Here is a 56,321-nt window from a genome sequence, read left to right as displayed (position 1 = left end):
GAGGAGCGAGAGGGTACGGACGTCGGCGCGGGCCGTCCAGCCCCGCCAGGCGGGGACTTGGACGGGCGGCGCCGCCTTGCCGGTGCCGTCGCGGGGCGGGGACACGTGCTGTGTCATGACGCCGGGCTCCCTTCACTGGCCACGGGGTGTGCATCCATGACGAGGTCGAGTACGCGGTGCTCGTCGAGGGCGTGGGCGGGCGCGGTGTGGACGACGTGGCCCTCGCGGAGCACCAGGACACGGTCGGCGAGACCGAGGACCTCGGGGACTTCGCTGGAGACCAGGAGCACCGCCAGGCCTTCGTCCGCCAGCCGGCGGACGACCGCGTACAGTTCGGCGCGGGCGCCGACGTCGACGCCGCGGGTCGGTTCGTCCAGCAGCAGCACCCGGCAGCCGCGCAGCAGCCAGCGCGCGAGGACGGCCTTCTGCTGGTTGCCGCCGGAGAGCGTACGCACCGGGACGGCGGGATCGTCGGGCCGGAGCGACAGCTCCCGGGTGGCCGCGCGCGCCGCCCCCCGTTCGGCGCCCCGGTCCACCCAGCCGCCGCGCGAGAAGCGGGACAGGGAGGAGACGGAGACGTTGCGCGTGACGGACTCCAGCATGAGCAGGGCCTGCGCCTTGCGTTCCTCGGGGGCGAGGCCGAGTCCGGCGCGGACCGCCGCGCGGACGCTGCCGGGCCGCAGGGGGCGCCCGTCGACGAGGACCTGGCCGGCGGTCGGCTTCCGGGCCCCGTAGACGGTCTCCAGGATCTCGGAGCGGCCGGAGCCGACGAGGCCGGCGAGGCCGACGATCTCCCCGGCCCGTACCTCCAGGTCGAGCGGTGCGAACTCGCCCTCGCGGGCCAGTCCCCGCACCTGGAGCACCGGGGTCCCGGCGGGCGGCGCCGCGGGGCGCTCGGGGAAGACGTACTCGACGTTGCGTCCGGTCATCAGCGAGACGACCTCGCGGGTCGGTGTCGTCCGCGCCGGCAGGCCGCCCGCGACGGCCCGCCCGTCCTTCAGGACGGTCACGCGGTCCCCGATGCGGCGGATCTCCTCCAGGCGGTGGGAGATGTGGACGACGGCGACGCCGTCGGCGGTGAGGTCGCCGACGATGCGGAAGAGGTTGTCGACCTCCTCCGGGTCGAGCGCCGCCGACGGTTCGTCCATCACGATGAGCCGTACGTCGTGCGAGAGGGCCCGCGCCATCGACACGATCTGCTGCTGGGCTGCGGGCAGTTCGCCGACGAGCCGGGCCGGGTCGATCTCGGGATGCCCGAGCCGCCGGAGCAGGGCGGCGGCCGCGTTGCGGGCGGCCCGGCCGCGCACGACGAAGCCGGCGGTCGTGGGCTCGTGGCCGAGGTGGACGTTCTCGGCCACCGACAGGTGCTCCACCAGGTCCAGTTCCTGGTAGATGGTGGCGATGCCGAGGCGCATCGCGGCGATCGGCGAGCGCAGGGTGACGTCCTCGCCGCGCCAGCGGATGGTGCCCGTGTCGGGCTGGTGGGCGCCGGCGAGGACCTTGATGAGCGTGGACTTGCCGGCCCCGTTCTGGCCGAGCAGGCAGTGCACTTCACCGGCCTGGACGTCGAGGTCGACGCCGTCGAGGGCCCGGACGCCGGGGAACGACTTGGTGATGCCGGACATGCTGAGCAGCGGTGGTTCTGGTGCCATGTGGGTTCCCCTCGGCGGTCGTGCGGGCCGGTGTCAGGGCGTGCCGCCGCCTGCGGGCAGGCGGTGTCAGGGCAGAGCAGGGCTGAGCAGGCGGAGCAGGACGAACCGGGCGCGGTGGTGCGGACGGGCGGAGCTGGGTGGGACCGGGCGCGGTGGTGCGGGCAGGGCGGGGCCCGGCCGGGTGGGGCGGTGCGGGGCGCTGTGCTGCTGGTCGCGGCGGAGTGGTGCGGCGGGAGTGGTGCGGCAGGTGTGGTGCGGCAGGGGAACTACGCGGGCGAGAACAGGTGGTCGCTGATGAGCCGGGCCGCGCCGATCACGCCGGCGTTCTGGCCCAGTTCGCCCAGCACGATGGGCAGGTTGCCGGTCGCCAGGGGCAGCGACTGGCGGTAGACCTGGGTGCGGATCGAGGCGAGCAGGGTGTGGCCGAGGCCGGTGACCCCGCCGCCGATCACCACCAGGCCGGGGTTGAAGAAGGACACGAGTCCGGCGATGACCTGGCCGGTGCGGGTGCCGCCCTCCCGGATCAGGTCGAGGCAGGTGGCGTCGCCCGCGGCGGCCGCGGCGGCGACGTCGACGGCGCCGAGCGCGCCGTTCGCCTCCAGCCGGGCGGCGAGTTCGGGCGACTGGCCCTGCTGGGCCGCCTCCAGCGCGTCCCGGGCGAGCGCCGCGCCGCTGAAGTGCGCCTCCAGGCACCCCCGGTTGCCGCAGGCGCACGGACGTCCGTCGGGCACGGCCTGGATGTGCCCGATGTCGCCCGCGCTGCCCGTCGCACCGCGGTGGACCTCACCGCCGACGACGATGCCGCAGCCGATACCGGTGCCGATCTTGACGCAGAGGAAGTCGCCCACGGAGCGGGCGACGCCCGCGTGCTGCTCCCCCATCGCCATCAGGTTCACGTCGTTGTCGACCATGACGGGGCAGCCGAGTTCCTGGCTGAGCGCCTCCCGGACCGGGAAGCCGTCCCAGCCGGGCATGATCGGGGGCGCCACGGGGACGCCCTCGGGGAAGCGGACCGGCCCGGGGACGCCGATGCCGGCGCCGTCGAACCCTTCCGCGAGGCCGGAGGCCCTCAGCTTGGCGGCCAGGGCGAGGACCTGCTCGAAAATGGCGACCGGGCCCTCGCGCACGTCCATCGGCTGGTTCAGATGCCCCAGCACCTCCAGTTCGGCGTTGGTGACGGCGACGTCGACCGAGGTCGCGCCGATGTCGACGCCGAGGAAGCGCAGTTCGGGCGCGAGCCGGACGTTGTGGGAGCGGCGGCCGCCGCGCGAGGCGGCGAGCCCGTCCGCGACGACCAGTCCCGTCTCCAGGAGCCGGTCCACCTCCACGGCCAGCTTGGACCGTGACAGGTCGACGCGGTCGCCCAGTTGGGCCCGGGAACTGGGGCCCGAGTCGCGCAGCAGCTTCAGCAGCCGGGCCTGGTGCGCGTTGGCAGGTCGTGCGGTCATCCGTCTCACGAGCCCCTCCCCGCCTCGATTCGGCCTCAGCACACCGGGATCCGGCCACTTGGCCAGCCTGCTTTCGAGGGGAAAGTAGCAGTGGCTGCCGGGTGTGGGAAGAAGTCGCGCAGGAATTGCCGCCAACTTTCTCCACTCAGAGGACAAAGTGGCCCGCCGGCGTCGGGGCAGGCGGACGGCTCGTCGTCCGCCTGCCACTCCCTCGACGCGCGGCCGCGCGTCGCCTGCGCGGGCGTGGCGGAGGACCCGCCCGGCGGGGAAGAGCGGGTGACTCGGGGAAGTCCGCGGAGGCGGGTGCGGAACAGCGGACGGCGCCCGTGCCGTGAGCACGGGCGCCGCCGGGTCAGGTCGAAAGCGGGCGTAGGCGGGCCGGGCGGCGGCGTGTTCGCCGCGTCCGCCGCCTGTGCCGCGGCACCGGGCTCACGGGCAGCGCACCACCTGCCCGGCGTACGACAGGTTGCCGCCGAAGCCGAACAGCAGCACCGGATCCCCCGTGCGGACGGCGCCCCGTTCGAGGAGCTTGGAGAAGGCGAGCGGGATGCTGGCGGCGGAGGTGTTGCCGGAGTCGCAGACGTCGCGGGCGACGACCGCGTTGACGGCGCCGAGCTTCTCGGCCAGCGGTTCGATGATGCGCAGGTTCGCCTGGTGCAGGACGACCGCGGCGAGGTCCTCGGGGCCGATCCCGGCCCGCTCGCAGGTCTGCCGGGCGAGCGGCGGCAGCCGCGTGGTGGCCCACCGGTAGACGCTCTGGCCCTCCTGGGCGAACCGCGGGGGCGTGCCCTCGATCCGTACCGCGTGGCCCATCTCGGGCACGGATCCCCACAGCACCGGCCCGATGCCGGGCCCCTCCCCGGGTGCGGCGGCCTCGACCACGGCGGCACCCGCCCCGTCGCCGACGAGGACGCAGGTCGTCCGGTCGCTCCAGTCGGTGACGTCGGACATCTTGTCGGCGCCGATGACGAGGGCCCGTGCCGCGGCACCGGCGCGCACCGTGTGGTCGGCGGTGGCCAGGGCGTGCGTGAAACCGGCGCAGACGACGTTGACGTCCATCGCCGCCGGCTGCGGCACGCCGAGCCGGGCCGCGACGCGGGCGGCCGTGTTCGGGGAGCGGTCGACGGCCGTGGAGGTGGCGACGAGCACCAGGTCGATGTCACCGGGCGTGAGGCCGGCCGCGGCGAGGGCCTTGGCGGCGGCGTGCGCGGCGAGTTCGTCGACGGGCTCGTCGGGCCCGGCGATGTGGCGGGTCCTGATGCCCACCCGCGTCCTGATCCACTCGTCACTGGTGTCGACCACACCCGCCAGGTCCTCGTTGGTGAGCACCTGGGCGGGCTGGTAGTGGCCGACGGCGGTGATGCGCGAGCCGTTCATCGGGTGGTCCCCCTCGTTGCCGTGAGTAGCGGGATCACCCAGTCTGATCAGTGACTCGCGGGTACGGCGGCAGGCGAGGGCACAGTGTTCTCCCGTCCGGCTTGTCGGCTTCGGTCAGACACTCGGACGCCCGAGTACCTACCCGGTGAACAACTGCGCCGCCTTGCGGACGAGCTCGTACAGTCCGTAGGCGAGGGGTGCCCCGACCCACAGCCAGGCGAAGGCGACCAGCGGCCGGCGCTCAGGCGGACTCGGGCTGCTGTCGTGCGACATCGGCGTCCTTCCTCGGTTCGGGTACGTGGTGGCGGGGATGGACGGGCCGGATCAGTTCGTTGGCGGCGAAGCCCACGGCGAGCAGCCCGATCATGATGGCGAACGACAGTCCGTACAGGGAGGGGCCGCGCCTGCCGGCGGCCTCCTGGTGGTCGGCGATCCAGTTGACGATGAGCGGCCCGAGGACGCCCGCCGTCGACCAGGCGGTGAGCAGCCGGCCGTGGATGGCGCCGACCTGGTAGGTGCCGAAGAGGTCCTTCAGATAGGCGGGGACGGTGGCGAAGCCGCCGCCGTAGAAGGACAGCACCACGAGCGCGCACAGCACGAACAGCGGGGTGGACGTGTCGCCGAACAGGGCGATCACCAGGTACATCAGCGCGCCGACACCCAGGTAGACGCGGTAGACGTTCTTGCGGCCGATCACGTCGGACGCCGACGACCAGCCGATGCGGCCGGCCATGTTGGCCGCCGACAGCAGCGCGACGAAGCCCGCCGCGGCCGTGGCCGTGACCGGTGAGGAGGTGTCCGCGAAGAAGTCCGTGATCATCGGCGCGGCCTTCTCCAGGATGCCGATGCCGGCGGTGACGTTGGTGCACAGCACGAGCCACAGGCACCAGAACTGCGGGGTGCGCACGGCGCTGCGGGCCGAGACCCGCACGCCCGTCGCGGCGCCCGGATCGGCCGCGGCGCGCTCCCCGGCCCGCGGCACGCGGATCAGCAGGACGCCGAGCGACATGAAGACCGCGTACGACAGCCCGTGCACGAGGAAGGCCAGCGCGATCCCGGAGTGGCCGGTGCCGAAGGACTGCAGCATCTGCGCCGACCAGGGCGAGGCGATGAGCGCGCCGCCGCCGAAGCCCATGATGGCGATGCCGGTGGCCGTGCCCGGCCGGTCCGGGAACCACTTGATCAGGGTGGAGACCGGGGAGATGTAGCCGATGCCGAGGCCGATCCCGCCGATGACGCCGTAGCCGAGGACGATCAGCCAGTACTGCCGGGTCTGCGCGCCGAGCGCGGAGACGAGGAAGCCCGAGGAGAAGCAGACGAGGGCGACGGTCATGGCCCAGCGGGGGCCGTTGCGCTCGACCACGGTGCCGCCGAACGCGGCCGACAGGCCGAGCATCACGATGGCGAGCTGGAAGGGCAGCGCGCTCCGGGTGCCGTCGAGGCCGAGCGCGGCTTCGAGGGGTGGTTTGAACACGCTCCAGGCGTAGGCCTGACCGATGGCGAGGTGGACGGAGAGGGCGGCGGGCGGCACCAGCCAGCGGCTCCATCCCGGGGGTGCGACCGGGGGACTCATGATCCCGGACGGTAGGAACCGGGGGCAGGAGGGGGAAGGTGCGGGTCGGCCGTGTGCGGTGAACGGTACGCACCATGCGACGAGCGGTCGCCGGCGGACGGTTCGCCTCCCGGTGTACGGCCTGCGCGCGCCCGCCACCGTTCGACTCGCGCGCGGCGGGTACCTGGGACGGGTCGGCCCGGACGCGGACCAGCACGGTCCGCGCCCACCGCGGAGGGGGCCGCACCCTCGTTCTCCCCGTACCGGAGAATGAGATCGTCGAGGTCACCTCCGGGCACGACGGCCCGGTGACCCTCGGCAACCTCCGCACCGCAAGGGCCGATTCGGCTGCCAGCACCTACAGAACCGGGGCTGATCAGGACATGGGACGAGTCACGGAACGACGCAAGGTGATCCGGATCCGCGACGGGGCGGTCTCCACCCGGCCGGACACGCTCGTCGCCGAGGAACCCCTGGAGATCCGGCTGAACGGCAGACCCCTGGCGATCACCATGCGGACCCCGGGCGACGACTTCGCGCTCGCGGCGGGCTTCCTGGTCAGCGAGGGGGTCCTCGGTGCCGCGTCCGACCTGCAGAACATCGTCTACTGCGCGGGGGCGACGGCCGACGGCCGGAACACCTACAACGTGGTCGACGTGAAGACCGCGCCGGACGTGGCCCTCCCCGACATCACGCTGGAGCGCAACGTCTACACGACGTCCTCCTGCGGCCTGTGCGGCAAGGCGAGCCTGGACGCGGTGCGGACGACGGCGCGCTGGCCGATCGCCGACACTCCCCCGGTCCGGGTGGACCCCGAGCTGCTCGCGGCTCTCCCGGACCGGCTGCGCGCGGCCCAGCGGGTCTTCGACCGGACCGGCGGGCTGCACGCGGCGGCGCTGTTCGGCGAGGACGGCGAGCTCCTGGACGTCCGGGAGGACGTGGGCCGGCACAACGCGGTCGACAAGCTGGTCGGCCGGGCCCTGCAGGACGGCGCCCTGCCGCTGTCCCGGACCGTGCTGCTGGTGTCGGGGCGGGCCTCGTTCGAGCTGGCGCAGAAGGCGGTGATGGCCGGCATCCCGGTCCTCGCGGCGGTGTCGGCGCCCTCCTCCCTCGCGGTGGACCTGGCCGCGGAGACGGGCCTGACCCTGGTGGGCTTCCTCAGGGGCAGCTCCATGAACGTGTACGCGGGCGAGGAGCGCGTCGCCCTGCGGACGGCGGCGGCCCAGGGCTGACCGGTTCCCGCGGGCGGCGGGGCCTGGCCGGCGGGCGGTGCGGGGACGGGGACGCTGAGCGCCGGCGCGCCATGGACGACCTGCACGCTCCCCGTCGCCGCGATCCGCTCCCTGCCCAGCTGGATCCTGGGCCGGGCCGCGGCCCGAGGCCGCGCCCTCGTCGCCGAGGCCCTGGCCGCACACGGCCTGAAGCGGTCGCCCGGAGCCTCGGGGAGGACTGGCGTGCCGAGGCCGCCGGGCGCGGGCCCGCCGGCGCTCAGCCTCGGCGCGGCCCCGTCCCGGCCGCCGCAGACGACTCCGCGGCCGGGGGCGCGGACGCGGCGGGATCCTCCACGACGTCCCGCGCGCGGCGTTTGGCGATCACCGCGCAGACCATGAGCTGCATCTGGTGGAACAGCATCAGCGGCAGTACGGCGAGCGAGGCGTGGGCCCCGAACAGGACGCTCGCCATGGGCAGGCCCGAGGCGAGGGACTTCTTCGAGCCGGCGAACTGGATGGCGATCCGGTCCCCCCGGCCGAAGCCCAGCGCTCGGGCTCCGTACCAGGTCAGGGTGAGCATCACGGCGAGCAGCATCGCCTCGACGAGGAGCAGTTCGCCGAGCCGCAGCGGGCTGACCCGGTGCCAGATGCCGCGTACCACGCCCTCGCTGAACGCGGTGTAGACGACGAGCAGGATCGAGCCCCGGTCGACGAGCCCGAGCACCTTCCTGTGCCGGGCGACGAAGCCGCCGATCCACGGCCGCAGCACCTGCCCGGCGGCGAACGGCACGAGCAGCTGCAGCACGATCGTCACCAGCGAGTGGGCCGAGAAGCCGCCGCCGCCGCTGCCGAGCAGTCCCGCCGCCAGCAGCGGGGTCACGACGATGCCGACCAGCGAGGAGAAGGAGCCGGCGCAGATCGCGGCGGGCACGTTGCCGCGGGCGATCGAGGTGAAGGCGATCGACGACTGGATGGTCGACGGCGCCAGGGTGAGGAAGAGCAGGCCCTGGTAGAGCGGCTGGGACAGCAGCACGGGGACGAGGCCGCAGGCGGCGAGACCGAGCAGCGGGAAGATCACGAAGGTGCAGGCCAGGACGGTGACGTGCAGCCTCCAGTGGCGGAAGCCGTCCAGGGCCTCACGGGTGGACAGCCGGGCGCCGTAGAGGAAGAAGAGGAAGGCGATCGCGGCGGTGGAGGCGCCGGAGACCACGTGGGAGGCCGTGCCCCGGGCCGGGAGGAGCGCCGCGATGCCGACCGTCCCGATCAGCAGCGCGAGGTAGGGGTCGATCGGCAGCCGACTCGGCCGGCGCAGGCGTTTCACGGTGCTCCACTTGCTCGTGCTCTCAGCGGTGGGACCGGGGTCCCGGGACGTGCGGGGGCCGGGTGTCCCGCACGGCACGGAACGAGGGATTCCACCGATGCGGGACCAGCGGGTCCCCTCTTCATCCTGCTCCAGCCACCGGCGATCGGGAATCCGTCATACCGTTCTGACTGTCATCACGAACGGTGATGGCCACTCCCGTCCGGCGATAGCCTGAAGCCGTGTACGACCCCGCCCAGCTGCGCACCTTCCTCGCGGTGGCGCAGACCCTCAGCTTCACACGGGCCGCGCGGCGGCTCGGGGTGCGCCAGTCGACCGTGAGCCAGCACGTGCGCCGCCTGGAGGACGCCGTCGGGCGTCCGCTGTTCTCGCGGGACACCCACTCCGTGGCGCTGACCGAGGACGGCGAGGCGATGCTCGGCTTCGCGCGCCGGATCCTGGAGGTGCACGAGCAGGCGGCGGCGTTCTTCACGGGCACCCGGGTCCGCGGCCGGCTGCGGTTCGGCGCGTCGGAGGACTTCGTCCTGACCCGGCTGCCGGAGATCCTCGAGGCCTTCCGCTACGAGCACCCCGAGGTCGACCTGGAGCTGACGGTGGAGCTGTCGGGCACGCTGCACGAGCAGCTCGCCGCCGGCAAGCTCGACCTGGTGCTCGCCAAGCGCCGTCCGGAGGACCCGCGGGGTCAGCTGGTGTGGCACGACCGGCTGGTGTGGATCGGCGCGGAGCGGCTGCGCCTGGACCCGGACCGCCCGGTGCCGCTGATCGTCTACCCGCCGCCCGGCATCTCCCGTGCGCTGGCCTTCGAGGCGCTGCAGCGGCAGGGGCGGCCGTGGCGCATCGTGTGCACCAGCGGCAGCCTCAACGGGCTGATCGCGGCGGCGCGGGCGGGTCTCGGGGTGATGGCGCACTCGCGCGGGCTGATCCCGCCGGGTCTGGTGCGGGTGCCCGACCGGGTGGGACTTCCGGAGCTGGGGCAGGTGGACTTCGTCCTGGTGCACGGCCGGCGGCGGCCCTCCGCCCAGGACGCGGCGGACGCCCTGGCGGCGGCGATCCTGGCGGGCGGTGACCGGCTGCACCGGCGCTGAGCGGCCGTCCGGGCAGCGCCTTGCCCCGCGCCGGCCGGGGTGGGGCGCCGGCGTTCTTCCCGGCCCGGCGTCCGCGCCCCCGCCGGACGGGGTGACGCATCGCGGTGCGCGAACGCTGGGACGGGCACCGGCGCGCACCGGTGCGCGCGGCGGGCGGCCGTGATCGGATCGTAGCGATTCGGTGGAGATTACGGCCCCGGAACTTGCGCCAACGTGAGGAATTTGGCCCGACCCTTCCCCATGTGAGCGCATTTTCCGGCGTTGACCTGCACATATGTGAGCAGTCACGCGCTTTCGGCCCCCTGCCGCTCCACCGCACGGTGGGGTAGCTTTCACGGCGCTGTGCGACGCGTCACAAAGGAGCGGGAGCGGGTTTGCGCGAGTTCACCAGTCCTCCGGCGACGTCGGCACCCCCGGTGGGCGGACTGGCCGACATGGTCCACCGGCATGCCGAGGAGGACCCGCTGCGCATCGCCCTGGGCCGCAAGGACGAGAGCGGACGGTGGCGCGACGTGACCGCGGCCGAGTTCCGCGACGAGGTGCTGGCACTGGCCAAGGGACTGCTCGCCCAGGGCGTCCGCTTCGGCGACCGGGTCGCCATCATGTCCCGCACCCGGTACGAGTGGACGCTGTTCGACTTCGCGCTGTGGACGATCGGCGCCCAGGTCGTGCCGGTGTATCCCACCTCGTCGGCCGAGCAGTGCTTCTGGATGCTGTACGACGCGGAGGTGTCGGCGGCCGTCGTCGAGCACGAGGACCACGCGATGACGATCGCCACCGTCATCGACCGGCTGCCGCGGCTGCGCCGGCTGTGGCAGCTGGACGCGGGCGCCGTGCGGGAGTTGTACGACGCGGGCGTGCATATCGACGACGCGACGGTGCACCGGCACCGGGAGGCGGTCACCCCCGAGTCGATCGCCACGGTCATCTACACCTCGGGCACCACCGGCCGCCCCAAGGGGTGCGTCCTGACGCACGGCAACTTCATGTTCGAGGCCGACACCGTCATGGAGCGGTGGGAGCCGGTGTTCCACACCAAGCAGGGCGACGAGGCGTCGACCCTGCTGTTCCTGCCGCTGGCGCACGTCTTCGGGCGGATGGTGGAGGTCGCCGCGATCCGCGGCAAGGTCCGCCTCGGCCACCAGCCGCAGCTGAACGCCGCCGCCCTGCTGCCCGACCTCCAGGCGTTCCGGCCGACGTTCATCCTCGCCGTGCCGTACATCTTCGAGAAGGTGTTCGACGCCGCCCGGCGCAAGGCGGAGAAGGACGGCAGGGCGGGCCCCTTCGAGAAGGCCGTCGACGTCGCCGTGAAGTACGCGGACGCGGTGGAGGCCAAGGCCTGGGGCATCGGCCCCGGTCCGTCGGCGGGCCTTCGGATGCAGCACCAGTTCTTCGACAAGCTCGTGTACGCGAAGATGCGCGCGGCGATGGGCGGCCGCATACGGAACGCGATGTCCGGCGGATCGGCGATGGACCGCCGCCTCGGCCTGTTCTTCGCGGGCGCCGGCGTGCAGATCTACGAGGGCTACGGCCTGACCGAGTCCACCGCGGCCGCCACCGCCAACCCGCCCGAGCGCACCCGCTACGGCACCGTCGGACCGCCCATCCCGGGCGTCACCGTGCACATCGCCGACGACGGCGAGGTGTGGCTGCGCGGCGGCAACGTCTTCCAGGGCTACCTCAGCAACCAGAAGGCCACCGACGGGACCCTGCACGACGGCTGGCTGGCCACCGGGGACCTGGGCTCCCTGGACGAGGACGGCTACCTCACCATCACCGGCCGCAAGAAGGAGATCCTGGTGACCTCCGGCGGCAAGAGCGTCTCGCCGGGCCCGCTGGAGGAACGCGTCCGCGACCATCCGCTCGTCGCGCAGTGCATCGTCGTGGGCAACGACCGCCCCTATGTCGCCGCGCTGATCACGCTGGACCAGGAGGCCGTCGAGCACTGGCTCGCGATGCGCCGCAAGCCGCGGATGTCCCCCGCGGAACTGGTGCGCGACGCCGATCTGGAGATGGAGGTGCGGCGGGCGGTGGTCGCGGCCAACACGCTGGTCTCGCAGGCCGAGTCCATCCGGACCTTCCGCATCCTCGCCCAGCCGTTCACCGAGGAGCACGGTCTGCTCACCCCGTCGCTGAAGCTGAAGCGCAAGGCGATCGAGAACGCCTACGCCAGCGAGGTCGAGGCGCTGTACCGGGCCTGAAGCGGGTACCCGCCCCCCTGAGCCGCCGGGTGCACCGCCCGGCGGCCTGCCGCCGCCAAGGCACCGGCCGGCCTTCCGGCCGACCGTACGGGATCGCTTTCCGGCCAATCCTGCCCCGCGCAGGCCGGCCCACCGGCCGACTCCGGGCGGATCGGCAGGTCAGGAATGCATCGCCGTGCGTGATCGTTGACCATGTCAGTACCACCTGACGACAACCGAAGGATCAAGAGCTCGTGAGCAGCAAGGTCCCCCCGATCATCCTCAACAACGGCGTCGAGATGCCCCAGCTGGGCTTCGGCGTCTGGCAGGTGCCGGACGACGAGGCGGAGCGGGCCGTCGCCGCCGCGTTGGAGGCCGGGTACCGCAGCATCGACACAGCGGCGATCTACGGCAACGAAGAGGGCACCGGCAAGGCCGTCGCCGCCTCGGGCGTCCCGCGCGAGGAACTCTTCGTCACCACCAAGCTCTGGAACAGCGACCAGGGGTACGACTCCACCCTGCGCGCCTTCGACACGTCCCTGGACAAGCTCGGCCTGGACTACGTGGACCTCTACCTGATCCACTGGCCGCTGCCGTCCAAGGGCGCCTTCGTCGAGACGTACAAGGCGTTCGAGAAGATCCTCGCCGACGGCCGGGCCCGGGCCATCGGCGTCTCCAACTTCCTCCCGGAGCACCTGGAGCGCCTCGTCTCCGAGACGGAGGTCGTGCCGGCCGTCAACCAGATCGAGCTGCACCCGCACCTGCAGCAGCAGGCGGCCCGCGAGTTCCACGCGGAGCGGGGCATCGCCACGGAGGCCTGGTCGCCGCTCGGCCAGGGCAAGGGCCTGCTGGAGGTCCCCGCGATCGTGGCGATCGCGCAGAAGCACGAGCGCACCCCGGCCCAGGTCGTGCTGCGCTGGCACATCCAGCTCGGCAACGTCGTCATCCCGAAGTCGGTGACGCCGTCCCGGATCAAGGAGAACATCGAGGTGTTCGACTTCAGCCTGGACGACGAGGACCTCGCCGCGATCAGCGCCCTGGACGAGGACCGGCGGCTCGGCCCGGACCCGGCCACGTTCGACGTGGTCTGAGGGGCCTGCTGCCACGACGTGCCCCGCACCGCCGTCCGGTGGTGCGGGGGGCACGCGCGCGTCCGGGCGCGGGCCCGGTCCGGCGGCCCGGACGGCGTGCCGCGCCGGGCCCGGCCACCGGTCCTCCGGGCCCGGTGCGGCTCAGGCCGCGCGGACGGCCGTGTACACGGTGTGCGCCGCCAGGAGGAACACGTCCGGCCGGTGCCTGAGGCCCGCCGGGTCGTCCGGGTCGAGGAGACGGTCGAGGGTGGCGCGGTCTCCGGCGTCCAAAGCCTCGCCGCAGAGGTCGCGGGTCCGGGTCAGATGGGCGACCAGGTACGCGCGCGCCCGGTCGGACGCCGGGGCGGGCAGGTCCAGCAGGAAGCTGCGGGTGCCGGTGTGCTTCAGGCCGGCCGCCGTCAGCAGCGCGGGCCAGTCCTCGGTCTCGGCGACGGCTCCGGGCAGGTCGGCCCGCATCCGCGCGAACCACTCCTCCTGCACCGCGTCGAGCCGTGCCTGCAGGCCCGGGCGGCCGATGCCGATGTCGCGGGGCAGGAACCGCGCGGTCAGCCCGCCCTCCAGCAGGGCCAGGGTGCCGCCGGGCGCCAGGTGGGCGGCGAACGCGGCCAGCGCGGCCTTCTGGTCGCCGAGGTGGTGCAGGCTACGGCTCGCCCACACCAGATCGGCCGGACGGTCCAACTGATCGAGCGCGCCGGGCAGTTCACCGGCGACCGTGCCGAAGCGGCCGGCGAGGCCCTGGCGGGCGGCCCGGGCGCGGGCCCGCTCCAGCAGCGGCTCGGAGCCGTCGACGGCGACGACCCGGGCGCCCGGGAACGTCTCGGCGAACAGGCACGACACGACACCGGGTCCGCTGCCCGCGTCGACGACGAGCCCCGGCGCGGCCGGCATCTCCTCGGCCAGCCAGGCCATGGCCCCGGCGTACAGCGGCGTGTACAGCTCCGCCTGTGTCTGCAGCTCGGAGGCGAAATCGGCCCAGTCCAGGTCGGTGTGGTGGTGCCCGTGGCCGGGGCCCTGGTCCTGGTGCCCGTGGCCGGAGGACGGGTTGTCGTGGGCGTCGTGTGCCATGGTCGTCAGCCTCTCGTCGGGTGTGCGGTCAGGGTGCGCCGAGGCACCGCGCGAGGGCCACTCGCGTTGCCGGGACGGCAAAACGAGGACGGGGCCGGCGGGGCGGCGGGCGAGTCGACCGGAGCTCGTTCCGCGGTGTTATGTAGGTGTATGAGGGAATCCTCCGGCCCGTCTCGGACCCCTTCGTCCTCCCCGTCCGCCGACGGCGCACGCGGCCGGCGCCTTGCCCTACTCAGCCCGCACAGTACGGCCGGGCAGGTGTTCCTTCTCCAGATCGCGGTCGTGGTGCTGGTCGTCCTGGCCGCCACGGCGGCCGTCGTCCTGCAGGCGTCGCGGGACGCCCTCAGGGAGGGGCGCCGCGCGTCGGTCGTGGCCGCCCAGTCCTTCGCCGCCGCCCCCGGCGTGAGCGCGGCCCTGCGCAGCCCGGACCCGACCGCGGTACTGCAGCCGCGGGCGGAGGAGGCGCGGAAGAAGGCGGGCGTCGACTTCATAGTCGTCATGAACACGAAGGGGATTCGCTACACCTATCCCTACCCGCAGGAGATCGGGAAGAAGTTCGTCGGCACCATCGGACCCGCCCTGCAGGGCCGTACCGTCGTCGAGCAGGCGGGCGGGCCGCCCCTGCCCACGGGCGACGGGACGGCGGTGCAGGCGGTGGTCCCGGTGACCGATGCGCGCGGCTCCGTCGTCGGCCTGGTCTCCGCCGGGATCACCGTCAGGAACGTGGCCATGCTGTGGACGCCGCAGCTGCCGATCATCTTCGCCGCCGGCGTGGCCGCGCTGGGGGTGGCCGCGACGGGGACGACCCTGGTGGCCCGGCGGCTGCTGCGGCAGACGCGCGGCCTGGCCCCGCTGGAGCTGGCACGGCTGTACGAGCACCACGACGCCGTGCTGCACGCGGTGCGGGAAGGGGTGCTGATCACCGGCGAGGACGGCCGGCTGCTGCTCGCCAACGACGAGGCCAGGCGCCTGCTGGGGCTGCCCGAGGACGCGCAGGGGCGGCACGTGGCGGAGCTGGGACTCCCCGAGCGGATGACGCGACTGCTCATGTCCTGCGACGCGGTCACCGACGAGGTCGTCCTCGCGCAGGACCGGCTGCTGGCGGTGAACAAGCGGCCCACCTTCCCGGACGCGGACCACGCGGGCAGCGTGGTGACGCTGCGTGACACCACGGAGCTGGCGACGGTCTCGGGGCGGGCCGAGGTGGCCCTGGGGCAGCTGAAGCTGCTGTACGAGGCGGGCGTGCGGATAGGGACGACGCTGGACGTGGAGCGTACGGCCCGGGAGCTCGCCGAAGTGGCGGCGCCCCGGTTCGCCGACGTCGTCATGGTGGACCTGGTGGACGCGGTGACGCGGGGGTGGGAGCCGACGGCGGAGGGATGGCGGCATCTGCGACGTACGGCGGTCGCCGGTGACCGGCGGACGCTGCCGCTGTACCCCGAGGGCCAGGTGATCACGTTCTCACCGGACACCCCGCAGATGCGGGCGCTGCGGGAGGGCCGGGGAGTGCTGGAGGCGGACCTGCGGCAGGCCCGCGCCTGGCGCGAACAGGATCCCGAGCGCGCCCGCAGGGCCCTGGACCTCGGACTGCGCTCGCTGGTGACCGTGCCGCTGCGGGCCCGCGGCGTGCCTCTGGGCCTGGCGCACTTCTACCGCACGGACCGCTCCCCCGCGTTCGAGCCGGAGGACGTGGCCTTCGCGGAGGAGCTGGCCGCGCGGGCCGCGGTGGCCCTCGACAACGCCCGGAGGTTCACCCGCGAGCACGCCATGACGGTGACGCTGCAGCGCAGCCTGCTGCCGCGGGGGCAGCCGGAGCAGGACGCGCTGGAGGTGGCCTGGCGGTACCTGCCGTCGGAGGCGGGGGTGGGCGGGGACTGGTTCGACGTCATCCCGATGCCGGGCTCGCGCGTGGCGCTGGTGATGGGCGACGTCGTCGGTCACGGGCTGCACGCGGCGGCGACGATGGGGCGGCTGCGCACCGCGGTGCACAACTTCTCCACCCTCGACCTCCCCGTGGACGAGGTGCTCGGGAACCTGGACGACCTGGTCGTCCGCCTGGACAACGAGAAGAGGGACGGCAGCGCCCCGGACGGTCAGCAGGCGGAGTGGGTGACCGGTGCGACGTGTCTGTACGCGATCTACGATCCGGTGACGGGGATCTGCACGATGGCCCGCGCGGGGCATCCCTGCCCCATGGTGGTGAACCCGGACGGGACCGTCACCCGCCCCGAGGTGCCGGCCTCGCCTCCGCTCGGCCTGGGCAGCTACCCCATCGAGACGGCCGAGCTGCACCTGCCGGAGGGCTCCCAGCTGGTCCTGTTCACCGACGGTCTGGTCAAGCAGGCCGGCCGCGACATCGACGACGGGCTGGACAGGCTCAGCCGGGCACTGGCCTGCACGGAGGAGCGCACCGCGGAGGAGACGTGCCAGGCGGTGATCGACGAGCTGAAGCCGGCCCGCCTCTGCGACGACATCGCCCTGCTGACGGCGCGCGCCCGGCGGGTTCCGCCCTCGTGCGTGGCCGAGTGGGCCGTGCCCCCGGACACGGCGGCGGTGCCCTCCGCGCGGGCCGAGTGCCGCAAGGTGCTGGAGGGGTGGGGACTGGAGGAGGAGGCCACCACCACGGAACTCATCCTCAGCGAGCTGGTCACGAACGCGATCAGGTACGGATCGCCACCGGTGACGGTGCGCCTGCTGTACGGGCACTGCCTGATCTGCGAGGTGTCGGACGGCAGCAGCACCTCGCCGCGGCTGCGGCGTGCGGCGAACACGGACGAGGGCGGCCGGGGACTGTTCCTCGTGGCGCAGTTCGCCGAGCGGTGGGGGACGCGGTACACGTCCCACGGCAAGGTGATCTGGGCCGAGCAGCTCGTGCACGACGGCGCGTCCGGTCCCATGAGCCAGTTGCCGGTCGACGTCCTCCTCGAACAGTTCGGCGATCCCGCGCTGTGAGCACGGCGACGGCGACGTGCGGCGGGGTGCGCCGGACCGCCGCCGCGGGTGCCGGCGGCCTCACCACCGCGGGTGCCGCCGGCGTCGCCGCCCGGATGCGCCGGCCCGGCTGTCCGCGGCCCGTCCGAGAGGCCGTCGTGGCGCTTCTTCCCTTGCCGACCCGCCGGACACGCCGGGGGCGCGCCTCCCGGTGCGGCTCGGTCGGAGCGACAAGTGACCGCTTCGAGCGCACAGTGAGAGGAGCACGACTCTCACCGGGAGGCCGCCGTGATCATCCTCGGCATCATCCTGCTCGTCCTGGGTCTCGTCACCGGAATCTCCATCCTGTGGACCATCGGCGTCATCCTCGCCGTGATCGGCGCCGTCCTGTGGCTCCTGGGCTCCCTGGGGCACGCGGTCGCCGGGCGCCGCCACTACTGGTGACCGTCAGACGGGTGCGTCTCCGCGGCCCGGTCCCGGGCCGACGGACACCGTCCGCGCGGCCGCCGCATCGTGCCGGTGGCGGCCCGCGCCCTTCCGCGTGACCCGCGGCAGTTCGCGGCCTTCCGCCTGGTGTGCGGGGCACGGGCCTGAGTCCCGTGAGCTGGAGGGCCGTGGTCGGCACGTGGACCATCGGCCTCTACGGCTTCACCGCCGGTACAGCGGCCGCCGGTGCCGCGCGCCCGCCGCGCGACCCGGACGCTGCCGAGCTGGACGAGGACCCGGACAGGGGTGAAGCCGGGCCGGCGGCTTCCGTTCAGCGCCCGGCGGCGGCCGGGGCAGCCGTACCGGCCGGGGTGTCGTGCAGCCCCAGGCGCAGGTGCTCGACGTGGTAGAGAGCCTGGTCGAGGAGCTCGGCGACGTGGTTGTCGTAGAGCGAGTAGACGATGGAGCGGCCTCGCCGTTCGCCGGTGACCAGGCCGAGGTTGCGCAGGAGCCGGAGCTGGTGGGAGCAGGCCGAGGCTTCCATGCCGACGGCCTCGGCGAGCTCCCCGACCGCGCTGGGACCTTCCTGGAGACGGGCCAGGATGTAGAGCCGGGAGGGTGTGGCGAGGGCCTGGAGGGTGGCGGCGACGTCCGCGGTGCCGACCGCGTCGAGGCGTTCGCGGGTGCTGGCGCTGTTGGTCGTGGTGTCGCGTCCGTGGCCCATGCTCCCATCATACCGATGACATCTGAAGAGCTGTTCACATGTTCCTGTACGGTGGAGGTGTAGCCCCGTCCTGCCCGTGAAGGGTTGTTCTGCCATGTCCTCTGTCCTGGATCAGCGGTCCGCGCCGCCGGCCGGCGCCGCGCGTCCGGTGCCGCCCCGGCGCCGCACCCGCCTGCTCCGGCTGCCCGAGGCCCGCTGGGCGCTCGCGGCGCTGGTGCTGTTCCTGCTGGCGCTGCCGGTCCACCTGATGGACGGCCCGGCGTGGCTGTGGGGCACCCTGTTCGCCGCCACGTACGTCACCGGCGGCTGGGAGCCGGGCTGGGAAGGCATGAAGGCCCTCAAGGACAGGACGCTGGACGTGGACCTGCTGATGGTCGTCGCCGCCCTGGGGGCCGCCGCGATCGGCCAGGTCCTCGACGGCGCGCTGCTGATCGTCATCTTCGCCACCTCCGGCGCCCTGGAAGCCGTCGCCACCGCCCGCACCGCCGACTCCGTGCGCGGCCTGCTCGACCTCGCCCCCGCCACCGCCACCCGGCTCCTGCCGGACGGCACCGAGGAGACGGTGGGCACCGAGAAGCTGGCGGTCGGGGACACGATCCTGGTCCGGCCGGGCGAGCGGGTCGGCGCGGACGGCCGGATCCTCGACGGGGCCGGCGAGGTGGACCAGGCCACGATCACCGGCGAGCCGCTTCCGGTGGCCAGGCAGGCGGGCGACGAGGTGTTCGCCGGCACCGTCAACGGAACCGGTGCCCTGCGCGTGCGGGTCGAGCGCGACCCGTCGGACTCGGTGATCGCCCGCATCGTGAAGATGGTCGAGGAAGCCTCCGAGACCAAGGCCCCCACCCAGTTGTTCATCGAGAAGATCGAGCAGCGCTACTCGATCGGCATGGTCCTCGCGTCCCTCGCCGTCTTCGCGATCCCACTCGCCTTCGGCGACACCCTCTCCTCGGCGCTGCTGCGGGCGATGACGTTCATGATCGTGGCCTCGCCGTGCGCGGTCGTCCTGTCCACGATGCCGCCGCTGCTGTCCGCCATCGCCAACGCCGGCCGTCGCGGCGTGCTCGCCAAGTCCGCCGTCGTCATGGAACGCCTCGCCCAGATCGACACCGTCGCCCTGGACAAGACCGGCACCCTCACCGAGGGCGCCCCCCACGTCACCGACCTGTGCCCCCTGCCCGGCAGCGGCCTGGAGGAGGATTCGCTCCTGGCTCTGGCGGCCTCCGCCGAGCACCCCAGTGAGCACCCGCTCGCCCGGGCCGTGGTCGCCGCCGCCCGCGAACGCGGCCTGCCCCTGACCGGCGCCGAGGACTTCAGCTCCGCCCCCGGACGGGGCGTCACCGCCACCGTCGACGGCGACACCGTCACGGTCGGCGCCCCCGCCCGACTGCTGGACGGTGCCGGCCCCCAGCCGCACCAGGCGGTGGTGGCCGAGCTGGAGGAGGCCGGACGGACCGCGGTCGTCGTCCTGCGCGACCAGGCGCCGGTCGGCGTGCTGGGCATCGCGGACCGGGTGCGGCCGGACGCGGCGGCCACCGTCGCCGCCCTCACCCGTCTGACCGGCCGCGCCCCGATCCTGCTGACCGGCGACAACGAACGGGCCGCCAGGCACCTGGCCGCGGAGGTCGGCATCACCGACGTCCGCGCCGGACTGCTGCCCCAGGACAAGGTCGCCGCCGTCAAGGAGCGGGAGGCCCGAGGGCACCGGGTGCTGGTCGTGGGCGACGGCGTCAACGACGCCCCCGCCCTGGCCGCCGCGCACTCCGGGATCGCGATGGGCCGGGCCGGCTCCGACCTCGCCCTGGAGACCGCCGACGCCGTCGTCGTCCGCGACGAACTGGCCACCATCCCCTCGATCCTGCAGCTCTCCCGCACCGCACGCCGCTTCGTCGTCCAGAACCTGGCCATCGCCGGGGCGTTCATCGCGGTCCTGGTCGCCTGGGACCTGATCGGCACCCTGCCCCTGCCCCTCGGCGTCGCCGGCCACGAGGGCTCCACCGTCATCGTCGGCCTCAACGGCCTGCGCCTGCTGCGCGAGTCCGCCTGGCCCCGGCTCACCGAGGACACCGCGTGACCAAACGTACCCGCCGCGCCGCGCCCGCCCCGGGGGCCGCACGGCCCACCGTCACCGTCTGCCGCGGCTGCTGCTGCGGTACCCCGAAGGTTCCCGGCCTCGACCACACCGCCCAGCTACGGACCCTGCGCCAGGCCCTCGACGGCACGGCGACCGTACGCGTCACCGACTGCCTGGACGCCTGCGAGCGCGCCAATGTCGTCGTCGTCCAGCCCTCCGCCGAAGGCCGCAGGAACGGCGGCCGCCCCGTCTGGCTCGGCCTCGTCAACGACCCCGACGCCACCACCGACATCACCACCTGGATCAAGGACGGCGGCCCCGGCCTCAGCGACCCGCCCGACATCCTCGGCCTCTACACCTTCCGCCCCTCCCGCCGAGTCCAGGCCGAGCTCCACGACGACGCATGACCCCCGCGCCCGCCGCACCTGTCGGCACACGCTCGTCCGCCGGCCGGTCGACACGGCGGCCTCCCCGTCGGTGCGCCTGACTGCCGGGCTCCCGGACAGCGGCTCAGGCCGGCCGGCTCCCGCCTGCGGCTCACGGCGCTCCTCAGGTGTCCGCGCGTTTGCGGTAGGCCCGCACGGTGAAGACCGGGTCGGGGCGGGGTCGGTCCTGGTCGGGCAGGGCCGCCAGTCTGACGGCGTAGTCCTCGGCGAGCGGCCCGCCGGGCGGCAGGGTGACGAACCAGCCGCGCCTGAGGTCGGCGACGGTGCTGCGGGGACTGCGGCCCTGGCCGCGGCCCGGGAAGCTGGCCCGGCCGGCCGGGACCAGGCCGTGCGCGGCGGCGTACCCGGTGACGGCCGCGGCGGCGTCCCGGACCGGACTGCGCGGCCGGGAGGCGAGCACGGCGTCGATGTCGCTGCCCACGTTGTGCGCGGCGGCCTTGTCGACGGTGGTGACGTACACGCCGCCGGGCCTGAGCACCCGGGCGCACTCGGCGACCATGGCCTCCGCGTCCCCGGGGCCGGGCGCGAGGTGCAGCAGCCACACGCTGGTGACGGCGTCGAAGCGGCCGTCGGGGAAGGGCAGCCGGCGGGCGTCGGCGAGGACGACGGCGCCGGGCAGGCGGGCGGCGGCCTGCCGGGCCATCGCCGGTGCCCGGTCGGCGCCGGTCACCCGCAGACCGGGGCGGGCGGCGGCCAGTCGCCGGGTCACGATGCCGGTGCCGCAGCCGACGTCGAGCAGGCCGGCGGCCCCAGGCGGCAGGAGGCCGAGGACGGCCCGTGCGGCGGCCTCCGCCCTGGGCTCGCCGCCCCGTGCGGCGTCGTAGTGCTCGGCTTCCTTCTCGTAGTCCAGCACGGCTCCCCCCTGCGTGATCGGCACGGCTGCTGCCCTTCGCGCGTGCTCCGGCGCGACGGCCCCTCCGCCGCCGCGGTTCAGCTCGCCCCGTGCCCCGGTGCCAGGTCGCTCACCCTGCGGGCGAGTGCGAAGTCCTTCTCGGTGATCGCGCCCCCGGCGCAGTGCGTGTTCACGCTGAGGGAGACGCTGTGGTAGCCGAGGGTCAGGTCGGAGTGGTGGTCGAGTTCCTCCTGGACCTGGGAGATGTGCACGACCATCGCCGTCGCGGCGAAGTGCGAGGGCAGCCGGTACGAACGGGTGAGGCGGTCGCCGTCGACGGACCAGCCCGGCAGGTCGGCCAGCCGCTCCTCGATCTGCTGCTGCGACAACGGTTCGACGGGCATGGGATCGGTCCCTTCCTGGTGGCGCGCTCGTGTTCAGCCTGCCACAGGACGGCCGCCGCGTCCCTGGTCAGGGGGACTGCCCGGGGTGCGGGGGCGGGCGTTCGGGCGTGCGGCGGCGCCCGGCGCGTGGACCGGGCGGCACCGTTGCGCGCGGGCGCGGGCACCGGTGCCGGCCCGCCCCGTCGTTCCGTCGCCACATCGCCGCACCGCCACGCCGCCCGGGGGACCGTCGTCCACGGCTTGTTTCCGCGCCCCGTGCGCGTCCTCGACTACCGTCGATCGTATGACCACTGTCGCGTCCGGTGCCGCAGCGTCCGCCGTCCCCGTACCGTCCACCGCCGTACCGCAGGCCCCCGCTTCCGCATCCGCCGGGGCAGGGCGGGGCGTCGGGCCGCTGCTGCGGGCGTGGCGGGAGCAACGCCGGGTCAGTCAGCTGGAGTTGGCGTTGCGGGCCGACTCCTCGGCCCGGCACATCAGTTTCATCGAGACGGGGCGCTCACGGCCCAGCGAGGAGATGGTGCTGCGGCTGGCGGAGCACCTGGACGTGCCGGTGCGGGAGCGCAACGCGCTGCTGCTGGCGGCCGGTTACGCGCCGCACTATCCGGAGACCCCGCTGGACGACCCGTCCCTGGACGCGCTGCGCGAGGGCCTTCAGCGGCTGATCCGGGGGTACGAGCCGTATCCGGCGCTGGTGGTGGACGCGACGTACGGCGTGGTGACGGCGAACCGGGGCATCGCGATGCTGCTGGAGGGCGTCGCCGAGTCGCTGCTCGTGCCGCCGCTGAACGCGATGCGGCTGACGCTGCACCCGCGGGGTCTGGCGCCCCGCATCCGCAACCTGCCGGAGTGGCGCGGGCATCTGCTGGCGCAGATGGAGCGGCAGATCGCGTTGCACCGCTCGCGGGAGCTGCGCGCGCTGTACGAGGAGGTGGCGGCGTACCCGGTGCCGGAGACGGGCGGCGACGGCGAACCGGCCGGGGGCGTGCCGTACGTGGCGCTGCCGCTGCGGATCGAGCACGGGGGCCGGGTGCTGTCCTTCGTCTCCTCGATCTCCACCTTCAACACCCCGATGGACGTGACGGTGGCGGAGCTGGCGATCGAGACGTTCCTGCCCGCGGACCCGGCGACGGCCAAGTACCTGCGCACGGTGGTGGGCTGAGGCGCGCGCGACGCCGCCGTACGGGTGCGCGTCGCACCGGTGCGCTCCGCGTGCACCCCGTGACACACTGATCGCGGAGTGTCGGTTGCGGAAGCGTGCGGCGGGCGGTGAGGCGGGGCGTGAGTGAGCGGCGGGCCGCGCCCACGGTGGGCCAGGTGGTGCTCGGCAGAAGGCTCCAGGAGCTGCGGGAGGCGGCCGGCCTCGGGCGCGAGGAGGCGGCGCGGGTGCTGCGTGTGGCGCCCGCGACGGTGCGCCGGATGGAGATGGCCGAGGTCGCGCTGAAGATCCCCTACGTGCAGATGCTGCTGTCGGCGTACGGGGTCCGCGGCGAGGAGGCCGCCGCCTTCGTGTCGCTGGTGGAGGACGCGAACCGGCCCGGCTGGTGGCAGCGGTACCACGACGTGCTGCCGGAGTGGTTCAGCCTGTACGTGAGTCTGGAGGGCGCCGCCCGGCTGATCCGGTCCTACGAGCCGCACTTCGTGCCCGGACTGCTGCAGACCGAGGAGTACGCGCGGGCCGTGCTGGAGACCGGGACGGCGGGGCGCGGCGGCCCGGAGGCGGTGGAGCGGCACGTGGCCCTGCGCATGGCCCGGCAGCGGCTGCTGGAGCGGGAGGACCCGCCGCACCTGTGGGTGATGGTGGACGAGACGGTGCTGGCACGGCCGGTGAGCGCCGACAGCCGGGTGATGCGCGGGCAGCTGGACAAGCTGCTGGAGTACGCCGCGCGGGACCGGGTGACGCTGCAGGTGGCCGAGTTCGCGGCCGGGCCGCATCCGGGGACGTACGCGCCGTTCACGCTGTTCCGGTTCGCCGAGCCGGAACTGCCCGACCTCGTCTACACGGAGTACCTGACCGGCGCGCTGTACCTGGACGCCCGCTCGGAGGTCTCCACGCACCTGGAGGTGCTGGACCACATGGCGGCCCGCGCCGCGTCGCCGCGGCGCACGCCGGACGTTCTGCGGGAGTACCGCGACCGGTACTGAGACGGGCGGGCCGGCGCGGCGGGCGGCGCCGCCGCCGGGCCGGTCTCAGGCGGCTCCGCCCCGGGCGTCCCTGTCGTCGTCGACGATCTCCGCGTCGACCACGCCGTCGTCGCCGTGCGGCGCGGTGTGCCGCCCGGTGTCCTCGGTGCGCGGGCCGGTGTCCTCCGGCCGGTCCCCCTGCGGGGCCTGGGCGTACATCGCCTGGCCCATCTTCTGGCTGACGGTGGCGAGGTGCTCGACGGCCGTGCGCAGGGCGCCGGTGTCGGCCTTGCCCTCCAGCAGGCCCTTGACCTCCGCGGCAGCGGCCTCCACTTCGCTGCGGACGTCCCCGGGGATGCGGTCGGGGTTGTCGCGGAGGAACCTCTCGGTCTGGTAGACGAGTTGCTCGGCCTGGTTGCGGGTCTCGGCCTCCTCGCGGCGCCGGCGGTCCTCCTCGGCGTACTGCTCGGCCTCCCGCATCATGCGGTCGATGTCCTCCTTCGGCAGCGCCGAGCCGCCGGTGACGGTCATCTTCTGCTCGCGTCCGGTCGCCAGGTCCTTGGCGGAGACGTGCATGATGCCGTTGGCGTCGATGTCGAAGGCGACCTCGATCTGCGGGACGCCGCGCGGCGCGGGCGGCAGGCCCGTCAGGTCGAAGACGCCCAGCTTCTTGTTGTACGCGGCGATCTCGCGTTCGCCCTGGTAGACCTGGATGCCGACCGAGGGCTGGTTGTCGGTGGCCGTGGTGAAGATCTCCGAACGCCGGGTGGGGATGGTGGTGTTGCGTTCGATCAGCTTGGTCATGATGCCGCCCTTGGTCTCGATGCCGAGGGAGAGCGGGGTCACGTCGAGCAGGAGGACGTCCTTGACGTCGCCGCGGATGACACCGGCCTGGAGGGCTGCGCCCACGGCGACGACCTCGTCGGGGTTGACGCCCTTGTGCGGGTCCTTGCCGGTGAGGTCCTTGACCAGGTCGGTGACCGCGGGCATACGGGTGGAGCCGCCGACGAGGATCACGTGGTCGACGGCGGACAGCTTGACGCCGGCGTCCTTGACGGCCTGGTGGAAGGGTCCCTTGCAGCGGTCGAGCAGGTCGGCGGTGAGCTCCTGGAACTGGGCGCGGGTCAGCTTCTCGTCGAGGTGGAGCGGGCCCTCGGCGGACGCGGTGATGTAGGGCAGGTTGACGGTGGTCTCGGAGGACGAGGACAGCTCGATCTTGGCCTTCTCCGCCGCCTCGCGCAGCCGCTGCAGCGCCATCTTGTCCTGGGCCAGGTCGACGCCGTACTGCCCCTTGAACCGTTTGACGAGGTACTCCACCACCCGCTGGTCCCAGTCGTCCCCGCCGAGGTGGGTGTCGCCGTTGGTGGCCTTGACCTCGATGACGCCGTCGCCGATCTCCAGCAGGGAGACGTCGAAGGTGCCGCCGCCGAGGTCGAAGACGAGGACGGTCTGCTCCTCACCGCGGTCGAGACCGTAGGCGAGGGCGGCGGCGGTCGGCTCGTTGATGATGCGGAGCACGTTCAGGCCGGCGATCTCACCGGCCTCCTTCGTCGCCTGGCGCTGGGCGTCGTCGAAGTAGGCGGGGACGGTGATCACCGCGTCGGTGACGTCCTCGCCGAGGTAGGACTCCGCGTCCCGCTTCAGCTTCTGCAGCACGCGCGCCGACAGCTCCTGCGCCCGGTAGCGGGTGCCGTCGACGGAGCCCTGCTCGGGGAACCGCCAGTGCGCGTCGCCCATGTGCCGCTTGACGGAGCGCGCGGTGCGTTCGACGTTCGTCACAGCCTGCCGCTTGGCGACCTCGCCGACGAGCACCTCGCCGTTCTTGGCGAAGGCCACGACCGAGGGCGTGGTCCGCGCGCCCTCGGCGTTGGCGACGACGGTGGGCTCGCCGCCCTCCAGGACGGCCACCACCGAGTTCGTCGTCCCCAGATCGATCCCGACCGCGCGTGCCATCTTCGGCCCCTTCCGGCAGCGGACACATCACCCTTATCAGCACAGATCCGAGGACGGTCGTTGTCAATGCGGGGAACCGGCCGGAGACGGAGGAGCGGGGCTGCCGCGGAGGGGGACGGCCCGGGCGGGGCGGGCGCGGCGGGGGGACGGCGCATGCCGCGCCGGAGCGGGCCGGCGCGGCACGGGACGGGACGGCCGGTGCCGCGCCCGGGCGGACGGGCGCGGCACCGCGGGCGGCGGGGGTCAGGCGAGCTTCGCCGACAGGGTGATCGTCGTACCGGTCAGGGCCTGGCTGACCGGGCAGTTCTTCTTGGCGTCCTCGGCGGCGGCGACGAACGCGTCGGTGTCGATGCCGGGGACGGTGCCCTCGACGGTCAGGTGGATACCGGTGATGCCCTCACCCGGCTGGAAGTCCACGTCGGCCTTGGTCTCCAGCTTGGTGGGCGGGGTGCCGGCGCCGGCCAGGGCGTGCGACAGCGCCATGGAGAAGCAGCTGGAGTGGGCGGCGGCGATCAGTTCCTCGGGGCTGGTCCTGCCGTTCGCCTGCTCGGCGCGCGACGCCCAGGTCACCGGCTGCTGGCCGATGCCGGAGGAGTCGAAGGTGACGACGCCGTTGCCCTCGAGCAGGTTGCCTTCCCAGACGGTGTGAGCGGTGCGCGTGGTTGCCACGGTGCATCCTTCCGAAATGCGGCTGAATCCTGTCCGGTGCGGTCCCGTTGCCGGGTCACCAGGTCCATCCGATCACATTCCGGCCCCGCGCACGCGGCAGAGGGGTGGCGTTTGGGGCGCGCGCCGCGCCGGTGGCGCGTCTCAGGCGGCCCGCCGGCCCTCCGGCTGCTCGAGCGGCACCTGGGGTCCGTGGGACTCGCGCAGCCAGCGGCGCAGGACGCGGTGGACGTGCTCGGCGCCGACGACCTCCTCGTCCGCGCCGGCCGGCGCGGAGAAGGCGAGCGGCGACAGCAGGAACGGGCGGGTCTGGGCGCCGCCGAGGCCGCCGTGGGAGCCGATCTGCTCCTCGAAGGCGAGGACCTCGCCGTCGGCGGGGTCGTGGAAGGAGTTCACCATGATGTCGGCGGCGTGCGGGAAGGAGTGCGTGCGCCGCACGGCGTCGGCGGCGCCGGGCCCGAACGGGGCCAGCGGGCCGGGGTCGTCGTCGAGGTCGTCCAGCGGTATCTCGGCACCGCGCGCGCCGAGGACGACCCCGCCGTGCTCCTCGCTGCGCACGAGCAGGAAGCCGACGCCGGGGTGGTTGGCGAGCGTGGTCAGCAGCGCCGGGTGGCGGGCGTCGATCTCCTCCTTGCTCATGCGGTGCGGCACGTCGGGGAAGGACACGAGGCCGAGGTTGCCGGAGGCCAGCACGACCGGCTCGCTGCGGCGGCCGGAGGGCCGGTATTCCCCGTGCTCCTGCTCCGGCCGGCGCAGCGCGGCGCGGACCGCGGCCCGCGCCTCGGCGCCGCTGCGGGTGCGTTCGGCGCGGCGCGGCACGGGCAGTCCGCAGCCGGCCCGGACCAGGTCGGCCAGGGTGAGCCCGTACCGGGAGTGGAAGGTCTCGCCGGGGCTCTGGCCGTGGTCGGACAGGACGACGATCCGGTAGCGGCGCGGGGCGTTGTCGGCGGCCTTCTCGATGAGTGCGAGGGCGCGGTCCAGGCGGTGCAGCACCTGCGCGGCGTCGCGGCTGCGCGGCCCGGAGTGGTGGGCCACCTCGTCGTAGGCGACGAGGTCGGCGTAGACGGCGCTGCGCCCGCCGAGCAGGTCGCCCATGACCGCGGCGACGACGACGTCCCGTTCGACGACGGTGGCGAAGGCCCGCACCAGGGGGTAGAGCCCGCCGCGGCCGACGCGCGGGCGCTGCTTGCGGATGCGGGCGCGGACGGACTGGCCGATCTCGCGGCCGACCTCGGCGGCGAAGGACAGCGCGGTGCGGACGGCGTTGGCGGGGTCGGAGAAGTAGGCGAAGTAGCCCGCGCGGGAGCGGTTCCCGCGGCCGCGCCGCGCCGAGACCGACAGCACCAGCGCGAGTTCGCCGGCGCCGCCGCTGAAGAGGTTGCCGCGGCTCGCCCCGTCGACGGTGAGCAGCCCGCCGTCGCCGGTGCGCGCGACGGCGCGGCGCTGGAGTTCGACGGCGCTGGATGGCCGGTTGCAGACCATCACCTCGCCGGTGTCCTTCTCGTACCAGCGGAAGGCGGGGACGTCGTGGTTGGAGCCGTGGAGGATGCCGAGCTGGCTGGCGCCGGTCTGGCTGGACCAGTCGGTGCGCCAGGGGGTGAGCCGGTGGGTGGGCCGCCCGCCGGGTCCGGCGCCCAGCCAGCGGGCGACGGTCGGCATCAGGCCCCGGCCGACGGCGTCCAGCAGCACGTCGTGGCCGACGCCGTCGAGCTGCACGAAGACGGTGCCGGGCGTGGACGGGCCGGGCGGCTGCCGTCGCCGCCGGCGGTCGGCGAGCCGGTAGAGCCGGCGCCGGTAGGCGTCGTCGTCACGGACGGCGAGGGCGGCGCCCGTGGCCGAGGCGACCGCGGACATCACGGCGGCGACGATGACGGCGGTCTCGGGTGCGGCCTCGGGCCGGCCGGAGGGGCTGATGCGCAGGGCGACCAGCAGCAGCGAGCCGTTGAGGAAGAACACCAGCAGCCCGAGGACGAGGGCGGGCACGAGGAGCAGCAGCCGGACGAGCAGCGGCCAGACGAGGGCCGACAGCAGGCCGAAGGCGCCCGCGCCGAGCGCGGCGGTGACGGCGATGCGGGTGGCGCTGTCCCCGCCGGCGGACTGCAGCTGGAAGTCCGGCAGGATGCCGGCGAGGAGGAGCAGGGTGAGGCTGGAGACGACCCACACCGTGAGGCTCCGCCCGATCTGACTGGCGACTGTGCGCCACCGCCCGCCCCGCACGATCCTCACACCTCACGTCCCGGCCCGTCGCCTCCCGGGCCCCGGCCCCCACCCTGTCACACGCGTTGCGGGAGCGGACGCTACCGGCCGTCGTAGCCGGCCGTCGGCATGGACAGCCGGCGGTGCACCCGGGCCTTCATCTGCGCGTCGTACGAGGGTTCCGCCTGCCCCACCGTCTCCACGCGCACGCCCCGGCGCGCGCACTCCGCGGTGAACTCCTCGACGGAGGACAGCGCCTTCTCCAGCACGCGGTGGCTGGGCGCGACGAACAGGTCGACGCCGGGGCGCATCCCGTCCCACAGGGCGCAGTGGTCCGGCCGCAGCCGGCGGACCAGCAGTTCCCGTGCGACGACGTACCCGTGCTCGGCGGCCCACCGCGCGCACATCGCGTGCTGGCTGCGCGCGTCGACCAGGAAGGGGTCGTCGTGCAGTTCCTCCAGGGGTGTCAGGCTCGCGATCGCGGTGACACGTACCCCTGCGGCGGCGTCCTTGCCCCAGGTACCCGGTGCTTCACCCATGGCGCCCCCTCACCTCCGGGTTCCAGCCGCCGACCCTACCGCTGGACGTAGGCTCTGGGGAGTCGCGCGAAGGAGGAAACGGAGTGCCGGTGGAGATCACGTGGTGGGGTCACGCCACCTGCACGGTCACGGATTCGAACGTGCGCGTCCTCACCGATCCGCTGTTCGTGCGCCGGCTCGCGCACCTGCGGCGCCGGCGCGGCGCACTCCCCCCGCCGGAGGCCTGGGACGCGGACGTGGCCCTCGTGTCGCACCTGCACGCCGACCACCTGCACGTCCCCTCGCTGGCCCGGCTCGCCCCGGGCACGCCCCTGCTGGTGCCGCGGGGCGCGTCCCGTTCCGTGCCGGGGCTGCGCCGGCTGGCCCGGCTGCGGATCACCGAGGTGGCGCCCGGCGACCGCGTCGACGTCGGCGGTCTGGCCGTGCGGGTGGTGCCCGCGGAGCACGACGGGCGGCGGCTGCCGGTCGGGCCGCGCCGCTCCCCCGCGCTGGGCTACGTCATCGAGGGCGAGGCCCGTACGTACTTCGCCGGGGACACCGGCCTGTTCGAGTCGATGGCGCGGGACGTCGGCCGGGTCGACGCGGCGCTGCTGCCGGTGGGCGGCTGGGGGCCGTACCTCGGCGAGGGGCATCTCGACGCGCGCCGGGCGGCGCAGGCCCTGGCGCGGCTGGAGCCGTACCTGGCGGTGCCGGTGCACTACGGCACGTACTGGCCGATCGGGATGGACGCCGTGCGCCCGCACGAGTTCCACACGCCGGGCGAGGAGTTCGTGCGCCTGGCGGCGCGCCACGCGCCGGGCGTGCGGGTGCACCGGCTCGGGCACGGGCAGAGCGCGCGCCTGGAGGTCGCCCGGTGACGTGGCTTGCCGCCGTCGTGACGACGGTCGTGCCGCCGGTGTCGACCCAGCGGGCGGTGGGGTATCCGTCGCTGTTCCTGCTGGTGCTGATCGGTGCGCTGGTCCCGGTGGTGCCGACCGGGGCGCTGGTCAGCTCGGCGGCGGTGGTCGCCTTCCACCAGTCGGCGCCGCTGTCGATGCTGCTGGTGTTCGTCACCGCCGCGCTGGCCGCGTTCCTCGGCGACGCGACGCTGTACTGGCTGGGGCGGCGCGGGATGCACTCGAAGAACGGGTCGCGGTGGCTGAAGGCGATACGGGACCGCGCGCCGGAGGACCGGCTGGAGCAGGCCCAGGACAAGCTCGCCGCGCACGGGGTGGCGGTGCTGGTGCTGTCCCGGCTGGTGCCGGCCGGCCGCATCCCGGTGATGCTGGCCTGTCTGCTGGCCAAGTGGCCGCTGCGCCGCTTCTCCCGCGGCAACTTCCCGGCCTGTCTGGCCTGGGCCCTGACGTACGAGCTGATCGGCGTCCTCGGCGGTTCGCTGTTCCCCGAGCCGTGGGAGGGTGTGGTGGCCGCGGTCGTGCTGACGGTGCTGCTCAGCGCGGCCCCCGGCCTGTGGCGCCGGGTGCGGGGGTCGTCGCCGGCCCACCGTTCGAGCTGAGCGGCCGGGGCCGGCGCGCCCCGCTTGGCAGGCGTTCGGTCCCGTCCGCGGGTCCGGTGCGGCAGCGGCCCGGGCGCCCTGAGGGCGGGCCACTGCCGCACCCGGTCCTCAGTCCAGCACCCGGGAGGCGCCCACGGGCAGGTCCCACAGGTCCTCGCGGGGCAGGCCCGCCTTCTGCCACGCGGCCCGTACGCGCGTGAGCGGTTCCAGGACCGGCTCGGCGGAGAGGACGAACGTGCCCCAGTGCATCGGGGCCATGCGGCGGGCGCCGAGGTCCTGCGCGGCCATGACCGCCTCCTCCGGGTCGCAGTGGACGTCCCTGAGCCACCAGCGGGGCTCGTACGCGCCGATGGGGAGCAGCGCCAGGTCGATGCCGGGGTAGCGGCGGCCGATGCGGGAGAACCAGTGGCCGTAGCCGGTGTCGCCGGCGAAGTAGACCCGCCGGCCGTCGGGCGCGGTCAGCACCCAGCCGCCCCACAGGCTGCGGCAGGTGTCGGTGAGGGTGCGCTTGGACCAGTGGTGCGCGGGCACGAAGTCGAAACGGACCGCGTCTCGTCCGGCTCCGCCCCCCGCGGGTGGGGCCCCGAGGGCGCCGTCCCCCGGACGCAGTTCGGCGCCCTCCCACCAGTCGAGCTCGGTGACGCGGGTGAAGCGGCGGCGGTGGAACCAGCGGCCGAGCCCGGCCGGCACGAACACCGGCGTGTCGCGCGGGAGGCGGCGCAGGGTGGGGGCGTCCAGGTGGTCGTAGTGGTTGTGGCTGATGACGACGGCGTCCACGGGCGGCAGCGCCTCCCAGGGCACGCCGACGGGGGTCACCCGGGCCGGCGTCCCGATGATCCGCCGGGACCACACCGGATCGGTGAGCACGGTCAGGCCGCCGATGCGGATCACCCAGCTCGCGTGCCCCGCCCAGGTGACCGCGACGGTCCGGGCGCCCACGCGGGGCAGCGGGCCCGGCGCGTACGGCAGGCGCGGCACGTCGGCGAGGCCCGCCCTGTCCGGCCGCACGGCGCCCTCCCGCACGAAACGGGCGTAGGCCCCGAGCCCGGGCAGCGGGGCGGTGAGGCGGTCGTGGAAGGTGCGCGGCCACATCCGCCGCTCCCCCGGCGGCCGGGGCGCGGCGAGCGGCGGAGCGAGGGGCGAGGAGGCCACCGGATCGCGGGCGTCCCGGGTGGTCGTGGGCGTGGTCGACTCGGACTGCTGCGTCATCGAGGAGGCTCCCATCGCTGAGCGTCGTCGCAAAGATCGTCGAAGACCGTTTTCAAGGAGGTCAACGCGCGTTGTACCGGCGGCAGTTCCAACGGCGAGGGCGACGAGAGGCATTCCCCTCGCTCCTCGTCCGTGCCGCCCAGCAACTCGGCGGTGGACAGCCGCACCCGCAGGGCGCCGAGGTCGTCGCCGAAGCGGTGGCCGCCCGGCGCCGGCATGCCGAGGCGGGCGGTGAGGAAGTCCTCCAGCTCCTGCGCGTCGCCGACCCCGTGGGCGGTGAGCGCGGCGCGCAGCGGGCCGAGGTCGGCGTACAGGTGGCGGCCGGCCCGGGGCTGCCGGGCGAGCGCGCCGGAGGCGACCACGGTGGCGTGCGCGGCCCGGGCCAGGCGCGCGTGCAGCCGTACGGTGGCGGTCGTGCGCGCGATGACCGGCTCGGGTTCGTCGAGGGCGTAGGCGGCCGCCGCGGCGACGGGTTCGGCGATGCGCGCGTCGAGCGCGGTCAGGACGTCCAGGACGCGCGCGTGCAGGGCGTCGCCGGTGGCGCCCGCGGGGAAGCGGGCGACGGCGGCGGGCCAGCCCGTGGGCAGCAGCGCGCCGGCCAGGTCGGTGACGACGGTGACCCGCTCGGGCAGCATCTCGGCCGGGCTGAGCAGCACCGTCTCGTGGGGCTCGTGCACGGTGTCGCGCCAGGTCTCGTCGCTGACGAGGTGCAGTCCCTCCCCGGCGGCGGCCTCGACGGTCTCGTGCAGCGCCTCGGGCGGCGCGACCGTGGCGGTGGGGTCGTCGGCGACGGACAGCACGAGCAGCCGCGGATCGCCGCCCTCGGCGCGGACCCTGCGGACGGTCTCCAGCAGGGCGTACGGGTCCGGGACCCCGCCGGACTCGGCGGCCGTGGCGACGTGGAAGACGGGCCGGCCCAGCAGGCGCGCGTACGGCGCCCACCAGGCGGCGCAGGGCCGGGGCACCAGGACGTCGCCGCCGAGCGCGGCGGTCAGCGCGAGCAGCAGGGAGGGGGCGCCGGGCGCCGCGGCCACCCGGCCCGGCCGGGTGGACAGCCCGCGCCGCGTCCAGTAGCCGCAGGCGGCGTCGACGAGCGCGGCCGCGCCGCCGACCGGCCGTTGGTCGTGGCGTCGCGCGGCGGCGACGAGCGCGGCGGACAGTTCGGGCAGCACCGGCAGGCCGTCGTCGGGGAGGGCGGGCCCGAAACGGACCGGGCCGTGGCCCTCCGGGGCCGTCCGCCGCATCGCCACCTCCGCGCAGTACCTGGTGCCGTGTCTGTCGCCGTCGGGGCCTGCGAGTCCGCCTCGTGTGCACCGTCCGGCCGGGCGGGCCGTGCGGGTCCGCCTCGTGCCGGGCAGGGCCGTGCGCACGGCGGGGACCGTGCCACGACCTGCGAGTACCCAGGACGGCCCCCTGTCATGACCGCGCGGCAAGATTGCGGCGGCCGCACGGGCCGTGACGCCCGGCCCCCGTCAGCGGGCCGTCCGCCGGCGGCGCCACATCCGGTGCGCGGCGACGCCGAACGCCGCAGCGATCAGCAGGCCGCCACCGGCCAGGGCCGGTACGGACGCGGTGAACGATCCGCCCTCTCCGGCCCGCACGCCGTACTGCGGCACGTCGCCGGTGTCACCCGCCGGGTCGTTGCCGCCCCGGGCGTGGTCACGGGAGGCCTCGTCCCGGCCTCCCCCGTCGCGGCTCCCCCCGTCGTCGCTGCGGCCGTCGCTGCCGTCGTCGTCGCTGTCGTCGTGGCTGCCGCTTCCTTCGTCGCGCGTGCCCTGGCGGTGGTCCGTCTGGTCCCGGCTGTCCTCGCCGCGGGAGGTGCCGTCCTCGGAGGAGCCGGAGTCGCGCGAGTCCCCGGTGCCGGACGGGTCCCGCCAGCCCCCGCTGCCGGACGGGTCGCGCGAGGTTTCCTGCGGGGAGTCGCCGGGGCCGGTCCGCAAGGGATTCAGCCCGGTGTCCGCCGACGAAGCGCCGGTCGGCGGCACACCGGACCCCGGGCCGGATCCCGTACCGGACCCGGAGTCGGACGCCGCGTCCGGCGCGGGGTCCTGGAGCGCGCCCGGATCGGACGGGCCCGAGGCCGGGCCCTGCGGCCCGCCGGGCTCGGAGAGACCGGTGACCGGCCCGCCGGAGGGGGGCTCCACCGGCAGTGTGCCGCCGGGGCCGGTCCGGGCGGCGTCGCCACCAGGCGGGGCCTGGGGCAGGCCGCCGGTGGACGGGTCCTGGGACAGTCCGCCGCCCGGGGAAGCCGGGACGCCGGCGTCCTGGCGGGACGCGGCCGGGGCGTGCGGGAGACCGGCCCGCACCACGCCCGCCTGCCCGCCGGCCCCGGCCGCGCAGGCGGGGCCGGACGGCGCGCAGGAGGCGCCGGCCGGGGCGGCGGCGGGCCGGACCGGGTCGGGGCCGGACGGCGCGGCCGGGGCCGCGGAGGCGGCCGGAGCGGTGGAACCCGCTATGAGACCGGCCAGGACGACGGACAGGGAACGGACGGTGCGACGCATGGGTGCGGCTCCTCACGACCGGCAGCGGTGCGGCACAGCGCGTGTGCCTGTCTGCCATCACAGCCCGTCCCGGGGCCGCCCGCGCGCGCCCGGCTCCCGGGGCCGTCCATTGGCGGGACACGGACGCCCGTGCGGGTGAGGCCGGGCCGCCGCGTCCGCCGCCGCTGCGGCGCGGCCGGCGGGTCCGTCGCGGCGGGGGTGCCCGCCACTAGCCCGTCTCGCGCAGCACCTGCTCCCGCAGCCGCTCGCAGCACCGGCTGATCACCCGGGAGACGTGCATCTGGGACATCCCCATCCGCTCGGCGATCCGGCTCTGCGTCATGTCGCCGAAGAAGCGCAGGTACAGGATGGCCCGCTCCCGCTCGGGCAGGGCCGCCAGCCGCGGCTTGACGGCCTCGCGGTCGACGACGGTGTCCAGTGCGGGGTCCGGCGCGCCGAGTGCGTCGCTCAGGCAGTAGCCGTCGTCGCTGCCGGGCAGCTCCGCGTCCAGCGAGAGCGCCGTGAAGCTGTCCAGGGCCTCCAGGCCCGTCCGGACGTCCTCCTCGCTCAGGCCGGTGTGCTCGGCGATCTCGGCGACGGCGGGGCGGTCCCCGGAGGAGGTCTGGGACAGCTCCCGGGCGGCGGCGCGCACGCGGTTGCGCAGCTCCTGCACCCGGCGCGGCACGTGCAGGGTCCACATGTGGTCGCGGAAGTGCCGCTTGATCTCGCCGGTGACGGTGGGCACGGCGTAGCTCTCGAAAGCGTGGCCGAGCCCGGGGTCGTAGCGGTCGACGGCCTTGACCAGGCCGAGCGCCGCGATCTGGCGCAGGTCCTCGTAGCTCTCGCCACGGCCGCGGAAACGGCCCGCGATCCGGTCGGCCATCGGCAGCCAGGCCCGCACGATCTCGTCGCGGAGGGCGTCCCGCCGGGGGGAGGCGGGCAGGGCGGCGAGTCTGCGGAAGGCCTCCCCGGTTTCGGGTGCGTCGTCGTGCGGATGGCGCTTCGCGCTCGCGGTTCGCATGCTGCGTCCCAACTCCCTCGGAGGGTGCTCTGGGGTGGACGGTCACCGTGGGAGGGCGACCGCGCACCGGACGCGCGCGCCCGGCGGCCCGCCGTGGCGCTCCCACGGACGTGCCTCCGGTCCGAAACACTGACTGCGCGCCTGCCCCGGGGCCGCGCAGGCAAACCCGGAGGTTTTCGCGGGGCCCGCCGGGTGACCCGTCACGTCGCTGTGCCCGCTGTCCTCGTCCCCCCGGGAGGTCCGTTCACATGAGCACCAAGGTCGGCGACCACATCCTGCGGCGCCTGCGCGAGTGGGGTGTGGAGGAGGTGTTCGGCTACCCCGGTGACGGCATCAACGGGCTGCTCGCCGCCTGGGGCCGGGCGGAGGACGAGCCGCGCTTCGTCCAGGCCCGGCACGAGGAGATGGCCGCGTTGCAGGCCGTGGGCTACGCCAAGTTCAGCGGGCGCCTCGGCGTGTGCGTGGCGACGTCCGGGCCGGGCGCGATCCACCTGCTCAACGGCCTGTACGACGCCAAGCTCGACCATGTGCCCGTGCTCGCGATCGTCGGGCAGACGCACCGCACCGCGATGGGCGGCTCCTACCAGCAGGAGGTCGACCTGCACACGCTGTTCAAGGACGTCGCCTCCGACTTCGTGGAGACGGTGACGGTCCCCGAGCAGCTGCCGAACGTGCTGGACCGGGCGATCCGCACCGCGTACGCCCGCCGCTGCCCGACCGCGGTGATCATCCCCGGCGACGTGCAGGAGCTGGACTACTCGCCGCCGACGCACGAGTTCAAGATGGTGCCCTCCAGCCTGGACCGCAGCGCCTGGACGGCCCTCCCGAGCGAGGACGCGCTGCAGCGGGCCGCCGAGGTCCTCAACACGGGCGACAAGGTGGCGATCCTGGTCGGCCAGGGCGCCTCGGGGGCGCGGGCGGAGGTGGAGCGGATCGCCGAGCTGCTCGGGGCCGGCGTCGCCAAGGCGCTGCTCGGCAAGGACGTCCTCAGTGACGAACTGCCCTATGTCACCGGCTCGATCGGCCTGCTCGGCACCCGCCCGTCGTACGAGCTGATGCGCGACTGCGACACCCTGCTGACGATCGGCTCCTCGTTCCCGTACACCCAGTTCCTGCCGAAGTTCGGCGCGGCCCGCGGCGTGCAGATCGACATCGACCCGCACATGGTCGGCATGCGCTACCCGTACGAGGTGAACCTCGTCGGCGACGCGCGGGCGACGCTGGAGCGGCTGATCCCGCTGCTGAGCCCGGACCGCGGCCGCGAGTGGTTCGACACGGTCTGCGACAACGTGCGGCGCTGGCGCGAGGTGATGGAGCGGCGGGCGGGCCTGTCGGCCGACCCGGTCAACCCGGAGTACGTGGCCCGCGCCCTGGACCCGCTGCTGCCGGAGAACGCGATCGTCACCTCCGACTCCGGTTCCACCGCCAACTGGTACGCCCGGCACCTGACGATGCGGGGCGCGATGCGCTCCTCGCTGTCCGGCACGCTGGCGACGATGGGCTGCGCGGTGCCGTACGCGATCGGCGCGAAGTTCGCCCACCCGGACCGGCCCGCGATCGCCCTGGTCGGGGACGGCGCGATGCAGATGAACGGCATGGCCGAGCTGATCACGGCGGCGAAGTACCGGCACCGCTGGGAGGATCCGCGGCTGGTGGTCGCCGTCTGGAACAACCGGGACCTCAACCAGGTCACCTGGGAGCTGCGGGCCATGGGCGGCGCGCCGTCGTTCCTGCCCTCGCAGGAGATCCCGGACGTGCAATACGCCGCCTTCGCCCGCTCCCTGGGGCTGACCGGCATCCGCGTGGAGCGGCCGGAGGACGTCGAGGGGGCCTGGCGGGCGGCGCTGGAGGCCGACGGGCCGGCGGTGGTCGAGTTCCTGACCGATCCGGCGGTGCCGCCGATCCCGCCGCACGCCACGTGGGAGCAGATGGAGGCGACGGCCGCCGCGATCCTGAAGGGCGACGCGGACCGAGGGTCCGTGGTCAAGCAGGGCCTGAAGGCGAAGGCGCAGGAGTTCCTGACGGGCGGCGAGAAGCGGTGAACGAGGCGGGCGGCCGGCGCGGGGGCGCGTGCGCCGGCCGCGCCGCGTGCCGGTGACAGGTGGGCGGTGTCGGCCGCCCGTGCACGGGTACGCGGTGGCCACGCCGGGGATCGGGGCCGCGGCGCCCCCGTCGACTGGAAGGCAGGAAGGGCCCGACGTATGGCTGATTACGTGAGGGACGTCATGACACCGGGTGTGGTAGCCGTCCGCCCCGACGCCTCGCTCGCCGAGGCGGCCAGGCTGATGCGCGACCAGGACATCGGTGACGTGGTGGTGGCCGACGGACAGCGGGTCGTCGGCGTGCTGACCGACCGCGACATCACGGTGCGGGCCGTGGCCGAGGGCCGCGATCCGCAGACGGTGAGCGTGCGGGCGGTGTGCACGCCGGACCCGCAGGTCGTCGGCCCGCACGACCCGGTGTCGGCGGCCGTCGCGCTGATGCGCCGGCACGCCGTGCGCCGGCTGCCCGTCGTCGAGGACGGCCTGCCGGTCGGCATGGTGAGCCTCGGCGACCTGGCCGGGGCGGACCGGGCCGGGTCGGCGCTCGCCGACATCAGCCGGGCGGAACCGGACACGGCGGCCCCGCCCTCGGCACCGGCGCCCACGGACTTCGTGCGGCCCGGGCCGGAGGCCACGGCGACCGCGTGAGCGGTGACGGCGCGGCCGGGCCCGCCGTACCGGCGGCGGCGCCTGCACACGGCTTCGGCCGTTCGCCCGCCGCCGCGGCCGGCCCGCCCCGCGCGGTCACCCCCCGCCGCCGGACCGCCCCCGTGCCGGCCGCCGTACGGCCGCCGGCGGCCGGCGCCGAGCGGGCCGGGCGGCTCCCCCACGGTGCCGGCCGTCCCGGAGTCCCCCGACGGAACGAACAAGGAGCAAGCGCCCGCCGGCCCTGAGGCCCGTGGGTGTCCTATCGAAAGGACGTCGAACATCATGCGTATCGCATTCCTGGTCGCACCCGAGGGCGTCGAGCAGGTGGAGCTGACCGAGCCGTGGAAGGCGGCCGCCGACGCGGGCCACGAACCCGTGCTCGTGTCGACCGAGCAGGGCGAGATCCAGGCGTTCAACCACCTGGACAAGGCGGACACGTTCCCCGTCGACGAGGTCGTCGGCGACGCCTCAGCCGACTCCTTCGACGGTCTGGTCCTGCCGGGCGGCGTGGCCAACCCGGACTTCCTGCGGCTGGACGAGAAGGCGGTCGCGTTCGTGAAGTCCTTCTTCGAGCAGGGCCGTCCGGTCGCCGCGATCTGCCACGCGCCCTGGACGCTGGTCGAGGCGGACGTCGTACGCGACCGGACGCTGACCTCCTGGCCGAGCCTGCGCACGGACCTCCGCAACGCGGGCGCCACCTGGGTCGACGAGCAGGTGCAGGTCTGTGAGGGCGGCCCGAACACGCTGGTCACCAGCCGCAAGCCGGACGACCTGAAGGCGTTCTGCGAGACGTTCCTGGACGTCTTCGCCAAGACGCGCGGCTGACCCGGCACGACGCGACGGACCGGCCCGCGGCCTGAACGGCCGCGGGCCGGTCCACGTCGTTACGGCCCCGTCCGCGTGAGCGGGCTCGCTCCCGTGCAGGTGCTCCGGGCACCCCTCCGCGTGCGGCCGTTGCGGCCCACCGACCCGATGAGGGCGTGCGCCCGCGCGTCCGCGCTCGACCGGCCGCCGCAGGCGTGCCACCGCGTCCTCCGGGCCCGCGCGAGCGCCGCGGGGCCGCCCGCAGCGGACGTGCGGCCAGGGCCGCCACAGCCCCGCGCGTCCCCGCTCGACCCGGCCGCCGCGGGTTCACCGCCGCGTCCGCCGATCCGCGCAAGCATCGCGGGACCGCCCACACTTCAGGTAGAACCCGGCGCCGGACGTGCGGCCAGGACCGCGACAGCCGTGCGGGCGGGTGCGGAAGCCGCGCGGGCCGGTCCTGGCGGGAGGGGCGCATCGGTTCCGGGAGCGGGCCGCACGCCCGGGCGTGGGGCGGGCCGGGCGGTGTGCCCCGGGGCGCAGCGGCCGGACGGGACATGACCGGCCGAGGTCAGGTGCGGGGAGTCGCCGACTCCCCGCCCTGCCGTTCCCGGGCCCCCTCTCGGGTGCGGCCGGAGGCGACGGGCCGCCGCGGGTTGCGGCGCAGCCACTCGCCCTCGAGCTGCGCCATGCGCTCGTTGTGGGCGCGCAGCGCGTCGTTCGAGCCGTACAGCAGCGTGTCGTGGCGCGTGCGGTGGATGTTCTCCAACTCCTTCATGAGCTGCTGGTCGTCCAGCCGGCCCGGGTCGACGCCGGTCATGGTGGTGCCCCGCTCTTCGTGTTCGTTCATGCGGTACGGGTACCCGCCCGGCACGCACTACCCCCGAACGGCATCGGGAGGGAGCCATGGATCTCGCTTTTCTGCTTCCCCTCTACGAGCGCACCGGTTCCTGGGCCTCCGTGTACGTCGACACCTCGCGGCACGCGGACGACACGCCCCGCGAGCTGCGTCCGACGGCCCGGGAGGTGGTCCGGGAACTGTCGGAACAGGGTGCGGACGAGGCCACCTGTGGTGCCGTGGAGAGCGCGATCGAGGACCTGCGCAGCTCCCCCGACGTCCATGGACGGGCCCTGTTCGCGCGGGGCGGGCGGATCGTCCTCGACCCCCGTCTGGCCCGGCGCCCGCCGGGCGGCGGCACGGCCGTGTGGGCGCCGCTGCCGCGGGCGGCGCCGCTGCTGGACCTGGCGGGTGAGGACCCGGTCGCGATCGTCGCGTACGTCGATCGCAAGGGCGCCGACTTCGAGCTGCGCAACGCGCGGGGCCGGCAGCGGGCCGGCGCGGTGGCGGCGCGTCAGTACCGCGTCCACCGGGCCGGCGGCGCCGACTGGTCGGAGTGGCAGTTCCAGCTGAAGGTGGAGAACACCTGGGAGCACAACGCGGCGGAGATCGCCGACGCGCTCAGTGTCAGCCAGGAGGAGAGCCGCGCCGACCTGCTGGTCCTCGTCGGCAACGAGCGAGAGCTGCGGGAGGTGCGCGAGCGGCTGCCCAGGCGGCTGCACGACCGTGTCGTTCAGGCCTCGCCCGGCAGCGGCACCCGTCTGCCGGACGACGACGTGGACAGCCTCCGCGCCGGGCACGTCCAGCGGCGTGCCGAGGCGGCCCTGGACCGCTTCCGGTCCGCCCGCGCGCCGGACGCCGAGGGGCGTACCGAGGCGGCCGAGGGCTTGCCGGGGCTGGCCGAGGCGGCCCGCGAGCACCGGATCGAGGCGCTGCTGCTGTGTCCTGACGGTCCTGACCCGCACCGGCAGGTGTGGATCGGGGAGGACCCGGACCAGCTGGCGGTGCGCCGGACGGAACTGACGATCCTCGGCGAACAGCGCTCCTGGGCGGTGCGGGCGGACGACGCCCTGGTCCGCGGCGCGGCGGCCACGGGCGCCTCGGCCATGTCGCTGGCCCCGCTGAGTGCGGCGGCGGCGGAGGAGGACCTGCCGGCGGGCGGTCTGGGCGCCGTGCTGCACCGCGGGTGAGCGGCACCGCCCCCGCAGCCGCGGCCCACCGCGACCACGGGCCCGGGCGCCCCCGCGTCCGCGGCCATGGCGCCCGCTTCCCGGCCGGCCGGGCTGCCACCTGGGCGCCCGCACGGGTAGCCGTCGAAGGCGATCGGCCCGTCGTACTGGGAAGTCCGGAAGTTCTTCGGCATGTCCGCGTCCGGGGAACGGCCCGGAAACCGCGCCGCCTCGAGCCACCCGCTTCCCGCCCGGCCGGGCCGCCGCACGGGCGCCCGCCCGTCCGGGAACGGCGCCGGATCCGGCCGCCCGCTACCGGACCCGCTCCACCCGCCGCTCGTCCCAGACCGGCTCCGCGGTCTCCCGGACGCGACCGTCGCTGCCGAAGACGAGGTAGCGGTCGAAGGAGCGGGCGAACCAGCGGTCGTGCGTGACCGCGAGGACCGTGCCCTCGAACGCCTCCAGGCCCTCCTGCAGCGCCTCGGCGGACTCCAGGTCCAGGTTGTCGGTGGGCTCGTCCAGGAGGAGGGCCGTCGCCCCCGCCAGCTCCAGCAGCAGGATCTGGAAGCGCGCCTGCTGGCCGCCGGAGAGCCGCTCGAAGCACTGCTCGGCCTGCCCGGTCAGCTCGTAGCGGCGCAGCCGGGACATGGCGGCGCCCCGGTCCTGCGCGTGTTCCTTCCAGAGGATGTCGAGCAGGGTGCGGCCCTGCAGCTCGGGGTGCGCGTGGGTCTGCGCGAAGTGCCCGGGCACGACCCGTGCGCCGAGCTTCCAGCTGCCGGTGTGCGCGACGTCCTCCCCGGCCAGCAGCCGCAGGAAGTGGGACTTGCCGGAGCCGTTGGAGCCGAGGACGGCGACCCGTTCGCCGTAGAAGACCTCCAGGTCGAAGGGTTTCATCAGGCCCGTGAGCTCCAGGCCCGCGCAGGTGACGGCCCGGACGCCGGTGCGCCCGCCCTTCAGCCGCATGGTGATGTCCTGCTCGCGCGGCGGCTCGGGCGGCGGGCCGGCCTCCTCGAACTTGCGCAGCCGGGTCTGGGCGGCGTGGTAGCGGGACGCCATCTCGTGGCTCACGCTGGCGGCCTGCCGCAGGTTCAGCACCAGCTTCTTCAGCTGTGCGTGCTTCTCGTCCCAGCGCCTGCGCAGTTCCTCGAAGCGCGCGAAGCGCTCCCGCCGGGCCTCGTGATAGGTGGCGAAGCCGCCGCCGTGCACCCAGGCCGGGCTCGACGGACACGATCTTCTCGGCGGCGCGGGCGAGGAGTTCACGGTCGTGGGAGACGAACAGGACCGTCTTGCGGGTCTCCTTCAGGCGCTCCTCCAGCCACCGCTTGCCGGGGACGTCCAGGTAGTTGTCCGGCTCGTCGAGCAGCAGGACCTCGTCCGTGCCGCGCAGCAACGCCTCCAGCACCAGGCGTTTCTGCTCGCCGCCGGACAGCGTCCGCACCTGCCGCCACTGCGCCTTCTCGTACGGCACGCCCAGCGCGGCCGTGGTGCACACGTCCCACAGCGTCTCGGCCTCGTAGCCGCGGGCCTCGGCCCAGTCCGCCAGGGACTGGGCGTACGCCAGCTGGGCCTTCTCGTCGTCGACGGTCATGAGGGCGTGTTCGGCCGCGTCGACGGCCCGCGCCGCCTCGCGGATGCGCGGCGGCGCGACGGACACCAGCAGGTCCCGCACGGTCGTCTCGTCGCGGACGGAGCCCACGAACTGCCGCATCACGCCCAGGCCGCCGCTGACGGTGACGCTGCCGCCGTGCGGCTTCAGCTCGCCGGAGATCAGCCTCAGCAGGGTGGTCTTGCCCGCGCCGTTGGGCCCGACGAGGGCCACGACGGCCCCCTCCCCCACCCGGAAGGACACGTCGCCGAGCAGTGTCCTCCCGTCGGGGAGGTGGTATTCGAGGTGCGCGGCTTCCAGGTGTCCCATGAGGAGGCATTGTGCGGGCGGCGCCCGGGCGGCGGCAAACCCTTATCCGGCACCGGCGGCCCGTCCCCGGCGGGCCGCCGCCGGTCCGGCCGGGGCGTCTCCCCCGCGGCCGTGACCTCGTGCGGGACCGGGCCGGCGCCGTCCGACCGGCTGCGGCGCGGCGGCCCGCCGCTCGCGGAACGGGGGCCGGGCCCGGCGTCCTCATCCGCTCCGCCGAGACCCGACAGGCCGTCCGGTCCGGGCGCGGCCGGGTCCGGCAGCGCGGCCACGCCCAGCGGGGTCCGGCCGTGGCGCACGGGGAGCGGGCGCGGGGCCCGACGGAGTCGACACCGCGTTCGCGCACACACGGAGGAGCGACTTCAGGGTAACGGTCCCTGTATGAGCCCAGACGTCGACCTGACCGCCCCGAAGACCGGCGCCCACACCGTCCTGAAGGGGGCGCTGGCCCTGGACAGCCGCCTGTTCGAGGCCGCCGCCTCGTGGCACTGGCCCGGCGCCGAGCCCGTCCTGCCGCGGCTGAGCCGCAGCGCGAACCACGGGGTGCTGTGGTTCGCCGTGGCGGCCGCCATGGCGGCGAGCCGCACGCCGCGGGCCCGCCGCGCCGCGGTCCGCGGCCTCGCCTCGCTGAGCCTGGCCTCCCTGACCATCAACACCCTCGGCAAGCGCTCGGTGCGCCGCCCCCGCCCGGTGCTGGACCCGGTGCCCCTGGTGCGCCGGCTGAACCAGCAGCCGATCACGACGTCCTTCCCCTCGGGTCACTCGGCGTCCGCGGCCGCCTTCGCGGCCGGCGTCGCCCTGGAGTCCCCGGCGTGGGGCGCGGCGGTGGCCCCGCTGGCCCTGTCGGTCGTCGCCTCCCGCGTGTACACCGGCGTCCACTTCCCGAGCGACGTCCTGGCGGGCGCGGCCCTGGGCGCGGGCGCCGCGTTCGCCGTCCGGGGTCTGGTGCCCACGCGCGGGCAGATCGTCCCGCCGGCCCGGCCGCGCGCCGTCCTGCCGGCGCTGCCCGGGGGCCAGGGCCTGGTCGTCGTGGCGAACACCGCGTCGGGCACCGCGGACCGGGCCCGGGCGCTGCGGGACGCGCTGCCGGAGGCGGAGGTCGTCGAGTGCGCGCCGGAGGACGTCAGGACGGAGCTGGAGAAGGCGGCCGGCCGGGCCCGGGTGCTCGGGGTGTGCGGCGGCGACGGCACCGTGAACGCGGCCGCCGAGGCCGCGCTGCGCCACGGCCTGCCGCTCGCCGTGCTGCCCGGCGGCACCCTCAACCACTTCGCGTACGACCTGGGCGTGGAGGACGTGCGGGACCTCACCCGGGCCCTGGAGCGCGGCGAGGGCATGCGCACCGACGTCGGCCGGTTCTCCTCCGGGCACAAGCGGGGCGTCTTCCTGAACACCTTCAGCCTGGGCGTGTACCCGGAGCTGGTGCGCGAGCGGGAGCGCTGGTCGCAGCGGATCGGCGGCTGGCCGGCCGGGGTGCTGGCGGCGCTGCGGGTGCTGCGCGCGGACCGCCACCCCCTGGAGGCCGAGTTCGACGGCCGGCGCCGTCCGCTGTGGCTGGTGTTCGCCGGCAACGGCACCTACCACCGGATGGGCCTGGCGCCGGGCCGCCGGCAGGACCTGGCGGACGGTGTGCTCGACGTGCGGGTGGTCCACGGCGGGCGCAGGCCCGCCCTGCGGCTGCTCGCCGCGGCCCTGGCGGGCCCGTTGAGCCGCTCCCCCGCCCACGCGGGGGTGCAGGTGCGCCGGCTGCACCTGACGGGCGTCGCCCCCGGCACGCTCCTCGCCTACGACGGCGAGGTCGTGGAGGTGGAGGACGAGGTGTGGCTGGAGAAGCTGCCCGGAGCCCTGCCGGTGTACCGCCCCCTCCCCTGACGGTCCGTCAGTCCAGATTCCGGAACGCGGGTCTCACCATGCGGGTGGCGGGCGTACCGTGATCCGCGCCGGACCGGGCCGTGGGGCCCGGGCCCGTGGCCGACGAGCTCGGCGTGGCGGGAACCGGTACGACGAGAGGGGCACAGCCATGCCCGAGCCGCGGGAGACGGCCGTCTACACGCACGGCCACCACGAGTCGGTGCTGCGTTCGCACACCTGGCGCACCGCCGCCAACTCGGCGGCGTACCTCCTGGGCTCGCTCAAGCCCCACATGCGGATTCTGGACGTGGGCTGCGGTCCCGGCACCATCACCGCCGACCTGGCGGAACTGGTGTCCCACGGGCACGTCACCGGCGTGGACCGGGCACCGGCGATCCTGGAGCGGGCCCGCGCCACGGCCGCCGGGCGGGGCCTGTCCAACGTCGGCTTCGCGGTCGCGGACGTGCACGCGCTGGACTACCCCGACGACCACTTCTGCGTGGTCCACGCCCACCAGGTGCTGCAGCACGTGGGCGATCCGGTGGCCGCGCTGCGGGAGATGCGACGGGTCACCAGGCCGGGCGGTTTCGTGGCCGTGCGGGACGCGGACTTCGGGGCGATGACCTGGTACCCGGCGGTGCCCGGGCTGGACGACTGGCGGGAGCTGTACGGGCGGGTGGCCCGCGCCAACGGCGGGGAGCCGGACGCGGGACGCCGGCTGCGTGCCTGGGCGCTGCGGGCGGGCTTCACGGACGTCACCGCGACGTCGAGCACGTGGACCTTCGCCACCGCGGCCGACCGGGAGTGGTGGAGCGGCCTGTGGGCGGAGCGCACCGTGGCCTCGGCGTACGCGGAGCGCGCGGTGGACGGCGGCCACGCGACCCCCGGGCGGCTGCGCGCCGTGGCGGAGGCCTGGCGGGAGTGGGGCGCGCGGGAGGACGGCTGGTTCGCCGTGCTGCACGGGGAGATCCTGTGCCGCAAGGACTCCTGACCGCCCGCGGGCAGCGCGTGGCCCCTGCTTCCCGCACGCGGTTCCGTCGCGGCGCCCCGGCGGCGCCGCGACGGACGTCACTGCCGGGGAAGCAGGGGCCCCAGGGGTCCGAGGTCCAGGTTGAGGTCCTCGGGGCGCAGTCCGTAGCGGTCGCGCAGCTCGCCCATGCGGTCCTCCAGGAGCATCAGTGTCAGTCCGATGCGCTCCTCCTGCTCCTCGCTCAGGTCGCCCTCGTCGAAGCGGCGCAGCGCCTGGCGCTCCATGAGCTGGCGCAGCAGTTCGACGACGGTGAGCACGAGCTTGACGAGGTCGCGCTCGACGGTGTCCGGTTCGAGGTCCATCCGCTTGCGCCTGGCCGGTGACGGCCCGGACGGCGAGGTCACGTCAGTCTCCAAACGGTGAGGGCACTTGCGCGTTGACCGAGCTGATCAAGGCGTTCAGGTCGATGCGGACCAGGTCGACGTCCGCGATCCGCAGCGTGATGTCCCCGGTGATCACCACTCCGCCGGCCAGCAGCCGGTCGAGGAGGTCGACCAGGGCGATCTCGCGGCGTTCCACGACGGTCACGGGCCGGTCCCCTCCTCCGCGGTGTCCCGGGCGAAGGAGTAGGCCGCCCAGGGACCGGTGAGCTCCACCCGCAGCCCGGGGGCGTCGTCCTTGGTGCGGTCCACGAGTTCGACGAACTCCTCGGACCCGGTGCGCGGCACCAGATAGGCCGCGTTCAGCACGTTCCGCCCGGCCGAGCCGGACAGGACGGCGTTCTGCGGCGCGTGCAGCCGTGTGTCCTCCGCCAGGGCGGACAGCGTCTCGTGCAGCCGGGTGGCGAACGTCTCGGCCCGCTGCCACAGGTCCTCGTGCGCCCTCGTCTGCTGCCGCCGCTGCCGCAGGTAGTCCCGGCCGGACGCGGCCTTGGCCGGCGCGGCGGGCTGCGCCTTCTCGGGCTGCTCGGTCTCGAGGTAGACCTTGACGCCCCACTCGACGCGGCCCTCCAGCCGGTCCAGGGTGCGCAGGAAGTGGTCCTCGCGGGCCTCCATCATGGTGCGCACGCCGCTGTCGTCGCGGAAGACGGTGGCCAGCCGCAGCGGCAGCGGCGTGGTGACGACGGTGAGCGCGTCGATCACGCCCTGGTGGGCGCGGGCGGTCGCGGCGAGCCAGTCGAGGTCCTCCAGATGGGCCCGCAGGGGCTCCTCGGCGAAGTCGGCCTCCGGCACCTCGCTGACGACGGCCACCAGGTCGTGATGGGGAAGCAGCTTGGCCGGCTTGCCCGCCACCCCCGTCAGCTGGGCCTGCAAGGGCGTGCCGAAGGGGCGGCAGACGGCGTAGACGTACCGCAGTCCGGTCATGAGTTCTCACTCCTTCTGGGCACGGCCCCTGTCCAGCTCCAGTTCCTCCAGGCGAGCCAGCCGCTCCCGCAGCTCGGCGTTCTCCCGCGCGAGCTCGTCGCGCCGGGCCCGCGAGGAGAGTGCCGGATCGCTCTCCCACCAGTCGATACCCATTTCCTTCGCCTTGTCCACGGAGGCCACGACGAGGCGGAGCTTGATGGTGAGGAGTTCGATGTCGAGCAGGTTGATACGGATGTCACCGGCGATGACGATGCCTTTGTCGAGCACCCTTTCGAGGATGTCGGCAAGGTTGGCGCCGCTGCTCGGACCGTAGGGGTCGGGCAGCCGGCTGGGGGTCGTCATCGGCGGCTCCCGCCTTCGGCGGGCTTGGGCTCGCCTTCCTCCTCGTCCTCGTCCTCGTCCTCGTACTCGCCCTCGGGCTGCTCCTCGGCGCCTTCCTCAGGGGCTTCCTCGTCCTCCTCGTACTCCCCCTCGGGCTCGTCCTCGTACCCCTCCTCGGGCTCCTCCTCGGCGCCTTCCTCGGGGGCCTCCTCGTCCTCCTCGTACTCCCCCTCGGGGGCCTCCTCGTCCTCCTCGTACTCCCCCTCGGGCTCCTCCTCGTCCTCCTCGTACTCCCCCTCGGGCTGCTCCTCGTCCTCGTACTCCCCCTCGGGCTGCTCCTCGGCGCCTTCCTCAGGGGCCTCCTCGTCCTCCTCGTACTCGGCGGACTCCTCCTCGGTGCCCTCGGGCTCCTCGGCGCCCTCCTCGGACTCCTCCTCGGCGCGCTGCTCCTCCTCGACGACCTCCTCGTGGCTGCGGACGACCTCGCCGTCCCGGATCTCGCCGCGCCAGCCGTCCTCCGCCTCACCCTTGAGGCTGATGTAGCGGTCGAAGTTCTTGAAGTCCAGGCGGACCCGGCGGCCCTGGGCACGCCAGAGGTTGGCGGTCTTCTCGAAGAAACCGCTGGGGAAGTACTCCATGACCAGCAGGATGCGGGTGAGGTTGTCGTCGAGCCGGTGGAAGGTGACGACGCCCTTGTGGGTGCCCTTGGCGGCCTCCGACGACCACTGGATCCTGTAGTCGGGGATCTGCTCGACGGTCAGGCCCTTCCAGCTGCGGTTGGACCACCAGATCTTGCCCTTCCAGTCCGAGGTCGTGTCGTCGATGCGGCTCGCGCTCTTGACGCCCTTGGCGAAGGTGCTGAACTCCTCGTACTGGGTCCACTGGTCGTACGCCGTGCGCACCGGCACGCCGACGTCGATGGACTCGATGATGACGGTGGGCTTGTTGCCTCCGCGCTTCTTGCGCTTGCCGCCACCGCCCCCGAGGTTCTTCAGCGCCCCCACGATGTTGTCCTTCGCTCTCGAGGCACCGAGTTCGAGCACGGAGCGCACCGGCCCCTTGCCCTCGGCCAGCTTGCGGCCGCCCTCGAGCGCCAGCTTGGCGAAGCCCGGGCTCTTGCCGTCGGCGATGTCGTTGAGCTTGAGCGTGGTCTCGCCCAGCTTGCGGCCCATCCCGGTCAGCATGCGCTGGGCCTGGGCGGCGAGGTAGGCCTGCACCTCCGCCTTGAGCCGGTCGGCGGCCTCGCTGTGGGCCAGGCCGGACAGCGGGCTGTCCTTGGCCGCCTTGCCCCCGGTGGACGTCACGGATCGCAGTGCCTCGGTCATCGGTCACCGCCGCCCTTCGGCAGCCGGGCGCGGGCACCGCGCACCGCGTCGCCGGCCGCGGCCGTCTTCTTCCCGGCCGTCTTCCGCGCGGCCGAGGTCTTCTTCGCCACCGTCTTCCTGGCGGTGCCCTGCTTGGCCGGTTTCGGCCGCGCCTTCGCGGCCGCCTCTCCCCGGGGCCGCCGGCTCGCGGACTCGTCCTCGGACTCCTCCGCCTCGCGGCCCTCCCGGTCCTCGTACTCGTCCTCGGCCTCGCCGCCCCCGGGCTCCTCCGAGCCCTGCCCGTCGCTCCCGGCGGCCTTCCCGCCGCCCGCGAGCTCGTCGCGCATCCGGGCGGTGCGGCCGTGCAGCCGGTCGGCGAGCGAACTGATCTGCCGCTCCACCATCGCGCCCGACGCCGCCTTGCCGACGCCCCGCAGTTCCTGGGTCAGCTGGTCGCTGATCTCCTTGAACTGCGGGTTGTTCTTCAGCTGCTGGTTCACCAGCTCGGCGATGCCCTTCGGGCCTAGGTTCAGCTTCTTGCCGGCCACCAGACTTCCGACGGCGAGGGCGAGTTTCGCTTTCCTGGTGCGTCCCAGCAGGTATCCGGCCCCTACTGCGAGGCCGAGTGCTGTTCGATTCATTGCGCTGTCCCCTCACCTGTTCCCGCGCCACCGCGCATGCCGACTTCGAGGCGGTCCAGGAGCTCGTCCTCCCGGCGGTCGAACTCCTCCTCGCTGATCTCGCCCGCCTCCAGCTGCTCTTCCAGCTGGGCGAGTTCGGCCCGTACCGCGGCCGGGTCGTAGTACAGGCGCTCCGCCTCCTGGAGCACCTTCCTGATCGCCCAGGCGCTGCCGCGTGCCGGTGCGAACGGCAGCAGCAGCACCTCCGAGATCAGTCCCATGGCCTTACTCCGCTCCCGCGTCCGCTCCGGCCGGGGTCGCCGCGGACTCGGCGGGCTCGGCGGGGCCGGGCTCGACGAAGCTGTACGGCGGCAGGGGTCCGTTGACGCGCAGTTCCACGTGCGGCAGTGCCTTGCGGGCGTCCTCCACGGCGTTCAGGAACTCCTCCGCCGTGTCCCGGTCGACCAGGAAGGACGCGTTGACCAGCCAGCCCGTGGACTCGGGGCCGGAACTGACCGCGGCGGCCGCGGGCTCCAGCGCCCGGATCACCTCGGCGGCGTCCTGGGCCTCGCGGGCCTTGACCGCGCCGGCGACCATCTCACCGAGCCGGATCTTCTGGTCGTAACTGCCGCCGCCGGCCTGCCGGTTGGCCTCCGCCTGCGCCCGGACCTCGGCGTTCTCGGCCATCACCCGGTGCAGCACGGCCTCTTCGATGTGACTGCCCTTGACGTTGTACTCGACCTTGCCGTCCAGGGCCCGCAGGCGCTCGGCGTAGTGCTCCGCGCGCTCGGCGAGCACACCCGTGACGGCGGCGTCGTCCGGGGCGACGCTGCCGAACCGCATGGGCAGGACGCAGCCCGCCGCCCCCACCTCACTCAGCACGTTCTGGTGGGCGAGCAGATCCCTGCGCTTGGGTCGCAGTCCCTCCGGCGCGTCGCTGACGATCGCCGCCAGCTCGCCCTCGCGCAGGACGCGCACGGGACGCGGCGGCTCGCCGACGCCCTCCATGCCCTCCGGCAGCGCGGGATGCGACGTGGCCGTGATGCCGTAGACGTAGGTGCTCACTCCTGCTCCTCCTTCCGGCGCGCGGCGGTCTTGCGGGCCCTCGGCCGGCTCTCACCCTCTTCGCGGGCCTGCTTGAACGCGTCCGAGATGGTCTCGGCCGCGCCGGACAGGGCTCCCTTGGACTTGCCGCGCGCACCGGACTCGGTGACCTCGCCGACGATCTCGGGCAGGCCCGGGCTCTTGCGGGGCCCGGCCTCCAGGTCGAGCCGGTTGCACGCCTCCGCGAAGCGCAGGTAGGTGTCGACGCTGGCGACGACGACACGGACGTCGATCTTCAGGATCTCGATACCGACCAGGGAGACCCTGACGAAGGCGTCGATGACGAGCCCCCTGTCGAGGACGAGTTCGAGTACGTCGTAGAGGCCGCTGCTGCCGCCTCCGCCGCCTGACTGCTGTGCCGGGACAACGGTCATACCGACCGTGCCTCCTTGTCTGTCTGGGGAATGGGACTGCGCATGTCGTCGCGGGTGCGGCCTACCGGCCGCCGGACCGCGCGTCGGACCGCCCGCGCTCGTAGCGCCGGAGGCGCCGGTACCCGGTGAGCTGCCCGTCGGGGTCCAGTTCGACCAGGTAGCTCGCCATCAGGCTCATCGTCTCCGGGACCCGCTCGAGTTCCAGGACCTCCACCTCGAGCGACCATCCGTCCTCGGTCTGCTCGAACGAGGAGACGGACTCCGCGGTCATGCCGGTGAGTTCGGCGAGCTGGGCGCGCGCCTCGCGCAGCACCTCCATCGGCCTGGGCCGGGGACGGGCCGCACGCTGATCCGCTTGTGCTCCTGACTCCTGTGATTGTTGTGGCTCTTGTGAATCCTGCGACTCTTGTGTGTTGTTCGTGTTCGTCATGGCCACCTCTTTCTTCCGTGTGGCCGCGAGTTCTGTGGCCAAACCTTCACGGGCGCAGAGCTCCCTTCCGCAGGGCGTTCCACCTGCGCAGAGCCGGTATGTGTATTAACCACCGAGGGCGTCCAGGCGGCGTCGCGCCGGGTTCAGGGAACGGCCCCGGCCGATCAGGCCGGCCCAGGGGTCGGTGCGGGCCTGGTCGACGGCGTCGGCCATGGTCCACCGCCGGGCGCCGAGCTCGGGGTCGTCGAGCTGGTCCCAGGTGACGGGCACGGCGACGGGCGCGCCGGGCAGGGCGCGGACCGTGTAGGGGGCCACCGCGGTCTGGGCGTAGCCGTTGCGCTGCACATCGAGGTAGAGCCGGTCACCGCGCTCGCTCTTGCGGGCCGCCGTGGTGAGCCGGTCCGGGTGGGCGGCGGCGAGGACCCCGGCGACGTCCCGGGCGAACGCGCGCACCTCGTCGAAGTCGTGACGACCGTCGAGGGCCACCACGACGTGCAGACCGCGCGAGCCCGTCGTCATCGGCGCCGAGGGCAGCCCCAGCCGGTCCAGCAGCTCCCCCAGCTCCCGGGCCGTCTCGCGCACCGGCGCGAAGTCCTCCGCCGGGGCGGTGCCGGAGGGGCCGGCCTCCCAGGCGGGGTCGAGGTCGAAGACCATGCGGTCCGGCCGCTCGATCCGGCCGACCCGGGACAGCCACCGGTGGAGGGTGAGGCAGGCCTGGTCGGCGAGGTGGACGAGGGTGGCGGTGTCGCCGCACACGACGTGCGTGACGGTGCCGCCCTCCTTGGCGACCTCGGCCCGGGTGATCCAGTCGGGGTAGTTCTCCGGGGCGTTCTTCTGCATGAACCGCGGGCCGTCGAGGCCGTCGGGGTGGCGTTGGAGCATCAGCGGGCGGCCGCGCAGGTGCGGCAGCATGAACGGCGCGACGGACCGGTAGTAGCCGACGAGGTCCGCCTTGGTGTACTCCTTGGCACCGCCGCCGTCGCCGTCGCGGCCGGGGAAGAGCACCTTGTCCGGCCGGTGCACCTCCAGCACACGGCGGCCGGCCCGCACCGTGCGCACGTCCCCGCTCACGCGACGATCGCCTGCTCGACCAGCAGCCGCGCGGACGCCGCGATCGACGCGGCGTCGATGCCCGCGGCGCGCAACTGCTCGGCGGGCGAGGCCGAACCGGGCATCGTGCCGACGGCCAGCCGGACCAGGCGGGGCACCGGGCGCCCGTCGCAGAAGGCGTCGAGCACGGCGTCCCCGAGGCCGCCCTCCGCCCGGTGGTCCTCGACGGTGAGCAGGCAGCCGGTGTCGTCGGCGGCCTGCCGGAGCGTGTCGCGGTCGACGGGCTTGACGGAGTACAGGTCGATCACCCGGACCGGGATGTCCTCCCGCTCCAGGGCGTCCGCGGCGGCCAGCGCCTCGTGCACGGTGACGCCCGCGGCGACGACCGTCAGCCGGTCGCGGCCGGAGGACCGCAGCACCTTGCTGCCGCCGACGGGGAACTCCTCGTCCGGGCCGTAGATCACCCGGCTGCTCCCGCGGGAGGTGCGCAGATAGCGGACGCCGGCCAGGTCCGCCGTCTGGGCGACCAGCTTCGCCGTCTGGTTGGCGTCGCAGGGGTAGAGCACGGTCGAGCCGTGGATCGCGCGCATCATCGCCAGGTCCTCCAGGCCCATCTGCGAGGGCCCGTCCTGCCCGATGGAGACTCCGGCGTGCGAGCCGTTGAGGTTGATGCCGGAGCCGCTGACGGAGGCCATGCGCACGAAGTCGTGGGCGCGCGTGAGGAAGGCGGCGAACGTGGCGGCGTAGGGCACCCAGCCGCGCCGGGCCATGCCGACGGCGGCCGCGACCAGTTGCTGCTCGGCGATGTAGCACTCGAAGTACCGGTCGGGGTGCTCCTTGGCGAAGAGCTCCGCGCGGGTGGAGTCGCCGACCTCGCCGTCGAGCACGACGACGTCGCCGCGCGCGGTGCCGAGCGCGGCGAGCGCCCGGCCGAACGCGTCGCGGGTGGCGGCTTCCTCCCCCTTCTCCCAGCGGGGCAGTTCGAGGTCGCCGTCGTCCGCGGTCCGCGGCGGCCGGACGGAGGGCGGCTCGTGCACCTGTACGCGCAGGTCGCGCACGCCGCCGAGTTCCTCGATCGCCTCGTCGGCGTCCTTCAGCGGCTTGCCGTGCAGGCCCTCGCGGTCCTCGATGTCGGCGACGCCCTTGCCCTTGAGGGTGCGGGCGATGATCGCGGTGGGCTGGCCCGCGGTGGACAGGGCCTCACCGTAGGCCCGGTCGATCGCGTCGAGGTCGTGCCCGTCGATCTCGACGGTGTGCCAGTCGAAGGCGCGAAAGCGGCGGGCGTAGGCGTCGAGGTCGTGCCCGTGCCGGGTGGGGCCGCGCTGGCCGAGCCGGTTGACGTCGACGATCAGGACGAGGTTGTCCAGCTGCTCGTGGCCGGCGTGCTCGGCGGCCTCCCAGATGGAGCCCTCGGCCAGTTCGCTGTCGCCGCACAGCACCCACACCCGGTATCCGGCGCGGTCCAGCCGCCGGCCGGCCAGTGCCATGCCGACGCCGATCGGCAGTCCCTGCCCGAGGGAGCCGGTGGCGGTCTCCACCCACGGCAGCCGCTGCGGCGTCGGATGCCCCTCCAACCGGCTGCCCAGCTTGCGGAAGGTGAGCAGTTCCTCGTCGTCGATGGCGCCGGCCGCCTTGAAGGCGGCGTACAGCAGGGGCGAGGCGTGTCCCTTGGACAGCACGAACCGGTCGTTGCCCGGGTGGTCGGGGCGCTCGAAGTCGTAGCGGAGGTGGTGGGCGAGGAGGACGGCCATCAGGTCCGCGGCGGACATGGACGACGTCGGGTGCCCGGAGCCCGCCTCGGCGGCCGCGCGGACGCTGTCGACGCGCAACTGCTGCCCGAGTTCGACGAGTTCGTCGGTGTTCATGAATCTCCTTCCGCGGGGGTTCCCGCTGGGGTGTCCGCTGCGGTGTCCGTCGGGTCGTCCGGTGGGGGGTCGTCACGCTTGACCGGTCCGGGGGAGGGGTGCTCGCCGCGGGGTGCCCCGCCGGACCGGCGGGCGACCGGCTCGGGCCGGTTCGTCGCGGGTTCCGCGCCGGGCTGGTTCTTCGCGGGCTCACCGCCCGGCTGGTTCCTGGCCGGTTCCCCGCCGGGCTGGTTCCTGGCCGGTTCCCCGCCCGGCTGGTTCTTCGCGGGTTCGGGGCCGGGCTCGGTCCTCGCCGGTCCGGCGCCGCCCCGTGCGCCCGCCGGTTCGGGCGCGTCGCCCGCGCCGGCCTCGCCGTCGCCCCCGGCTCCGGCGCGCGTCCGCGGGGCGGACCGGGCCGGTGACCGCGCCGGCTCCGGGGACGCCGTGTCCAGCGGCACCGCCCAGGACCGGACGAGTCCGAGCTGCACGCCCTGGCGCGGCAGGAGGGAGTCGAGCATCCAGTCCGCGGCGACCCGGACGCGGTTGCCCGGCAGCGCCGCGAGGTGGTAGCCGCGGGTCACCGCGCCGGCCAGCGGGCCCGACAGCGGGACACCGAGCGGGTTGGCGGCGGCCTGCACACCGCCGAGGTCCACGGCGAAGCCGAGGTCGCGGTGCCGGTAGGGGCGCGCCTCGCCCACGCCGAGCGAGGCGGCCACGTTCCGGGCGGCGGTCCGGCCCTGCCGCCAGGCGTGCTGGGCGGTCATCGGGGTGTACTGCCCGGGCCGCTCCAGATCCGGTACGGCGGCCGCGTCGCCGCAGGCGAACACCTCGGGCCGGCCCGGCACCCGCAGCGTCGGCTCGACGAGCAGACGGCCGCGTTCCAGCGGCAGGCCGAGGGACGCCGCGAGCGGGTCCGGCCGGACCCCGACGCACCACACCAGGGTGCGGGTGGCGACGAACTCGCCGTCGGTCAGCAGGACACCGTCGGACGTGGCCTCCCGCACGGAGGTGCCCATCCGGACCTCCACGCCGCGCCGGCGCAGCACACGGCCGGCGGTGCGCGAGAGCCGTTCGTCCAGTTCGGACAGGACCCGGTCGGCGATGTCGAGCAGCAGCCAGCGCGGCCGCATGCCCCTGCGCAGCGGATGCCCGCGGACCAGTTCGTCGGTGAACATCTTCCCCTGCGCGGCCACCTCGGTCCCGGTGTAACCGGCGCCGACCACCACGAAGGTGCAGCGCGCGGCGCGGGTCGCCCGGTCGTCGGTGGAGGCGGCGAGTTCCATCTGCCGGGTGATGTGGTCGCGCAGGTACAGCGCCTCGGGCAGACCGCGGAAGCCGTGCGCGTGCTCGGCGACGCCGGGGATCGGCAGCAGCTTGTTGACACTGCCCGCGGCGAGCACGAGCCGGTCGTAGCCCAGCGTGCCCTCGTTGCCCTCGGGGTCGGTGTAGTGCACGGAGCGGGCGTCGAGGTCGATGCGGCCGGCCTCGCCCAGGACCAGGCGCACGTGCCGCAGGGTGCCGGAGAGGGACACCGTGACGCGGCGCGGTTCCAGGATGCCCGCCGCCACCTGGGGCAGCAGGGGCAGGTACAGGAAGTAGTCCGTCGGGTTCAGCAGGACGACGTCGGCCTTGCCGCGGGCCTTCCGGGACAGGACCCGAGCCGTCCGGTATCCGGCGAAGCCGGCACCGACGATCACGATGCGGGGTCGACTCACGGTTCGCCTCCGGCGCAGTCGCGGAGCTCCTACGGAACCTTCCGCGTCCCCCCGGCCGGGGCCCCCAAACGTCCGCCACGCCCACCCGGCCCGCCCGCGGGGCGGGGCTCGTGAGGCCGCTGAACGACGCCCGGCCGCCCCCGCCCGGCCGTCCGCCCCGGGTCCCGTCGCCCGGCCCGCACACCGGACACAGCCCGCGACGCCGCGAAACGAACCCGGCAAGCCCCCGACCGACACCCACCCCGGGCAAGACCCGTAAGGCCGTTGAACGACGCCCGACCGCCCCCGCCCGGCCACCCACCGCGAACCCCGCCGCCCGGCACGCGCACGGGACGCAGCCCGCGACGCCGCGAAACGAACCCGGCAAGCCCCCGACGACACCCACCCCGGGCAAGACCCGTAAGGCCGTTGAACGACGCCCGACCGCCCCCGCCCGGCCACCCACCGCGAACCCCGCCGCCCGGCACGCGC

Annotated in this window: 51 protein-coding genes and 1 pseudogene (1 of these 52 only partly in view); 18 read left to right on the top strand and 34 right to left on the bottom strand. The window is 74.5% G+C overall.

Going from position 1 to position 56,321, the window contains the following annotated elements; translation table 11 throughout:
* The 6 genes from ABZ920_RS21235 to ABZ920_RS21210 all read right to left on the bottom strand — a co-directional run.
* Positions 1-117, bottom strand: the 5' end (the start) of a protein-coding gene (locus ABZ920_RS21235) for an ABC transporter permease (protein ID WP_361507073.1). It extends 903 nt beyond the left edge of the window; 117 of the gene's 1,020 nt are visible here — the first part of the coding sequence; the start codon lies at positions 115-117; its stop codon lies off the left edge, out of view.
* Positions 114-1,652: a sugar ABC transporter ATP-binding protein gene (locus ABZ920_RS21230; protein WP_361507070.1), complete on the bottom strand. Its 1,539-nt coding sequence runs from the start codon at positions 1,650-1,652 to the stop codon at positions 114-116. The genes ABZ920_RS21235 and ABZ920_RS21230 overlap by 4 nt, the downstream gene beginning before the upstream one ends.
* A 266-nt stretch (positions 1,653-1,918) precedes the next feature.
* Positions 1,919-3,100 (bottom strand): ROK family transcriptional regulator, encoded by a 1,182-nt coding sequence (locus ABZ920_RS21225; RefSeq protein WP_361507067.1) that lies wholly within the window; start codon positions 3,098-3,100, stop codon positions 1,919-1,921.
* A 429-nt stretch (positions 3,101-3,529) separates the two neighbouring features.
* Complete coding sequence (locus ABZ920_RS21220) at positions 3,530-4,477, bottom strand: beta-ketoacyl-ACP synthase III (RefSeq protein ID WP_361507064.1); 948 nt, start codon at positions 4,475-4,477, stop codon at positions 3,530-3,532.
* 138 nt (positions 4,478-4,615) lie between these two features.
* Entirely contained in the window at positions 4,616-4,750 is a 135-nt protein-coding gene (locus ABZ920_RS21215; RefSeq protein WP_361507061.1) for a hypothetical protein, read from the bottom strand.
* Complete coding sequence (locus tag ABZ920_RS21210) at positions 4,719-6,050, bottom strand: OFA family MFS transporter (RefSeq protein ID WP_361507058.1); 1,332 nt, start codon at positions 6,048-6,050, stop codon at positions 4,719-4,721. Before ABZ920_RS21210 ends, ABZ920_RS21215 begins: the two co-directional genes overlap by 32 nt.
* A gap of 362 nt (positions 6,051-6,412) precedes the next feature.
* Here ABZ920_RS21210 and fdhD point away from each other — a divergent pair, with 362 nt between their 5' ends.
* Entirely contained in the window at positions 6,413-7,261 is an 849-nt protein-coding gene (gene fdhD, locus ABZ920_RS21205) for a formate dehydrogenase accessory sulfurtransferase FdhD (RefSeq protein ID WP_361507055.1), read from the top strand.
* A gap of 256 nt (positions 7,262-7,517) precedes the next feature.
* Here fdhD and ABZ920_RS21200 read toward each other — a convergent pair whose 3' ends face one another.
* On the bottom strand, positions 7,518-8,561 hold the full coding sequence (locus tag ABZ920_RS21200) for a bile acid:sodium symporter family protein (protein WP_361507052.1): 1,044 nt from the start codon (positions 8,559-8,561) through the stop codon (positions 7,518-7,520).
* A 221-nt stretch (positions 8,562-8,782) separates the two neighbouring features.
* Here ABZ920_RS21200 and ABZ920_RS21195 point away from each other — a divergent pair, with 221 nt between their 5' ends.
* From ABZ920_RS21195 to ABZ920_RS21185, 3 genes are all read left to right on the top strand, one after another.
* Complete coding sequence (locus tag ABZ920_RS21195; protein ID WP_361507049.1) at positions 8,783-9,646, top strand: LysR substrate-binding domain-containing protein; 864 nt, start codon at positions 8,783-8,785, stop codon at positions 9,644-9,646.
* 374 nt (positions 9,647-10,020) lie between these two features.
* On the top strand, positions 10,021-11,847 hold the full coding sequence (locus ABZ920_RS21190; RefSeq protein WP_361507046.1) for an AMP-dependent synthetase/ligase: 1,827 nt from the start codon (positions 10,021-10,023) through the stop codon (positions 11,845-11,847).
* 233 nt (positions 11,848-12,080) lie between these two features.
* Positions 12,081-12,917: an aldo/keto reductase gene (locus ABZ920_RS21185; protein ID WP_361507043.1), complete on the top strand. Its 837-nt coding sequence runs from the start codon at positions 12,081-12,083 to the stop codon at positions 12,915-12,917.
* Positions 12,918-13,058: 141 nt separating this feature from the next.
* Here ABZ920_RS21185 and ABZ920_RS21180 read toward each other — a convergent pair whose 3' ends face one another.
* Positions 13,059-13,982: a methyltransferase domain-containing protein gene (locus ABZ920_RS21180; RefSeq protein WP_361507040.1), complete on the bottom strand. Its 924-nt coding sequence runs from the start codon at positions 13,980-13,982 to the stop codon at positions 13,059-13,061.
* 258 nt (positions 13,983-14,240) lie between these two features.
* On the opposite strand from ABZ920_RS21180, the gene ABZ920_RS21175 reads away from it, so the two are divergent.
* A complete protein-coding gene (locus ABZ920_RS21175; protein WP_361507037.1) occupies positions 14,241-16,934 on the top strand; it encodes a SpoIIE family protein phosphatase in 2,694 nt (897 codons plus the stop codon).
* Positions 16,935-17,201: 267 nt separating this feature from the next.
* Entirely contained in the window at positions 17,202-17,357 is a 156-nt protein-coding gene (locus ABZ920_RS21170) for a DUF6131 family protein (RefSeq protein ID WP_361507034.1), read from the top strand.
* A 313-nt stretch (positions 17,358-17,670) separates the two neighbouring features.
* On the opposite strand, the gene ABZ920_RS21165 is transcribed toward ABZ920_RS21170, so the two are convergent.
* Positions 17,671-18,063 carry a metalloregulator ArsR/SmtB family transcription factor gene (locus ABZ920_RS21165; RefSeq protein WP_361507031.1) on the bottom strand — a complete coding sequence of 131 codons (393 nt, stop codon included), beginning with the start codon at positions 18,061-18,063 and terminating at the stop codon, positions 17,671-17,673.
* A 94-nt stretch (positions 18,064-18,157) separates the two neighbouring features.
* Between ABZ920_RS21165 and ABZ920_RS21160 the strand changes: the two genes are divergently transcribed.
* Complete coding sequence (locus tag ABZ920_RS21160) at positions 18,158-20,134, top strand: heavy metal translocating P-type ATPase (protein WP_361507028.1); 1,977 nt, start codon at positions 18,158-18,160, stop codon at positions 20,132-20,134.
* Entirely contained in the window at positions 20,131-20,541 is a 411-nt protein-coding gene (locus ABZ920_RS21155) for a (2Fe-2S) ferredoxin domain-containing protein (protein WP_361507025.1), read from the top strand. The genes ABZ920_RS21160 and ABZ920_RS21155 overlap by 4 nt, the downstream gene beginning before the upstream one ends.
* A 142-nt stretch (positions 20,542-20,683) precedes the next feature.
* On the opposite strand, the gene ABZ920_RS21150 is transcribed toward ABZ920_RS21155, so the two are convergent.
* Together ABZ920_RS21150 and ABZ920_RS21145 are read right to left on the bottom strand one after the other, a co-directional pair.
* Complete coding sequence (locus ABZ920_RS21150; RefSeq protein WP_361507174.1) at positions 20,684-21,433, bottom strand: class I SAM-dependent methyltransferase; 750 nt, start codon at positions 21,431-21,433, stop codon at positions 20,684-20,686.
* Between the two features lie 77 nt (positions 21,434-21,510).
* A complete protein-coding gene (locus tag ABZ920_RS21145) occupies positions 21,511-21,816 on the bottom strand; it encodes a 4a-hydroxytetrahydrobiopterin dehydratase (RefSeq protein ID WP_361507022.1) in 306 nt (101 codons plus the stop codon).
* Between the two features lie 283 nt (positions 21,817-22,099).
* Between ABZ920_RS21145 and ABZ920_RS21140 the strand changes: the two genes are divergently transcribed.
* Together ABZ920_RS21140 and ABZ920_RS21135 are read left to right on the top strand one after the other, a co-directional pair.
* The gene (locus ABZ920_RS21140) at positions 22,100-22,975 is read left to right on the top strand and encodes a helix-turn-helix transcriptional regulator (RefSeq protein WP_361507019.1); all 876 of its coding nucleotides are present in this window, start codon (positions 22,100-22,102) and stop codon (positions 22,973-22,975) included.
* Positions 22,976-23,094: 119 nt separating this feature from the next.
* The gene (locus tag ABZ920_RS21135; protein WP_361507016.1) at positions 23,095-23,958 is read left to right on the top strand and encodes a helix-turn-helix transcriptional regulator; all 864 of its coding nucleotides are present in this window, start codon (positions 23,095-23,097) and stop codon (positions 23,956-23,958) included.
* 45 nt (positions 23,959-24,003) lie between these two features.
* On the opposite strand, the gene dnaK is transcribed toward ABZ920_RS21135, so the two are convergent.
* The 4 genes from dnaK to ABZ920_RS21115 form a co-directional block, all read right to left on the bottom strand.
* The gene (gene dnaK / locus ABZ920_RS21130; protein WP_361507013.1) at positions 24,004-25,890 is read right to left on the bottom strand and encodes a molecular chaperone DnaK; all 1,887 of its coding nucleotides are present in this window, start codon (positions 25,888-25,890) and stop codon (positions 24,004-24,006) included.
* Positions 25,891-26,133: 243 nt separating this feature from the next.
* Positions 26,134-26,559, bottom strand: a complete 426-nt coding sequence (locus ABZ920_RS21125) for an OsmC family protein (RefSeq protein ID WP_361507010.1) — start codon at positions 26,557-26,559, stop codon at positions 26,134-26,136.
* A gap of 141 nt (positions 26,560-26,700) precedes the next feature.
* Positions 26,701-28,773 (bottom strand): phage holin family protein, encoded by a 2,073-nt coding sequence (locus ABZ920_RS21120; protein ID WP_361507171.1) that lies wholly within the window; start codon positions 28,771-28,773, stop codon positions 26,701-26,703.
* A gap of 80 nt (positions 28,774-28,853) precedes the next feature.
* Complete coding sequence (locus tag ABZ920_RS21115) at positions 28,854-29,291, bottom strand: hypothetical protein (RefSeq protein WP_361507007.1); 438 nt, start codon at positions 29,289-29,291, stop codon at positions 28,854-28,856.
* Between the two features lie 83 nt (positions 29,292-29,374).
* Between ABZ920_RS21115 and ABZ920_RS21110 the strand changes: the two genes are divergently transcribed.
* Positions 29,375-30,148 carry an MBL fold metallo-hydrolase gene (locus tag ABZ920_RS21110; RefSeq protein WP_361507004.1) on the top strand — a complete coding sequence of 258 codons (774 nt, stop codon included), beginning with the start codon at positions 29,375-29,377 and terminating at the stop codon, positions 30,146-30,148.
* Positions 30,145-30,786: a VTT domain-containing protein gene (locus ABZ920_RS21105; RefSeq protein WP_361507001.1), complete on the top strand. Its 642-nt coding sequence runs from the start codon at positions 30,145-30,147 to the stop codon at positions 30,784-30,786. The genes ABZ920_RS21110 and ABZ920_RS21105 overlap by 4 nt, the downstream gene beginning before the upstream one ends.
* A gap of 108 nt (positions 30,787-30,894) precedes the next feature.
* On the opposite strand, the gene ABZ920_RS21100 is transcribed toward ABZ920_RS21105, so the two are convergent.
* The 4 genes from ABZ920_RS21100 to ABZ920_RS21085 form a co-directional block, all read right to left on the bottom strand.
* A complete protein-coding gene (locus ABZ920_RS21100; protein ID WP_361506998.1) occupies positions 30,895-31,995 on the bottom strand; it encodes an MBL fold metallo-hydrolase in 1,101 nt (366 codons plus the stop codon).
* Complete coding sequence (locus ABZ920_RS21095) at positions 31,992-33,239, bottom strand: aminotransferase class I/II-fold pyridoxal phosphate-dependent enzyme (protein WP_361506995.1); 1,248 nt, start codon at positions 33,237-33,239, stop codon at positions 31,992-31,994. The genes ABZ920_RS21100 and ABZ920_RS21095 overlap by 4 nt, the downstream gene beginning before the upstream one ends.
* A gap of 228 nt (positions 33,240-33,467) precedes the next feature.
* Positions 33,468-34,496, bottom strand: a complete 1,029-nt coding sequence (locus ABZ920_RS21090; protein WP_361506992.1) for a hypothetical protein — start codon at positions 34,494-34,496, stop codon at positions 33,468-33,470.
* A gap of 208 nt (positions 34,497-34,704) precedes the next feature.
* Positions 34,705-35,496, bottom strand: a complete 792-nt coding sequence (locus tag ABZ920_RS21085; protein ID WP_361506989.1) for an RNA polymerase sigma factor SigF — start codon at positions 35,494-35,496, stop codon at positions 34,705-34,707.
* A gap of 248 nt (positions 35,497-35,744) precedes the next feature.
* On the opposite strand from ABZ920_RS21085, the gene ABZ920_RS21080 reads away from it, so the two are divergent.
* The 3 genes from ABZ920_RS21080 to ABZ920_RS21070 all read left to right on the top strand — a co-directional run bounded on the left by ABZ920_RS21080 (position 35,745) and on the right by ABZ920_RS21070 (position 39,011).
* Entirely contained in the window at positions 35,745-37,538 is a 1,794-nt protein-coding gene (locus tag ABZ920_RS21080; protein WP_361506986.1) for a thiamine pyrophosphate-requiring protein, read from the top strand.
* Between the two features lie 159 nt (positions 37,539-37,697).
* Entirely contained in the window at positions 37,698-38,186 is a 489-nt protein-coding gene (locus ABZ920_RS21075; RefSeq protein WP_361506984.1) for a CBS domain-containing protein, read from the top strand.
* A gap of 282 nt (positions 38,187-38,468) precedes the next feature.
* Positions 38,469-39,011, top strand: coding sequence for a type 1 glutamine amidotransferase domain-containing protein (locus ABZ920_RS21070; protein WP_361506981.1), 543 nt, complete (start codon positions 38,469-38,471; stop codon positions 39,009-39,011).
* 547 nt (positions 39,012-39,558) lie between these two features.
* On the opposite strand, the gene ABZ920_RS21065 is transcribed toward ABZ920_RS21070, so the two are convergent.
* Entirely contained in the window at positions 39,559-39,837 is a 279-nt protein-coding gene (locus ABZ920_RS21065) for a DUF6158 family protein (protein ID WP_361506978.1), read from the bottom strand.
* Positions 39,838-39,893: 56 nt separating this feature from the next.
* On the opposite strand from ABZ920_RS21065, the gene ABZ920_RS21060 reads away from it, so the two are divergent.
* Positions 39,894-41,015 carry a Vms1/Ankzf1 family peptidyl-tRNA hydrolase gene (locus tag ABZ920_RS21060; protein ID WP_361506975.1) on the top strand — a complete coding sequence of 374 codons (1,122 nt, stop codon included), beginning with the start codon at positions 39,894-39,896 and terminating at the stop codon, positions 41,013-41,015.
* 291 nt (positions 41,016-41,306) lie between these two features.
* Here ABZ920_RS21060 and ABZ920_RS21055 read toward each other — a convergent pair.
* A pseudogene (locus tag ABZ920_RS21055) lies at positions 41,307-42,909 on the bottom strand (ATP-binding cassette domain-containing protein).
* A 378-nt stretch (positions 42,910-43,287) separates the two neighbouring features.
* Between ABZ920_RS21055 and ABZ920_RS21050 the strand changes: the two are divergent.
* Together ABZ920_RS21050 and ABZ920_RS21045 are read left to right on the top strand one after the other, a co-directional pair.
* On the top strand, positions 43,288-44,775 hold the full coding sequence (locus ABZ920_RS21050) for a phosphatase PAP2 family protein (protein ID WP_361506972.1): 1,488 nt from the start codon (positions 43,288-43,290) through the stop codon (positions 44,773-44,775).
* Positions 44,776-44,923: 148 nt separating this feature from the next.
* Positions 44,924-45,745 (top strand): class I SAM-dependent methyltransferase, encoded by an 822-nt coding sequence (locus ABZ920_RS21045; RefSeq protein WP_361506969.1) that lies wholly within the window; start codon positions 44,924-44,926, stop codon positions 45,743-45,745.
* A gap of 77 nt (positions 45,746-45,822) precedes the next feature.
* Here ABZ920_RS21045 and ABZ920_RS21040 read toward each other — a convergent pair whose 3' ends face one another.
* The 13 genes from ABZ920_RS21040 to ABZ920_RS20980 all read right to left on the bottom strand — a co-directional run bounded on the left by ABZ920_RS21040 (position 45,823) and on the right by ABZ920_RS20980 (position 55,850).
* On the bottom strand, positions 45,823-46,086 hold the full coding sequence (locus tag ABZ920_RS21040) for a gas vesicle protein K (RefSeq protein ID WP_361507168.1): 264 nt from the start codon (positions 46,084-46,086) through the stop codon (positions 45,823-45,825).
* Positions 46,087-46,129: 43 nt separating this feature from the next.
* Positions 46,130-46,312: a gas vesicle protein gene (locus ABZ920_RS21035; protein WP_361506966.1), complete on the bottom strand. Its 183-nt coding sequence runs from the start codon at positions 46,310-46,312 to the stop codon at positions 46,130-46,132.
* Positions 46,309-47,088, bottom strand: a complete 780-nt coding sequence (locus ABZ920_RS21030; protein ID WP_361506963.1) for a GvpL/GvpF family gas vesicle protein — start codon at positions 47,086-47,088, stop codon at positions 46,309-46,311. The genes ABZ920_RS21035 and ABZ920_RS21030 overlap by 4 nt, the downstream gene beginning before the upstream one ends.
* 6 nt (positions 47,089-47,094) lie before the next feature.
* Entirely contained in the window at positions 47,095-47,430 is a 336-nt protein-coding gene (locus ABZ920_RS21025) for a gas vesicle protein (RefSeq protein WP_361506960.1), read from the bottom strand.
* Positions 47,427-48,734, bottom strand: coding sequence for an SRPBCC family protein (locus ABZ920_RS21020; protein WP_361506957.1), 1,308 nt, complete (start codon positions 48,732-48,734; stop codon positions 47,427-47,429). Before ABZ920_RS21020 ends, ABZ920_RS21025 begins: the two co-directional genes overlap by 4 nt.
* Complete coding sequence (locus ABZ920_RS21015) at positions 48,731-49,354, bottom strand: DNA primase (protein WP_361506954.1); 624 nt, start codon at positions 49,352-49,354, stop codon at positions 48,731-48,733. Before ABZ920_RS21015 ends, ABZ920_RS21020 begins: the two co-directional genes overlap by 4 nt.
* Positions 49,351-49,614, bottom strand: a complete 264-nt coding sequence (locus ABZ920_RS21010; RefSeq protein ID WP_361506951.1) for a gas vesicle protein GvpG — start codon at positions 49,612-49,614, stop codon at positions 49,351-49,353. Before ABZ920_RS21010 ends, ABZ920_RS21015 begins: the two co-directional genes overlap by 4 nt.
* 4 nt (positions 49,615-49,618) lie before the next feature.
* Entirely contained in the window at positions 49,619-50,398 is a 780-nt protein-coding gene (locus ABZ920_RS21005; protein ID WP_361506948.1) for a GvpL/GvpF family gas vesicle protein, read from the bottom strand.
* The gene (locus tag ABZ920_RS21000; protein WP_361506945.1) at positions 50,395-50,811 is read right to left on the bottom strand and encodes a gas vesicle structural protein GvpA; all 417 of its coding nucleotides are present in this window, start codon (positions 50,809-50,811) and stop codon (positions 50,395-50,397) included. Before ABZ920_RS21000 ends, ABZ920_RS21005 begins: the two co-directional genes overlap by 4 nt.
* 61 nt (positions 50,812-50,872) lie before the next feature.
* Positions 50,873-51,241 carry a gas vesicle protein gene (locus ABZ920_RS20995; protein ID WP_361506943.1) on the bottom strand — a complete coding sequence of 123 codons (369 nt, stop codon included), beginning with the start codon at positions 51,239-51,241 and terminating at the stop codon, positions 50,873-50,875.
* A 105-nt stretch (positions 51,242-51,346) separates the two neighbouring features.
* Entirely contained in the window at positions 51,347-52,312 is a 966-nt protein-coding gene (gene ligD, locus ABZ920_RS20990) for a non-homologous end-joining DNA ligase (protein ID WP_361506940.1), read from the bottom strand.
* Positions 52,309-54,156, bottom strand: coding sequence for a transketolase (locus ABZ920_RS20985; RefSeq protein WP_361506937.1), 1,848 nt, complete (start codon positions 54,154-54,156; stop codon positions 52,309-52,311). The genes ligD and ABZ920_RS20985 overlap by 4 nt, the downstream gene beginning before the upstream one ends.
* Positions 54,153-55,850 (bottom strand): NAD(P)/FAD-dependent oxidoreductase, encoded by a 1,698-nt coding sequence (locus ABZ920_RS20980; RefSeq protein ID WP_361506934.1) that lies wholly within the window; start codon positions 55,848-55,850, stop codon positions 54,153-54,155. Before ABZ920_RS20980 ends, ABZ920_RS20985 begins: the two co-directional genes overlap by 4 nt.
* Positions 55,851-56,321: the final 471 nt, after the last annotated feature.

Origin of the sequence: Streptomyces sp. NPDC046831, from assembly GCF_040645305.1 — a bacterium.
Classification (GTDB): domain Bacteria; phylum Actinomycetota; class Actinomycetes; order Streptomycetales; family Streptomycetaceae; genus Streptomyces.
Note: the sequence above shows the minus strand (reverse complement) of the source record. Positions and strands in the feature narration are given on the sequence as shown.

Bases quoted from the DNA above. Each gene is read 5' to 3' on its own strand.
- dnaK (WP_361507013.1), bottom strand. From the start codon at position 25,890: ATGGCACGCGCGGTCGGGATCGATCTGGGGACGACGAACTCGGTGGTG.
- ABZ920_RS21180 (WP_361507040.1), bottom strand. From the start codon at position 13,982: ATGGCACACGACGCCCACGACAACCCGTCCTCCGGCCACGGGCACCAG.
- ABZ920_RS21230 (WP_361507070.1), bottom strand. From the start codon at position 1,652: ATGGCACCAGAACCACCGCTGCTCAGCATGTCCGGCATCACCAAGTCG.
- ABZ920_RS21210 (WP_361507058.1), bottom strand. From the start codon at position 6,050: ATGAGTCCCCCGGTCGCACCCCCGGGATGGAGCCGCTGGCTGGTGCCG.
- ABZ920_RS21045 (WP_361506969.1), top strand. From the start codon at position 44,924: ATGCCCGAGCCGCGGGAGACGGCCGTCTACACGCACGGCCACCACGAG.
- ABZ920_RS21215 (WP_361507061.1), bottom strand. From the start codon at position 4,750: ATGTCGCACGACAGCAGCCCGAGTCCGCCTGAGCGCCGGCCGCTGGTC.
- ABZ920_RS21100 (WP_361506998.1), bottom strand. From the start codon at position 31,995: ATGACGCAGCAGTCCGAGTCGACCACGCCCACGACCACCCGGGACGCC.
- ABZ920_RS21020 (WP_361506957.1), bottom strand. From the start codon at position 48,734: ATGACCGAGGCACTGCGATCCGTGACGTCCACCGGGGGCAAGGCGGCC.
- ABZ920_RS21090 (WP_361506992.1), bottom strand. From the start codon at position 34,496: ATGCGTCGCACCGTCCGTTCCCTGTCCGTCGTCCTGGCCGGTCTCATA.
- ABZ920_RS21095 (WP_361506995.1), bottom strand. From the start codon at position 33,239: ATGCGGCGGACGGCCCCGGAGGGCCACGGCCCGGTCCGTTTCGGGCCC.
- ABZ920_RS20985 (WP_361506937.1), bottom strand. From the start codon at position 54,156: ATGAACACCGACGAACTCGTCGAACTCGGGCAGCAGTTGCGCGTCGAC.
- ABZ920_RS21225 (WP_361507067.1), bottom strand. From the start codon at position 3,100: ATGACCGCACGACCTGCCAACGCGCACCAGGCCCGGCTGCTGAAGCTG.
- ABZ920_RS21140 (WP_361507019.1), top strand. From the start codon at position 22,100: ATGACCACTGTCGCGTCCGGTGCCGCAGCGTCCGCCGTCCCCGTACCG.
- ABZ920_RS20995 (WP_361506943.1), bottom strand. From the start codon at position 51,241: ATGACGAACACGAACAACACACAAGAGTCGCAGGATTCACAAGAGCCA.
- ABZ920_RS21165 (WP_361507031.1), bottom strand. From the start codon at position 18,063: ATGGGCCACGGACGCGACACCACGACCAACAGCGCCAGCACCCGCGAA.
- ABZ920_RS21070 (WP_361506981.1), top strand. From the start codon at position 38,469: ATGCGTATCGCATTCCTGGTCGCACCCGAGGGCGTCGAGCAGGTGGAG.
- ABZ920_RS21080 (WP_361506986.1), top strand. From the start codon at position 35,745: ATGAGCACCAAGGTCGGCGACCACATCCTGCGGCGCCTGCGCGAGTGG.
- ABZ920_RS21220 (WP_361507064.1), bottom strand. From the start codon at position 4,477: ATGAACGGCTCGCGCATCACCGCCGTCGGCCACTACCAGCCCGCCCAG.
- ABZ920_RS21160 (WP_361507028.1), top strand. From the start codon at position 18,158: ATGTCCTCTGTCCTGGATCAGCGGTCCGCGCCGCCGGCCGGCGCCGCG.
- ABZ920_RS21025 (WP_361506960.1), bottom strand. From the start codon at position 47,430: ATGACGACCCCCAGCCGGCTGCCCGACCCCTACGGTCCGAGCAGCGGC.
- ABZ920_RS21040 (WP_361507168.1), bottom strand. From the start codon at position 46,086: ATGGACCTCGAACCGGACACCGTCGAGCGCGACCTCGTCAAGCTCGTG.
- ABZ920_RS21115 (WP_361507007.1), bottom strand. From the start codon at position 29,291: ATGGGTGAAGCACCGGGTACCTGGGGCAAGGACGCCGCCGCAGGGGTA.
- ABZ920_RS21000 (WP_361506945.1), bottom strand. From the start codon at position 50,811: ATGACCGTTGTCCCGGCACAGCAGTCAGGCGGCGGAGGCGGCAGCAGC.
- ABZ920_RS21060 (WP_361506975.1), top strand. From the start codon at position 39,894: ATGGATCTCGCTTTTCTGCTTCCCCTCTACGAGCGCACCGGTTCCTGG.
- ABZ920_RS21030 (WP_361506963.1), bottom strand. From the start codon at position 47,088: ATGACCGGACTGCGGTACGTCTACGCCGTCTGCCGCCCCTTCGGCACG.
- ABZ920_RS21050 (WP_361506972.1), top strand. From the start codon at position 43,288: ATGAGCCCAGACGTCGACCTGACCGCCCCGAAGACCGGCGCCCACACC.
- fdhD (WP_361507055.1), top strand. From the start codon at position 6,413: ATGGGACGAGTCACGGAACGACGCAAGGTGATCCGGATCCGCGACGGG.
- ABZ920_RS21010 (WP_361506951.1), bottom strand. From the start codon at position 49,614: ATGGGACTGATCTCGGAGGTGCTGCTGCTGCCGTTCGCACCGGCACGC.
- ABZ920_RS21065 (WP_361506978.1), bottom strand. From the start codon at position 39,837: ATGAACGAACACGAAGAGCGGGGCACCACCATGACCGGCGTCGACCCG.
- ABZ920_RS21085 (WP_361506989.1), bottom strand. From the start codon at position 35,496: ATGCGAACCGCGAGCGCGAAGCGCCATCCGCACGACGACGCACCCGAA.
- ABZ920_RS21015 (WP_361506954.1), bottom strand. From the start codon at position 49,354: ATGAATCGAACAGCACTCGGCCTCGCAGTAGGGGCCGGATACCTGCTG.
- ABZ920_RS21145 (WP_361507022.1), bottom strand. From the start codon at position 21,816: ATGCCCGTCGAACCGTTGTCGCAGCAGCAGATCGAGGAGCGGCTGGCC.
- ABZ920_RS21075 (WP_361506984.1), top strand. From the start codon at position 37,698: ATGGCTGATTACGTGAGGGACGTCATGACACCGGGTGTGGTAGCCGTC.